The sequence below is a fragment of the Comamonas sp. GCA5 genome (assembly GCF_036541385.1).
GTDB classification, from domain to species: domain Bacteria; phylum Pseudomonadota; class Gammaproteobacteria; order Burkholderiales; family Burkholderiaceae_C; genus Comamonas; species Comamonas aquatica.
The window spans coordinates 1-42,839 of record NZ_JAZHFR010000030.1 but is presented as its reverse complement, the minus strand read 5'-3'; the positions used below and the strand labels follow the sequence as shown (position 1 = coordinate 42,839).

The 42,839-nt window shown below is 67.4% G+C and carries 37 protein-coding genes, 1 pseudogene and 1 riboswitch; of the genes and pseudogenes, 20 read left to right on the top strand and 18 right to left on the bottom strand.

The features are described from left to right. A partial coding sequence (locus SJH88_RS09475) for a branched-chain amino acid ABC transporter permease (protein WP_274754318.1) occupies nt 1-939 on the bottom strand: 939 nt, incomplete at its 3' end. A 93-nt stretch (nt 940-1,032) separates the two neighbouring features. Continuing rightward, nucleotides 1,033-2,231: pseudogene (locus SJH88_RS09470) on the bottom strand (ABC transporter substrate-binding protein). Nucleotides 2,232-2,598: 367 nt separating this feature from the next. On the opposite strand from SJH88_RS09470, the gene SJH88_RS09465 reads away from it, so the two are divergent. The 3 genes from SJH88_RS09465 (at nt 2,599) to SJH88_RS09455 (ending at nt 5,172) form a co-directional block, all read left to right on the top strand. Next, on the top strand, nt 2,599-3,369 hold the full coding sequence (locus SJH88_RS09465; protein ID WP_043385586.1) for a ferredoxin--NADP reductase: 771 nt from the start codon (nt 2,599-2,601) through the stop codon (nt 3,367-3,369). Between the two features lie 104 nt (nt 3,370-3,473). Further along, nucleotides 3,474-4,277 carry an IclR family transcriptional regulator gene (locus SJH88_RS09460; RefSeq protein ID WP_274754317.1) on the top strand — a complete coding sequence of 268 codons (804 nt, stop codon included), beginning with the start codon at nt 3,474-3,476 and terminating at the stop codon, nt 4,275-4,277. 121 nt (nt 4,278-4,398) lie between these two features. Beyond that, the gene (locus SJH88_RS09455; RefSeq protein WP_274754316.1) at nt 4,399-5,172 is read left to right on the top strand and encodes an SDR family oxidoreductase; all 774 of its coding nucleotides are present in this window, start codon (nt 4,399-4,401) and stop codon (nt 5,170-5,172) included. 176 nt (nt 5,173-5,348) lie between these two features. Here SJH88_RS09455 and SJH88_RS09450 read toward each other — a convergent pair whose 3' ends face one another. The 5 genes from SJH88_RS09450 to SJH88_RS09430 all read right to left on the bottom strand — a co-directional run bounded on the left by SJH88_RS09450 (nt 5,349) and on the right by SJH88_RS09430 (nt 9,984). Continuing rightward, nucleotides 5,349-6,518, bottom strand: a complete 1,170-nt coding sequence (locus tag SJH88_RS09450) for an ABC transporter substrate-binding protein (RefSeq protein ID WP_274754315.1) — start codon at nt 6,516-6,518, stop codon at nt 5,349-5,351. A 181-nt stretch (nt 6,519-6,699) separates the two neighbouring features. After that, entirely contained in the window at nt 6,700-7,407 is a 708-nt protein-coding gene (locus SJH88_RS09445; protein WP_183303411.1) for an ABC transporter ATP-binding protein, read from the bottom strand. Next, a complete protein-coding gene (locus tag SJH88_RS09440; RefSeq protein ID WP_043385576.1) occupies nt 7,394-8,158 on the bottom strand; it encodes an ABC transporter ATP-binding protein in 765 nt (254 codons plus the stop codon). The genes SJH88_RS09445 and SJH88_RS09440 overlap by 14 nt, the downstream gene beginning before the upstream one ends. Continuing rightward, nucleotides 8,145-9,119: a branched-chain amino acid ABC transporter permease gene (locus SJH88_RS09435; protein ID WP_042411938.1), complete on the bottom strand. Its 975-nt coding sequence runs from the start codon at nt 9,117-9,119 to the stop codon at nt 8,145-8,147. The genes SJH88_RS09440 and SJH88_RS09435 overlap by 14 nt, the downstream gene beginning before the upstream one ends. Nucleotide 9,120: 1 nt before the next feature. After that, nucleotides 9,121-9,984: a branched-chain amino acid ABC transporter permease gene (locus SJH88_RS09430; RefSeq protein WP_042411940.1), complete on the bottom strand. Its 864-nt coding sequence runs from the start codon at nt 9,982-9,984 to the stop codon at nt 9,121-9,123. A 297-nt stretch (nt 9,985-10,281) separates the two neighbouring features. Here SJH88_RS09430 and SJH88_RS09425 point away from each other — a divergent pair, with 297 nt between their 5' ends. Further along, nucleotides 10,282-10,623, top strand: coding sequence for a YqcC family protein (locus SJH88_RS09425; protein WP_154164030.1), 342 nt, complete (start codon nt 10,282-10,284; stop codon nt 10,621-10,623). Nucleotides 10,624-10,698: 75 nt separating this feature from the next. Here the strand turns inward: SJH88_RS09425 and garD are convergent, their stop codons facing one another. The 3 genes from garD to SJH88_RS09410 all read right to left on the bottom strand — a co-directional run bounded on the left by garD (nt 10,699) and on the right by SJH88_RS09410 (nt 14,701). After that, complete coding sequence (gene garD, locus SJH88_RS09420; RefSeq protein WP_274754314.1) at nt 10,699-12,252, bottom strand: galactarate dehydratase; 1,554 nt, start codon at nt 12,250-12,252, stop codon at nt 10,699-10,701. Nucleotides 12,253-12,349: 97 nt separating this feature from the next. Next, nucleotides 12,350-13,351, bottom strand: a complete 1,002-nt coding sequence (locus SJH88_RS09415) for a Bug family tripartite tricarboxylate transporter substrate binding protein (RefSeq protein ID WP_045265707.1) — start codon at nt 13,349-13,351, stop codon at nt 12,350-12,352. A 54-nt stretch (nt 13,352-13,405) separates the two neighbouring features. Next, nucleotides 13,406-14,701: a glucarate dehydratase family protein gene (locus SJH88_RS09410; protein ID WP_274754313.1), complete on the bottom strand. Its 1,296-nt coding sequence runs from the start codon at nt 14,699-14,701 to the stop codon at nt 13,406-13,408. A 186-nt stretch (nt 14,702-14,887) separates the two neighbouring features. Between SJH88_RS09410 and SJH88_RS09405 the strand changes: the two genes are divergently transcribed. The 8 genes from SJH88_RS09405 (at nt 14,888) to SJH88_RS09370 (ending at nt 24,116) form a co-directional block, all read left to right on the top strand. Continuing rightward, a complete protein-coding gene (locus SJH88_RS09405; protein WP_274754312.1) occupies nt 14,888-15,697 on the top strand; it encodes a FadR/GntR family transcriptional regulator in 810 nt (269 codons plus the stop codon). Between the two features lie 236 nt (nt 15,698-15,933). Further along, on the top strand, nt 15,934-16,911 hold the full coding sequence (locus tag SJH88_RS09400; RefSeq protein WP_274754311.1) for a Bug family tripartite tricarboxylate transporter substrate binding protein: 978 nt from the start codon (nt 15,934-15,936) through the stop codon (nt 16,909-16,911). 47 nt (nt 16,912-16,958) lie between these two features. Continuing rightward, nucleotides 16,959-17,870 (top strand): 5-dehydro-4-deoxyglucarate dehydratase, encoded by a 912-nt coding sequence (kdgD, locus tag SJH88_RS09395; protein ID WP_045267600.1) that lies wholly within the window; start codon nt 16,959-16,961, stop codon nt 17,868-17,870. Nucleotides 17,871-17,930: 60 nt separating this feature from the next. After that, nucleotides 17,931-18,878: a Bug family tripartite tricarboxylate transporter substrate binding protein gene (locus SJH88_RS09390; protein WP_274754319.1), complete on the top strand. Its 948-nt coding sequence runs from the start codon at nt 17,931-17,933 to the stop codon at nt 18,876-18,878. A gap of 251 nt (nt 18,879-19,129) precedes the next feature. Beyond that, a complete protein-coding gene (locus SJH88_RS09385; RefSeq protein ID WP_274754310.1) occupies nt 19,130-20,113 on the top strand; it encodes a 2-hydroxyacid dehydrogenase in 984 nt (327 codons plus the stop codon). 36 nt (nt 20,114-20,149) lie between these two features. Beyond that, nucleotides 20,150-21,487 (top strand): enolase C-terminal domain-like protein, encoded by a 1,338-nt coding sequence (locus SJH88_RS09380; protein WP_274754309.1) that lies wholly within the window; start codon nt 20,150-20,152, stop codon nt 21,485-21,487. Nucleotides 21,488-21,533: 46 nt separating this feature from the next. Further along, nucleotides 21,534-22,634 (top strand): SMP-30/gluconolactonase/LRE family protein, encoded by a 1,101-nt coding sequence (locus SJH88_RS09375; RefSeq protein WP_274754308.1) that lies wholly within the window; start codon nt 21,534-21,536, stop codon nt 22,632-22,634. 33 nt (nt 22,635-22,667) lie between these two features. Further along, entirely contained in the window at nt 22,668-24,116 is a 1,449-nt protein-coding gene (locus SJH88_RS09370) for an aldehyde dehydrogenase family protein (protein WP_274754307.1), read from the top strand. Nucleotides 24,117-24,293: 177 nt separating this feature from the next. Here SJH88_RS09370 and SJH88_RS09365 read toward each other — a convergent pair whose 3' ends face one another. Next, nucleotides 24,294-25,193: a YihY/virulence factor BrkB family protein gene (locus tag SJH88_RS09365; RefSeq protein WP_154164020.1), complete on the bottom strand. Its 900-nt coding sequence runs from the start codon at nt 25,191-25,193 to the stop codon at nt 24,294-24,296. Nucleotides 25,194-25,462: 269 nt separating this feature from the next. Here SJH88_RS09365 and SJH88_RS09360 point away from each other — a divergent pair, with 269 nt between their 5' ends. Then, nucleotides 25,463-27,025, top strand: coding sequence for an acetyl-CoA hydrolase/transferase family protein (locus SJH88_RS09360; RefSeq protein ID WP_274754306.1), 1,563 nt, complete (start codon nt 25,463-25,465; stop codon nt 27,023-27,025). A 71-nt stretch (nt 27,026-27,096) separates the two neighbouring features. Here the strand turns inward: SJH88_RS09360 and SJH88_RS09355 are convergent, their stop codons facing one another. After that, complete coding sequence (locus SJH88_RS09355; protein ID WP_042411949.1) at nt 27,097-27,792, bottom strand: LrgB family protein; 696 nt, start codon at nt 27,790-27,792, stop codon at nt 27,097-27,099. Between the two features lie 3 nt (nt 27,793-27,795). After that, nucleotides 27,796-28,263, bottom strand: coding sequence for a CidA/LrgA family protein (locus SJH88_RS09350; protein ID WP_274754305.1), 468 nt, complete (start codon nt 28,261-28,263; stop codon nt 27,796-27,798). Between the two features lie 77 nt (nt 28,264-28,340). Here SJH88_RS09350 and SJH88_RS09345 point away from each other — a divergent pair, with 77 nt between their 5' ends. Further along, complete coding sequence (locus SJH88_RS09345) at nt 28,341-29,252, top strand: LysR family transcriptional regulator (RefSeq protein WP_274754304.1); 912 nt, start codon at nt 28,341-28,343, stop codon at nt 29,250-29,252. Nucleotides 29,253-29,302: 50 nt separating this feature from the next. On the opposite strand, the gene argE is transcribed toward SJH88_RS09345, so the two are convergent. Next, complete coding sequence (gene argE / locus SJH88_RS09340; protein ID WP_274754303.1) at nt 29,303-30,463, bottom strand: acetylornithine deacetylase; 1,161 nt, start codon at nt 30,461-30,463, stop codon at nt 29,303-29,305. A 531-nt stretch (nt 30,464-30,994) separates the two neighbouring features. Here argE and SJH88_RS09335 point away from each other — a divergent pair. Further along, nucleotides 30,995-32,716: an acetate--CoA ligase family protein gene (locus SJH88_RS09335; RefSeq protein WP_274754302.1), complete on the top strand. Its 1,722-nt coding sequence runs from the start codon at nt 30,995-30,997 to the stop codon at nt 32,714-32,716. After that, nucleotides 32,689-33,024 carry a hypothetical protein gene (locus SJH88_RS09330; RefSeq protein WP_274754301.1) on the top strand — a complete coding sequence of 112 codons (336 nt, stop codon included), beginning with the start codon at nt 32,689-32,691 and terminating at the stop codon, nt 33,022-33,024. The genes SJH88_RS09335 and SJH88_RS09330 overlap by 28 nt, the downstream gene beginning before the upstream one ends. Before the next feature lie 104 nt (nt 33,025-33,128). On the opposite strand, the gene SJH88_RS09325 is transcribed toward SJH88_RS09330, so the two are convergent. Next, entirely contained in the window at nt 33,129-34,190 is a 1,062-nt protein-coding gene (locus SJH88_RS09325; protein ID WP_274754300.1) for an NAD(P)-dependent alcohol dehydrogenase, read from the bottom strand. Between the two features lie 124 nt (nt 34,191-34,314). Between SJH88_RS09325 and SJH88_RS09320 the strand changes: the two genes are divergently transcribed. Both SJH88_RS09320 and SJH88_RS09315 read left to right on the top strand, forming a co-directional pair. Further along, the gene (locus SJH88_RS09320; RefSeq protein ID WP_274754299.1) at nt 34,315-34,806 is read left to right on the top strand and encodes a copper resistance protein NlpE N-terminal domain-containing protein; all 492 of its coding nucleotides are present in this window, start codon (nt 34,315-34,317) and stop codon (nt 34,804-34,806) included. Between the two features lie 252 nt (nt 34,807-35,058). Next, a complete protein-coding gene (locus SJH88_RS09315) occupies nt 35,059-35,439 on the top strand; it encodes a hypothetical protein (RefSeq protein WP_043378236.1) in 381 nt (126 codons plus the stop codon). 112 nt (nt 35,440-35,551) lie between these two features. Here SJH88_RS09315 and yjjJ read toward each other — a convergent pair whose 3' ends face one another. The 3 genes from yjjJ to SJH88_RS09300 form a co-directional block, all read right to left on the bottom strand. After that, nucleotides 35,552-36,916 (bottom strand): type II toxin-antitoxin system HipA family toxin YjjJ, encoded by a 1,365-nt coding sequence (gene yjjJ, locus SJH88_RS09310; protein ID WP_270150465.1) that lies wholly within the window; start codon nt 36,914-36,916, stop codon nt 35,552-35,554. Nucleotides 36,917-37,037: 121 nt separating this feature from the next. Further along, nucleotides 37,038-39,776, bottom strand: a complete 2,739-nt coding sequence (gene metH / locus SJH88_RS09305; RefSeq protein WP_274754298.1) for a methionine synthase — start codon at nt 39,774-39,776, stop codon at nt 37,038-37,040. 38 nt (nt 39,777-39,814) lie between these two features. Beyond that, nucleotides 39,815-39,924, bottom strand: a riboswitch (S-adenosyl-L-homocysteine riboswitch). Between the two features lie 147 nt (nt 39,925-40,071). Continuing rightward, nucleotides 40,072-40,560, bottom strand: coding sequence for a PACE efflux transporter (locus SJH88_RS09300; RefSeq protein WP_420839346.1), 489 nt, complete (start codon nt 40,558-40,560; stop codon nt 40,072-40,074). Between the two features lie 70 nt (nt 40,561-40,630). On the opposite strand from SJH88_RS09300, the gene SJH88_RS09295 reads away from it, so the two are divergent. Both SJH88_RS09295 and SJH88_RS09290 read left to right on the top strand, forming a co-directional pair. Then, complete coding sequence (locus SJH88_RS09295; RefSeq protein ID WP_274754297.1) at nt 40,631-41,551, top strand: LysR family transcriptional regulator; 921 nt, start codon at nt 40,631-40,633, stop codon at nt 41,549-41,551. Nucleotides 41,552-41,680: 129 nt separating this feature from the next. Next, nucleotides 41,681-42,652: a Bug family tripartite tricarboxylate transporter substrate binding protein gene (locus SJH88_RS09290; RefSeq protein ID WP_274754296.1), complete on the top strand. Its 972-nt coding sequence runs from the start codon at nt 41,681-41,683 to the stop codon at nt 42,650-42,652. Nucleotides 42,653-42,839 lie beyond the last annotated feature (187 nt).

Below are 42,839 nucleotides of genomic sequence, written 5' to 3'. Positions count from 1 at the left end.
CTGCTCGGGCGTGCCTGCCGGGCGCGCCGGAGCCTGGGGCCGGCCCAGCAGGCCCCAGGGGCGCCAGATCAGCACGGCGGCCATGACCAGGAATTCCACCACCAGCGTCAGCTTGGAGAACGACACCGTCACCCCCAGCACCTCCTGCACGCCCAACCAGATGCACACGGCCTTGATCTGCGCAATCAGCAGCGCGGCGATGAAGGCGCCGGGGATGCTGCCCATGCCGCCTACCACCACCACCACGAAGGCGGCGCCGATGGTGGTCATGTCCATCTCCAGGCTGGCCGGCTCGCGCGGCAGCTGCAGCGCACCGGCCAGGCCCGCCAGCAGCGTGCCCAGGGCGAACACCGCCGTGAACAGCCTGGCCTGGTTCACGCCCAGCGCGCCGACCATCTCGCGGTCCTGCGTGGCTGCGCGCACCAGGATGCCGAAGCGCGTGCGCGTCAGCAGCAGGGTCAGGCCCAGCAGCACCAGCGGGCCAACGGCGATCAGCAGCAGGTCATAGGTGGGAAAGCTGCGGCCCAGGATGTCGACCGCACCCTCGAAGCCCGCAGCGCGCGGGCCGAACAGCTCCTCCGGCCCCCACAGCCACAGGGCCGCGTCCTTGATGACCAGCACCAGTGCAAAAGTGGCCAGCAGCTGGAACAGCTCGGGCGCCTGGTAGATGCGGCGCAGCAGCAGCATTTCGGTCAGCGCGCCCAGCACGCCGCAGACCAGCGGCGCCAGCAGCAGCGCCGGCCAGAAGCCCAGGCTCGGCGCCAGGGTCTCGACGCTGGTGAACGCCAGGTAGGCGCCCAGCATGAAGAACGAGCCGTGCGCGAAATTGATGGTGCGCGTGACCCCGAAGATCAACGACAGCCCCACGGACACCAGGAACAGCGACGACGCGCTGGCCAGCCCGTTGAGCAATTGGGCCAGCAGGCCAGATGCGCTCATGCGGCAATGCTCCTCAAACTCAGGATTGCAGTGTGGCAGGTGTGAAAAAGCCACCCGGGCACCCAGGCCCGGGTGGCTGTTCGCCCCGGTGGCTTATTGTGCGCTGGCGGGGCGCAGCTTTTTGACCTCGGCGTCCGAGGGCTGGTAGTCCTTGCCATCGGCATAGTAGAAGTCCACCATCACGCCGCGCTGCAGCTCCTTGCTGTAGGTGGTCTTGCCCACGTAGGCGCCCATGGTGGACTGGTGGTCCTGCGGACGGTAGGTGATGGGGCCCCAGGGCGTGTCCACATGCAGGCCCTGGAAGGCGCGGATCAGGGCCTCGGTGTCGGTGCTGCCAGCCTTGCGGATGCCCGCGGCCAGCGACTGGATGGCGTTATAGCCGACGATGGTGCCCAGGCGCGGATAGTCCTTGTACGCGGTCTGGTAGGCCTTCAGGAAGGCATCGTGCGCCGGGGTCTTGATGGCGTACCAAGGGTAGCCGGTGACGATCCAGCCCTCGGGCGCTTCCTGGCGCAGCGCGTCCAGGTACTCGGGCTCGCCCGACAGCAGGCCCACCACCTGGCGGCCCTTGAACAGGCCACGGGTGTTGCCTTCGCGCACAAACTTGCCCAGGTCCACCGAGAACAGCACGTTGAAGATGGCATCGGGCTTGGCATCGGCCAGCGCCTGCACCACCGCGCCGGCGTCGATCTTGCCCAGCGGGGGCGCCTGCTCGGCGACGAACTCGATGTCCGGCTGGGCCTGCTGCATCAGCTGCTTGAAGGTCGCCACGGCCGACTGGCCGTACTCGTAGTTGGGGTAGACGATGGCCCAGCGCTTCTTGTTCAGCTTCTTGGCCTCCTGCACCAGCATCGCCGTCTGCATGTAGGTCGAGCCGCGCAGGCGGTAGGTGTAGCGGTTGCCATTGGCCCACACCACCTTGTCGGTCAGGGTCTCGGAGGCCAGGAAAAGCGCTTCTTCTGCCCGGCGTAGTCGGTCAGCGCCATGCCCACGTGCGACAGGAAAGAGCCGGTCAGCACATCGATCTTTTCACGCGTGTACAGCTCTTCGGCGGCGCGCACGGCGTCGCCGGGGTTGCCGTTGTCATCGCGCACCACCAGCTCCACCTTCTTGCCCAGCAGCCCGCCCGCGGCGTTGATCTCCTGCACCGCCAGGTCCATGCCCTTCTTGTAGGGCTCGAGGAAGGCCGGCATGGCCTTGTAGCTGTTGACCTCCCCAATCTTGAGCACCCCCTGCGCCCAGGCAGGAACAGCGGCCAAGGCCATCAAGGGCAACGCCCAGCGCTTTTGCATATGTCGTCCTCCACGGCGCCACCCGGTGCAGCTCTGCGCGTCTGCTGACGGATGCCGCCAATTAATACTCAAATTGAGTATTTATGACTAAAAAAAAGTGCCACCACGGCGTGCACGGGCACTTATGCTAATTCCGAGCATTAATCCTTGTCAAGCCAGACAGGCAGGTGCTTATTACTAATCCATATCAAATCTAGGACGGCAACCGCACCCGTGGGACCGCATTTCTCGGACAATAGCGGTCTACCTTATAAGAAGCCGGCCCGCTATACCCGCTGTGCATATGCGCAGCACCCAAGGTTCGCCACCTGGCTGCTAACGCTCGGGCAGGCTGTGCCCATTTTTGCTTTACCCGTCTTTTGTCATCATGAGTGCTTTCCTCGAAGAACGCGTCCTGTCCGTGCACCACTGGACCGACCGCCTGTTTTCCTTCACCACCACCCGCGACACGTCGCTGCGCTTTTCCAACGGCCACTTCACCATGATCGGCCTGAAGGTCGACGGCAAGAACCTGTTGCGCGCCTACTCCATCGCCAGCCCCAACTACGAGGAGCACCTGGAGTTTCTGTCGATCAAGGTCGAGGACGGCCCCCTGACCTCGCGCCTGCAGCACATCCAGGTCGGTGACACCATCATCGTCGGCAAGAAGCCCACAGGCACGCTGCTGATCGACTACCTGCTGCCCGGCAAGAACCTGTACCTGATCGGCACCGGCACCGGCCTGGCCCCGTGGCTGGCCGTGGCGCGCGACCCTGAGACCTACGAGAAGTTCGACAACGTGGTCGTGGTGCACGGCGTGCGCGAGGTCAAGGAACTGGCCTACCAGGAGATGTTCGAACAACTGCCCGAGCATGAATTCCTGGGCGAGATCGTCAAGGGCAAGCTGCACTACTACCCCACCGTGACGCGCGAGCCTTTCCGCAACCAAGGCCGCATCACCGACCTGATCAACAACAACGTGTTCCCCCAGTGCCTGGGCCTGCCCGCGCTGAACCCCGAGACCGACCGCGTCATGCTCTGCGGCAGCCCCGCCATGCTGGCCGATCTGAAGCACATGATGGAAGTGCGCGGCTTCAAGGAAGGCAACACCACCACGCCCGGCGACTTCGTGATCGAACGCGCCTTCGTCGAGAAGTAATCCCACTCTCTCTGCCCAAGGCCCGCCCCGGTTCGCCGCGGCGGGCCTTTTTGTTGGCGAAAGCCCTGTGGCGCCGCGCGCCGGGGGTTTCCATAATCCAGGGCATGCCTGCCCTTCGCGACCCGGCCCTGCCCGCCGCCCCCGACCGCAACTACATCACCGCCCTGGCACGCGGCCTGGAGGTGCTGTCGTGCTTTCGTTCCGGCAAGAAACTGCTGGGCAACCAGGACATCGCGCGCCGCTGCGGGCTGCCCAAGTCCACGGTCTCGCGCCTGACGCACACGCTGACCGCGCTGGGCTACCTGATCCACGTGCCCGAAGAAGGCAAGTACCGCCTGGGCACGGCCACGCTGGCCCTGGGCAGCGCCATGCTGTCGGGGCTGGATGTGCGCAAGATCGCACGGCCGCTGATGCAAAAGCTGTGCGACCTGACACAGGCCGAGGTGGCCCTGGCCGCACGCGACCGGCACAGCATGGTCTACATCGAACACTGCCCCAGCCCGCTGCCCATGGACTCGGACCTGGACATCGGCACGCGCCTGCCGCTGGGCACCACGGCCGTGGGCCGCGCCTGGCTGGCGGCTTGTCCGGTCAAGGAACGCCTGCAGGCGCTGGATTACCTGCAGGCCCATGCGCCGGAGCAGTGGGCCGCCGTCCAGCCCCTGGCGGCGCAGTGGCCGCAGCACCAGGAGCGCCCCCACCCCTGGCTGACCACCTCCTTCGGCGACTGGCTGCCGCACGTCAACGCCATCGCCCTGGCCTTCTCGCCGGGCCGTGGCCTGCCGCTGATGGCCATCAGCTGCGGCGGCCCGGCGCGGCTGATTTCCGCCGACCTGCTGATGTCCCGCGCCCGGCCCGAGCTGGAGCGCATGGTGCGCCGCCTGCAGCAGGCCATCTACCAGGCCTAGCGCCGCGCCGGCGGCAGTTACCGAGACGACAGCGCCGCCGCGCCGCCTCTCCTAGGATGTTTGCTGGAGCGTTCCGCGCTGCGGGCCCTCCAGTCCACACCAACAAGCAAGGAGACACGGCATGAGCGTCCGACAACTGTTCAACCTGGCCGGCAAGACCGCGCTGATCACCGGGGGCTCGCGCGGCCTGGGCCTGCAGATGGCCGAAGCCCTGGGCGAGATGGGGGCCCGCCTGGCCATCACGGCGCGCAAGGCCGACGAGCTGGCCGCCGCCAAGGCCCACCTCGAAGGCCTGGGCATCCAGGTCGCCACCTTCACCAACGACCTGCAGCAGTTCGACGCCATTCCCGCGCTGGTCGATGCCGTGCTGGACGAGCTGGGGAGCATCGACATCCTGGTGAACAACGCCGGCGCCACCTGGGGCGCCAAGGCCGAGGACTACCCCGACGCAGCCTGGCACAAAGTCATGAACCTCAACGTCTCCGCGCCCTTCTTCCTGACGCGCGAGGTGGCCAAGCGGGTGATGATTCCCAAGGGCCAGGGCAACGTCATCATCACCGCCTCGGTCGCGGCCTTCAAGGGCACGCCACCGGGCATGCACACCGTGGCCTACAACACCTCCAAGGCCGCCGCCGTGCACCTGGCGCGCACCCTGGCGTCCGAGTGGGGGCCGTACGGCATCCGCGTGAACGCCATCTGCCCGGGCTTTTTCCCCAGCAAGCTGGCCAGCGGTTTGATCGACAAATTGGGCGACCAGCTCATCGCCCGCGCGCCGCTGCGCCGCATTGGCGGTGAAGAAGATCTGAAAGGCGCAGCCGTCTACCTGGCCTCGGACGCCTCGCGCCACATGACCGGCCAGGCCCTGGTGCTGGACGGCGGCGCCAGCCTGATCTGATTGAAAAAAGGAGCGGTTAGCGCTGACCATTCAAAGATTTCAGACACAAAACACCTTGAAATCATGATTGGGCGCGCGCAAACTGCTCTTTTTACTGATGATTCCATGGTCATGATGGCCCAACAAAAAGCGCACCTCGGTGCGCTTTTTGTGGGGGGTGTGACCGACCCGTCGGTTTATTTCTTGTCGGTACTGATCACGGTGATCTTGCCGTCCTGCACCGCGCCGCCGCGCTCGCGGGTCAGGGTGCCGCCCTTGTCGTCCACGCCCAACACGCCACCGGGGTTCACCTGGGGCGACAGCCCCTTGTAGCCCGCATCCAGCTTGGCGTGGATGGCCTTGGCATCGGTGGCCGATCCGGCCAGCTGCATGGCCTTGGCCGTGGCGTGCACGGCGGTGTAGTTCCACAGGGCCTCGGAGCCGGGCACGCGGCCCGCGAACTTCTGGCCGAAGCGCGCGATGAAGGCCTGGTTGTCGGGCGAGGGGTCGGCCGACACGGGCAGCACGCCGATGGCGCCTTCCAGCACCTCCAGGCCACCGACGACGCGCGCCATCTCATCCAGCTTGGCCTGGTCCATGACCAGGAAGCCGCCCTTGAAACCCAGCTCGCGCGCCTGCTTGACGACCAGGGCCGTGGGCTCGGAGGCCCCGCCGACGAACAGCACATCGGGCTTGGCCGCCAGCGCCTTGCTGACGCCGCTGTAGAAGTCGGTGGCGCGGTTGTAGCTCATGGGGTTCTCGGCCACCACGCTACCGCCCAGCTTTTCCCAGCCGGGCTTGAAGGCCGCGGCCCAGGCCTTGGCGTAGTCGTGGTCGGCCCCCACCATGGCCACCTTCTTGCCGTAGCGCTGCATCAGGTAGCTGGAGAAGGGCTCGATGTAGGTGGTGAACTCCGGCGGGATGCGCAGCGTCAGCTTGTTGCCGCGGTTGGTGATCTGCGGCACCGAGCTGTAGGCCAGCACGATGAAGTTGCTGCGCTCGTTGGTGGTCTGCACCGCGAAGATGCCGCCGGAATGCGGCACCAGGATGGCCGCCGTCTTGTGCTGCTGCACCAGGCGCTGGGCGTTGATGGCGGTCTCCGACGGGTTGTACTTGTCGTCCAGCGGCACGATCTCGAACTTCACCTTCTTGCCGCCCACCTCCAGGTTGGCGGCATTGAGTTCGTCGGCCGCCAGCAGCATGCCGTCCAGCGCATTCTTGCCGTACTGCGCGGCGCCGCCCGACAGCGGCCCCGAGTAACCGATCTTGACCACGTCCTGCGCCATCGCCGGCGCAGCCCAGGTGGCCGCACAGGCCAGGGCCAGCCCGGTCAGCTGGCGGCGATTGAGTCGAGAAAATGCACGCATGGTTGTCTCCTTGTGTGTGGTGTGTCTTGCGTTGCGGAACCAGAACTGCGCACCTCGGCGCAGTGAAAATCGCTCACCTTCGCGGGGGACATCGGGCCAGGGCCGCCCCGCAGCGCTGGTGTCGCCCCCCTTGGGCGGGCCCCGCCAGAGCGGGGGAAGGCGCACAGCGCCTCAGGGGGTGTCATGCCCCGATGTACGCCTTGCGGATCGAGTCATCGGCCAGCAGCGCCGCGGGCGCGCCTTCGCGCACGATGCGGCCGTTTTCCAGCACGTAGGCGCGGTGGGCGATCTTCAGCGCCGCAAACGCGTTCTGCTCGGCCAGCAGCACCGTGGTGCCGGCCGCATTGATGCGCTGGATGACCTCGAACATCTGCTTGATCACCAGGGGCGCCAGGCCCAGCGAGGGTTCGTCCAGCAGCAGCACCCGGGGGCGGCCCATCATGGCGCGGCCGATGGCCACCATCTGCTGCTGCCCGCCCGACAGCGAGCCGGCCGGGTCGTGCTGCTTGTCGCGCAGGATGGGGAACAGGGCGAACACCTCCTCCAGCGTCTGGCGACTGGGACCCGGGTCGCGGCGGTGCACGTAGGCGCCCAGCTCCAGGTTCTTGCGCACGCTCATCTGTGGGAACAGCTTGCGCCCCTCGGGGCACTGCACCACGCCGGACTGCACGATGGCCGAGGGCTTGCGGCCCACCAGCTCCTGGCCGTTCCAGGTGATGGAGCCGCCAGCAGCCTTGTGGATGCCGCTGGCCGTCAGGAACAGCGAGCTCTTGCCGGCGCCGTTGGCGCCCAGCAGCACCACCAGCTCGCCCTGGTCGGCATGCAGGCTGACCTGGTCCAGCGCCAGGAAGCTGCCGTATTTCAGCGAGACGTTCTCAAACTTCAGCATGCTCGCTCCCCAGGTAGGCGTCGATCACCGCCGGGTTGCGGCGGATCTCGTCGGGCGTGCCTTCGGCGATCTTCTCGCCATAGCTCAGCACCAGGATTTTGTCGGCCAGGCTCATGATCATGCCCATCTTGTGTTCGATCAACGCCACCGTCATGCCGTGGCGCACGAACTTGCGGATCAGCTGGGCCAGGCCCTCGGTCTCCTCCGGGTTCACGCCGCCGGCCGGCTCGTCCAGCAGCAGCAATTGCGGGTCGGTGGCCAGCGCCAGCGCAAAGGCCACGCGCTTGCGCTCCTCCTGCGTGATGTCGCCCGCCAGGCGGTGGGCGATGTGCGACAGGCCAACAAAGTCCAGCGCATCGCGCGCCTTCTCGCGGCACACGCGCTCCTCCTCGCGCAGGCGGCTGGAGCCGCGCAGCACATCCCACAGGCCGGAGCGCGTGCGCAGGCGGTGGCCAACGATCAGGTTGTCCAGCACCGAGGCCTTGTCGAACAGCGACGTGGCCTGGAAGGTGCGCGCCACCCCCAGCTGCGCCACCTGGTCCGGGCGCAGCGAGGTCACATCGCGCCCATTGAAGGTGATGGTGCCGCTGGTGGGCTTGTGCATGGAGCTGATCAGGTTGAAGAACGTGGTCTTGCCCGCACCGTTGGGGCCGATGATGGCGTTGATCTTGCCGGCCTCGATCACGGTGCTGACGTCGTTGACCGCCGCCAGCCCGCCGAAGCGCTTGGTCAGGTGTTCAATCTTGAGCATGGGGCCGGCCCTCCTTGGCCGCACGGCGCGCGCGCCACGCCAGAAAACTGCCCACGATGCCGTGGGGCAGGAAGATGACCAGCGCCACCAGGATGGGGCCGAAGACGATGAAGCGGTACTCCTGCAGGAACTGCAGCGACTGTGTCAGCCACGGCATGCCGATGGCGCCCAGCAACGGGCCCAGCACCGTGCCCAGGCCGCCGACGATCATGAAGATCATCATGTCGAAGGTGTGGTGCGTGCCGGCCAGATCCGGGCCGATGAAGCGCACGAAGCCCGCGTACAGCCCGCCTGCCATGCCGGCGTAGAACACGCTGAGCATGAAGGCCAGGGTCTTGTTGCGCATCAGGTTGATGCCCAGCGCCTCGGCCAGCTCGTCGCTGTTGCGGATGGCGATGAAGGTGCGCCCCAGCAGCGACTTGACGATGCGGCGCATGGCCCACACGGCCAGCACCAGAAAGCCCAACGTGAGGTAGTACAGCGCCAGCGGCGACTCGAAGCTGATGGCGCCGATCGGCTCGGGCGCGGGGATGCCCATGATGCCCACCGTGCCGTGCGTCAGGCCCTCCCACTTCTCGATGATGAGGAACATGATGTAGCCCACGCACAGGGTGAAGATGGCAAAGAAGTGCCCCTTCAGCCGCAGCGACAGCAGGCCCACGCCATAGCCCAGCACCACGTTCACCACCCCCGCCATGGGGAAGGCAGCCCAGAAGCTCCAGCCATGGTCCACGGTCAGGATGCCCACGGTGTAGGCCCCGACGGCCATGAAGCCGGCATGCGCCAGGTTGAGCTGGCCGGTGTAGCCCGTGATCAGGTTCAGCCCCAGCGTGGCGATGGCGAAGATGTAGGCCGTGCTCATCACCGTCAGGTGGTAGTCGTTGCCCGCCACCCAGGGGAAGGCCAGGCTGGCTGCCAGCAGCAACCCCCAGGCCAGTTTGCTATCGATAAAAGATTGCATCTCAGCGCCCCCTCTTTGCAAACAGGCCCTCGGGGCGCATCGACAGGATCACCACCAGCAGCACGAAGGCGATGATGTCCTTGTAGTCGGTCGAGATGTAGTAGGCGCCGAAGCTCTCGGCAAAGCCGATGATCAGCCCGCCCACGATGGCACCGGGAATGCTGCCCATGCCGCCCAGGATGATGATCACGAAGGCCTTGGTGATCACCAGATGGCCCATGGCCGGGTAGACCAGGTTGATGGGCGCGTACAGCGTGGCCGCCACGGCCGCCAGCACGCCGGAGATGGCAAAGGTCAGCATGGCCACGCGCTGGGCGTCGATGCCGACGATGGAGGCCCCGTCGCGGTTCTGCGCCATGGCGATGATGGTCGAACCCACCACCGTCCGCGTCAGGAACAGGTGCAGCGCCACCATCAGCGCAAAGGCTGCGGCAATGATCAGCAGGCGCTGGGCCGGCGCGGTCACGCCGCCCAGGTCGATGATGCTGGTGTAGGGCGTCTGCATGCGCTGGAAATCCGCGCCCCAGAGCGCCTGGGCCGCCGCCTCCAGGAACAGCAGCACGCCGATGGCGGCCACCATGGGGTGGATGCCCGAGGCATTGCGCAGCGGCGTGAAGACCAGCCGCTCGCTGACCACGGCCATCGCCGCTACCACGCCTGCGGCCACCAGCATCGCCAGCCAGTAGCCCAGGCCCCAGGCGTTCATCGCATGGAAGGCGACGAAGGCACCGACCATGTAGAACGCACCGTGCGCGAAATTGGGCACGTGCAAGATGCCGTAGACCAGGGTCAGCCCCAGCGCCACCAGCCCGTAGATACCGCCCAATGTCAGGCCATTGAGCACTTGCTGCAAAAGAACGTCCATCACGCCCTCCTGCCCTGGTGGCCGTCGCGCACGCCTGCGCCAACGGCCGTGGTGTTGTTCTGCATCCCTGTCTCCTTGATCGGTTGGCAGCGCTGGCCGGCACCCCGCTGTCAGTCCAGACTAGGGCCAGCTTTCGCAAATAAACAGTGGGAAATTCCGCTATGCAGAACAATTCCGGGCAAACCCCGAAGGTTTGAAGGCCCGCGCAGTAACCTAGTTGACGCGGCCTGCGGGGAAACCTTATGAGGGCAACCACGGTGACCTGTCAGGGATTGGCGAAGCGGGGACAATCGCACCATGAGCGATACATCCACCACCTTGCGCCACCACCTGCAGCAACTGGAAGCCGAACTGCGCGCGGCCGCCTTGTGGGGCGCGCAGCCGCCGTCGGAACAGGCCCTGGCATCGACCATGCCCTTCATGTACGACACCCTGCAGATCGAGGAATGGCTGCAGTGGGTGTTCGTGCCGCGCCTGCATGCGCTGCTGGACGCCAACGCCCCCCTGCCCGGCAACTGCAGCGTGCACCCGCTGGCCGAGCACGAATGGAACAACCGCTTTCCCCAGGGCCCCCACGCCACGGCCTTGCAGGTGCTGGCCCGGATCGATGCCACACTGACCGTGGCCGCCGCGGGCTAGGCCACACCCGGGCACCACCCCCAAAAGCAAAGCGCTGCCGAGGCAGCGCTTTTTGCAGGGTGCGATACGTATCGCTCAGGTCACCGGCGCCGGGTTGAACAGCACCAGCTGGTTGGCCAGCTTCCACTGTTCGGCCCAGGTCTTCTTGCGACCGCTGGCCACGTCCAGCATGAACTGGAACATCTCCCAGCCCACGTCGGCAATCGTCTTCTCGCCCGTGGCGATGGTGCCGGCATTGATGTCCATGAGGTCGTGCCAGCGGCGCGCCAGGTCGTGGCGCGTGGCCACCTTGATCACCGGCACCTCGGCCAGCCCATAGGGCGTGCCGCGGCCCGTGGTGAACACGTGCAGGTTCATGCCGGCCGCCAGCTGCAGCGTGCCGCAGATGAAGTCACTGGCCGGCGTGGCCGCATAGGTCAGGCCCTTGCGCTGCAGCTTCTCGCCGGGTGAGAGCACGCCCGTGATGGGGGCGCTGCCGCTCTTGACGATGGAGCCCATGGCCTTTTCCACGATGTTCGACAGGCCGCCCTTCTTGTTGCCGGGCGTGGTGTTGGCGCTGCGGTCCACGCGGCCTTTGTTCAGGTAATTGTCGTACCAGGCCATCTCGCGGATCATGGCCTCGGCCACCTCGGGCGAGGACGCGCGCGAGGTCAGCTGGTCGATGCCGTCGCGCACCTCGGTCACTTCCGAGAACATCACGGAAGCGCCCGCGCGCACCAGCAGGTCGGTGCAAAAGCCCACGGCAGGGTTGGCCGTGAAGCCGCTGAAGGCATCGCTGCCGCCGCACTGCACGCCGACCACCAGCTCGCTGGCCGGCACGGTCTCGCGGCGGCGCGCGTTGAGGCGGCGCAGGTGCTGCTCGGCCTGGCGCAGGATGGAGTCGACCATGGACATGAAGCCCACATGGGCCTCGTCCTGCAGGCAGACCACGTCGAGCGCCTGCTCGCGCTCGTCCACGATGGGAAAGCTGCCCGGGGGCAGCAGGCGCTCGGGCTGCAGCTTCTCGCAGCCCAGGCTGACCACCATGACCTCGCCGCCGAAGTTCGGGTTCAGGCTGAGGTTGCGCACGGTGCGGATGGGGATCACGGCATCGGGGGCGTCAATCGCCACACCGCAGCCGTAGGTGTGGGCCAGGGCCACCACGTCGTCCACGTTGGGGTACTTGGGCAGCAGCTCGGCCTTGATGCGCTGCACGGCAAAGTCGGTCACGCCGGCGACGCACTGCACGGTCTGGGTGATGGCCAGGATGTTGCGCGTGCCCACGGAGCCGTCGGCGTTGCGGTAGCCCTCGAAGGTGTAGCCCTCCAGCGGCTCCAGCACGGGCGGCTGCACGGTGGCGATCGGCAGGCCTTCCAGCGAGCGCGCCTCGGGCATCTGCAGCAGTTTTTCGTGCACCCAGCTGCCAGCGGCAATCGGCTGCAGCGCGTAGCCAATCGCCACGTTGTAGCGGCGGATCACCCCGCCAGCGGGGATGTCCACCAGGGCCACCTTGTGCGCCTGGGGCACGGCGTCACGCAGGGTCAGGCCGCTGGGCAGCACGGCACCGGCAGGCAGGCCGCCATCGTTGGCGATGATGGCCACGTTGTCGGCCGCGTGCATGGTGATGGCAAGGGGAAGGGGGGTGCTCATGACAATCTCGTCTCGGTTATCCGGGGCCCCGCACGCGGGACCCCGCGCACCGCAACCGCCGCCCGGAGGCGGCAGCACAGCGCGCACAGGGGTGGGCTCAGTCGGCCTTGATGCCAGCCGCCTTGATCACGGCCGCCCACTTGGTCACTTCGGCCTTCTGGAACTCGGCCAGCTCGGCGGGCGTCATGCGCGAAGGCTGCATGCCAAAGCTCTTGAGGCGGGCCTGCACCTCGGGCGTGGCCACGATCTTCATGATCTCATCGTGCAGGCGGTCGACGACGGCCTTGGGGGTGCCGGCCGGCGCAAACACGGCCTGCCAGGAACCCATGTCGAAGCCTTTTTCGCCGGATTCGGCGATCGTGGGCACATCGGGCAGCGACTCCAGGCGCTTGGAGCTGGTGACGGCAATCGGACGCAGCTTGCCGGCCTGAATGTGCGGGCCCACGACCAGGGCGGTGTCGAACATCATGTCCACCTGCCCGCCCATAACGTCCTGCACGGCAGGACCGCTGCCCTTGTAGGGCACGTGGGTGAACTTCACGCCAGTCTGGTAGGCCAGCAACTCCATCGCCATGTGGTTGGAGGTGCCGTTGCCCGGCGAGGCCGAGGTCAGGCCGCCAGCCGAAGCCTTGGACTTGCTGCCGGCCAGCACTTCAGCCAGGGTCTTGTAGGGGCTGGACGCCGGAACCACCAGCACCAGCGGGCCGGAACCCAGCATGGCGATGGGGGTGAAGGACTTGACGGGGTCGTAGTCCAGCTTGGAGTACAGGCTGACGTTGATGGCGTGCGAGCTGATGGTGCCACCCAGGATGGTGAAGCCATCGGCGGGCGCACGGGCCGCCAGGGCCGAGCCCACGCTGCCACCGGCGCCGCCCTTGTTCTCGATGATCACCGACGTGCCCAGCGCCTTGTTCAGCGGCTGGGAAATCACGCGCGCCAGGGTGTCGGTATTGCCCCCGGGTGGAAAGGGCACCAGGTAGGTGATGGGCTTGCTGGTGGGCCAGTTGCCCTGGGCCAGGGCGGGCGCGGCGAGCATGGATGCGCCCAGCAGCAGGGAGCTGGCGGCGAGGGTGTGCTGGATCAGGGTGCGACGTTGCATGGTGGTTGTCTCCTGTGGAACAAAAAGCGTCTTCTTGCGCTGTGGATGGGTGAATCAAAAACGGGGTTGGTGGCCGGTGAAGGATGGGTCGTACTTGCGCATCTGGCCCAAGTCGTCGCGGTTGCGGATGCCGCAGTGCAGGTAGTTGTCGTGCAGGCGCGCCAGGGCCGTGCGGTCCAGCGTCACGCCCAGGCCGGGGGTGGTGGGCACGCGCAGGCTGCCCTGCTCGAACTGCAGGCGGCCGCCTTCGACGACTTCCTCGTCCTGCCAGGGATAGTGGGTGTCGCAGGCATAGGTCAGTTGCGGCACGCTGGCACACAGGTGCGTCATGGCCACCAGACTCACGCCCAGGTGGGAATTGCTGTGCATGGACAGGCCCAGATCGAAGGTCTGGCACAGCGTGGACAGGCGCTGCGTGGCGCGCAGGCCGCCCCAGTAGTGGTGGTCGCTGAGGACGATCTTCACCGGGCAGCCCATGCCGGCATTGCGGCGGAATTCGGCAAAGTCGGTCACCACCATGTTGGTGGCCAGGGGCACATCGCATTCGCGCGCCACGGCGGCCATGCCGTCCAGGCCCGGGGCCGGGTCTTCGTAGTACTCCAGCACGCCGCGCAGCTGCTGCACGATCTGCAGGCTGGTTTCCACGGTCCAGTTGCCATTCGGGTCGATGCGCAGCGGCGTGCCGGGGAAGGCCTCGGCCAGGGCCAGGATGCCGGCGGCCTCCTGCTCGGGTGGCAGGGTGCCGGCCTTGAGCTTGATGCTCTGGAAGCCGTACTGGTCGATCATGCGCCGGGCCTGGGCCACGAGCTGCGCTGGCGTCATCGCCTCGCCCCAGGCGTCAGGGGCGTAGGGCTGGCCCACGTGCTCGGCGTATTTGTAGAACAGATAGGCTGAGTAGGGCACGCGGTCGCGCGCAGGGCCACCCAGCAGGTCGACGATGGGCGCCTGGGCCATCTGGCCCTGCAGGTCCAGCATCGCGACTTCGAAGGCGCTGACCACCTTGGCCACGGTCTTGGACACATGGGTGCCCGGGGCCAGCGAGACCTGCTGGCCGAGGAATTCCGAGGCCGTGAGCTTGGGCGGCGTGACCAGGGCCGCCACGCGGGCCTCCATGTCGTTCAGCGCCCAGGGCGACAGGCCGACCAGGGCCGGCGCGGCCTTGGCCAGCGCCTCCAGCATGGGCTGGTCGCCATAGCTTTCGTTGATGCCGACCAGGCCCGAGGCGGTTTCGATCTCGATGATGGAGCGCAGGGCCCAGGGCTCGTGGATACCGGCCGCGTTGAGCAGCGGGGGATCGCGGAAGGCAATGGGCGTGATGCGGATGTGGCGGATCGCGTGGGAAGTACTCATCGTGCAAGATCAGGGATGGATATCGGGCGCAGGCCTGTGTATCCAGCGTTCCGGGAACGCGGGCGCCGCCTGCCGCCCGGCACCCGCAAGCGAGCGGCCAGGGCAGCGACAGGGGGTGACCCGGGCTGGGTCACACAGGTTTCGAGGTACGTTGTCATACAACATAAAGCGATTATCATCATGCCCATGCGCAGCCTGACATCGGAATTACCCCAAGCCCCCGCCACTTCCGTGCCCCAGGGGGGTGCTGCCCTGCGCAGCAAAGCCGGGCGCGGCAGCCGCAACCTGGCCAGCCTGTTGTCGGAGGAGTTCGGCCACAAGATCCGCCAGGGCCTGCTGCGCGAGGGGGACAAGCTGCCCACCGAGTCCGAGCTGGTGCGCAATTACGACGTCAGCCGCACCGTGGTGCGCGAGGCGTTGTCCAAGCTGCAGGCCGCCGGCCTGGTCGAAACCCGCCACGGCATCGGCACCTTCGTGCTGCCGACGCGGCACAACCCGGGACCGGTGCTCAGCGCCCATGAACTCAGCGAATCGGTGGATGTGCTGGCCGTGCTGGAGCTGCGCATCAGCCTGGAGACCGAGGCCGCCGGCCTGGCGGCCCAGCGCCGCCAGCCCCAGGACCTGGAGGCCATGCGCGCCGCGCTGGAGGCCTTTGAATACCACTTCGCCCAGGGCAACGACACGGTGGCCTACGACCTGGCTTTCCACCTGAGCATCACGCAGGCCACGGGCAACCGCTATTTCCAGGACATCCTGGAGCACTTTGGCAACCTGCTGATCCCGCGCAACCGCATCACCTCCATCCACACCTCGCCCCGCGACCCCGACTACCTGCGCCGCGTGAACCGGGAGCACGAGGAAATCTATTCCGCCATCGAGCGCCAGGATCCGGAATCGGCCCGCGCGGCCATGCGCATCCACCTGACCAACTCGCGCGAACGCCTGCGCCTGGCCCAGCGCCTGAGCCAGTCCGCCCAGCCCAGCGCCGACGCCTGAACCCCGGTCGGGCCGCGCCCGCCGCGCACCACGGCGTGGGCAGCCAACGCGGCAAAACAAAAACCATAGCTATTGGCGCTTGATGCACCTGCGCCAACGGGCATTTTGACCCTCAAAGCGCCCACCACCCGCCAGCGCCAGGACCGCCCATCCCCGCGTTTCCCCTAGTACTCGACGGCTTGGAATTGCAAACCCCTAGTTGTATGATGACTGATCACAACAAGGAGACAAGCACCATGGTCCGTCGCTCTCGCGTCCTGCGCTCACTACTGGCCCTGGCGGCCACCAGCCTGCTGACCGGCCCGCTGCTGGCGGCCGATGCCTGGCCCAGCAAACCCATCCGCCTGGTCGTGCCCTACCCCCCAGGCGGCAGCTCCGACATCATTGCGCGCACCATCGGTCCCTTGCTGACGCAGCAGCTCAAGCAGCCCGTGATCATCGAGAACAAGCCCGGCGCCAACGGCAACCTGGGTGCCGATTTCGTGGCCAAGGCCCAGCCCGACGGCCACACCATTCTGCTGTGCGACCTGGGCGCGCTGGCCATCTCGCCCTCGCTGTACACCAAGCTGCCCTTCGACCTGGGCAAGGACCTGCGCGGCACGGCCATGCTGGCCTACTCGCCCCACCTGCTGGTGGTCCACCCCTCGGTGCCGGCCAACAACCTGCAGGAACTGGTGGCCCTGTCCAAGAAGCAGGACCTGAACTTCGCCGTGACCGCCACCGGCAGCGCCCCCCACCTGGCCGGCGTGGAGCTGGCCCGCGCCACCGGCGCCAAGTGGGAATACGTGCCCTACAAGGGTGGTGTGCAGTCCATCCAGGACACCGTCGCCGGCCAGACCCAGGTGCTGATGAACGGCATGCTGGCCACCTTCCCCCATGTGCAAAGCGGCAAGCTGAAGCTGCTGGGCCTGTCCAAGGGCGCCCGCATGCCCCTGGCCGCCGACGTGCCCACCATCGCCGAACAGGGCGTGCCCGGTTTCGAGACCGGCACCTGGCAGGGCGTGGTCGTACCGGCCAAGACCCCCGAAGCCGTGGTGCAACGCCTGCACGAAGCCCTGGTGACCGCCATCCGCAACCCGGAAGTGCGCGCACGCCTGACCGGCCAGGGCGCCGAGGTCGTGACCATGAACCCCGCCGAGACCGCCCGCTTCATCAGCACCGAACGCCAGCGCTGGCAGAAGGTGGTGCAAGAAGTCGGCCTCAAGCTCGACTGACCCCCGTTTTTCCTCTCTCCCGTCCACCCTTTTCTTCCGTGAACACCATGACCCCCCAAGACCTGAAACAAGTGATGAGCTCCGGCCTGCTGTCTTTCCCCGTGACGGACTTTGATGCCCAGGGCAACTTCAATGCCAAGGGCTATGCCGCACGCCTGGAATGGCTGGCCCCCTATGGCGCCAGCGCGCTGTTCGCCGCCGGCGGCACGGGCGAGTACTTCTCGCTGTACGGTGAGGAATACGGCCAGATCATCAAGACCGCGGTGGACACCTGCCGCGGCAAGGTGCCCATCATCGCCGGCGCCGGCGGCCCCACCCGCACCGCCATCGCCCACGCCCAGGAGGCCGAGCGCCTGGGCGCCCACGGCATCCTGCTGCTGCCCCACTACCTGACCGAAGCCGGCCAGGAAGGCCTGATCGCCCACGTGGAGCAGGTCTGCAAGAGCGTGAAGTTCGGCGTCATCGTCTACAACCGCGACCGCAGCCGCTTCACCCCCGAGTCGCTGGCCATCCTGGCCGACCGCTGCCCCAACCTGGTGGGCTTCAAGGACGGCATGGGCAACATCGAGACCATGTCCTCGATCTTCATGAAGATGGGCGACCGCTTCTCCTACCTGGGTGGCCTGCCCACGGCCGAGGTCTATGCCGCCGCCTACAAGGCCCTGGGCACGCCCGTGTACTCGTCCGCCGTCTTCAACTTCATCCCCAAGACGGCGATGCAGTTCTACGAAGCCGTGCGCACCGACGACCAGGCCACGCAGCACAAGCTGCTCAAGGAATTCTTCATGCCCTACCTGCAGATCCGCAACCGCGTGGAAGGCTATGGCGTCAGCATCATCAAGGCCGGCGCCAAGATCGTCGGCCACGATGCCGGCCCGGTGCGCGCCCCGCTGTCGGACCTCAAGCCCCACGAGGTGGAAGAGCTGAAGGCCCTGATCGACAAACTCGGCCCCCAATAAACCGATCCCCGGCAGGTGCCCGCACCTGCCGGCCCCAGGAGACACGCGCATGAAAAAATACTGATCGCAGTGGGCGCCCTGCTCGCACTCTCGGCCCAGGCCTCCGGCAGCTTTCCGGACAAGGCTGTCAACGTCATCGTGCCCTTCCCGGCCGGCGGCTCCACCGACATGGTGGCCCGTGCCGTGGCCCTGAGCATGGGAGAGCAGCTGGGCAAGCCTTTCGTGGTGGAAAACCGTCCTGGGGCCACCGGCACCATCGGCGCCGGCGCCGTCAAGCGCGCCCCGGCCGATGGCTACACCCTGCTCGTCGCCTCACTGGGCCCCTTCGTGGTGACGCCCCACCTGATCAAGAACGTCCCCTACGACGCCAGCAAGGATTTCGACTACATCACCATCCCCGTGCAGGCGCCCAACGTGCTTGTCGCCAGCACCTCGCAAAAGGCCCGCACCGTGGCCGAGGTGATCGCCACCCTCAAGGCCAACCCGGGCAAGATCAGCTTCGCCAGCTCGGGCAATGGCTCCTCCGACCACCTCTCGGCCGAGCTGTTCTGGCAACAGACCGGCACCGAGGCCATGCATGTGCCCTACAAGGGCGGCGCACCGGCCATCACCGACCTGCTGGGCGGCCAGGTGGACTTCTCGTTTCAGAACGTCAATGCCGTCCTGCCCCACCTGCGCAGCGGCAAGCTGCACGCGATTGCCGTGACCGGCACCCAGCGCTCGCCCGTGCTGCCCGATGTGCCCACGCTGGCCGAGGCCGGAGTCAAGGGCGCCGAGGTCTACTCCTGGCAAGGCATGGCCGCCCCCAAGGGCCTGCCCGCCGATGTGAAGGCCAAGCTGGCCAAGGCCGCGATTGCCGCCGTGCAGCAGCCCGACATCCGCAAACGTTTTCTGGAGCAGGGGCTGGAGATCGTGGGCAACACGCCCGAGGAATTCACGCGCTTCCAGGCCCAGGAAAACGAACGCTGGAAGCAGTTGATCCAGACCCGAAAAATCACGGCGGATTGACATGCCGCACCGCCTGCGTCGCTTTGCCCCTTCGCCCATTCTGGCTGCGCCGGATCCGGGCGGGGCGACCCGTGCGCGGTGCCCACTGCCTCTGGCCGCGTCCGTTTCCAACGGCCTGGGGGACCCCGCGCACGACGGGCCACTGAGATAGAAACGTGGGTTGGACCACAAGCCATCTCCGCAGGCCTGCCTCCCGGCAGGCCCTTTCCACCGGGGCTTCAGGCCCCAGCAAATTCCAAGGATTTCCCAGCATGGCGACCACCCGACCACGCGTTCTGCAATACGGCAAGATGCCACTGCCCCAGCTCGATGCCGAGCTGGCCCAGGCCTATGCGGTGACGCTGCTGTCCGAGCAGCCCGACCCCGACCGCTTCCTGGCCGAGCACGGTGCGCAGTTCGAATACCTGGTCACCACGGCCGCCCTGGGCCTGCCTGCGCGCGTGGTCGACGCCCTGCCCCAGCTCAAGTTCGTCAGCAGCTTCGGCGTGGGCTTTGACGCCCTGGACCAGGACGCCCTGCTGCGCCGCGGTGCCCGCGTGGGCTACACGCCCGGCGTGCTCGACGACTGCGTGGCCGACATGGCCTTTGCCCTGCTGCTGGACGCCACGCGCGGCCTGAGCGCGTCCGACCGCTTCGTGCGCCGCGGCGGCTGGAGCCAGGGCCGTTTCGGCATCCACACCCGCGCCAGCGGCAAGCGCCTGGGCATCTTCGGCATGGGCCGCATCGGCAGCACCGTGGCGCGCCGCGCCTCGGGCTTCGACATGGACGTGGCCTACCACAACCGCCGCCCCGTCGAAGGCTCGCCCCACCAGTACCTGCCCTCGCTGCTGGAGCTGGCACGCTGGGCCGACATCTTGGTCATCACCGCCGCCGGCGGTGACGGCACACGCCACCTGGTGAATGCCGAGGTGCTGGCCGCCCTGGGTCCGCAAGGCTTCCTGGTCAACGTGGCCCGCGGCAGCGTGGTCGACGAGGCCGCCCTGGCCGAGGCCCTGCAGCACCAGCGCATCGCCGGTGCCGGCCTGGACGTGTTCGAGGACGAGCCCCGCCCCCTGGCCGCCCTGCTGGCCCTGGACAACGTGGTGCTGGCCCCGCACATCGCCAGCGGCACGCATGAGACCCGCCGCGCCATGGCCGACCTGGTGCTGCGCAACCTGGCGCAATTCATCGCCACGGGCGAGCCCGAGGCCGAAGTGCCCTGGTCGGCCGCGCAGCAGACGGCCGCCGCCGCATAGCCCTTTCCTTTTCCGACACCGCCCCCAAAGACCGCCATGTCCAGCACCCCGACCATCACCGAAATCGAAGTCATCCCCGTCGCCGGCCGCGACGGCATGCTCATGAACCTCAGCGGCGCGCATGCGCCCTACTTCACCCGCAACATCGTGCTGGTGCACGACAGCGCGGGCCATACGGGGGTGGGCGAGGTACCCGGCGGCGAAGGCATTCGCCAGGCGCTGGAGGACAGCAAGCCGGTGCTGATCGGCCGTTCCATCGGCCAGCACCTGCAGCTGCTGCAAGAGGTGCAGAAATCCCTGGAAGGCCGCGACACCGGCGGCCGCGGCCTGCAGACCTTTGACCTGCGCATCGGCGTGCACGCCGTGACCGCCATCGAATCCGCCCTGCTGGACCTGGTGGGCCAGCACCTGGGCGTGCCCGTGGCCGCCCTGCTGGGCGAAGGCCAGCAGCGCGACCACGTGGAAATGCTGGGCTACCTGTTCTTCGTGGGCCCCAGCGACCAGACCGGCATGGACTACGTCAAGCCCGGCGAAGACACACTGGGCACGGACGACTGGCACCAGGTGCGCCACATGACGGCCATGACGCCCGAGGCCATCGTGCGCCAGGCCGAAGCCGCCTACGCGCGCTACGGTTTCAACGACTTCAAGCTCAAGGGCGGCGTGCTGGCCGGCGAGCAGGAGGTCGAGGCCGTCACCGCGCTGGCCCAGCGTTTCCCCGACGCCCGCGTCACCCTGGACCCCAACGGCGGCTGGCTGCTCAAGGACGCCATCCGCCTGATGCGCGACATGCGCGGCGTACTGGCCTATGCCGAAGACCCCTGCGGCGCCGAAGGTGGCTTCTCGGGCCGCGAAGTCATGGCCGAATTCCGCCGTGCCACCGGCCTGCCCACGGCCACCAACATGGTCGCCACCGACTGGCGCCAGATGGTGCACGCCCTATCGCTGCAGTCCGTGGACATCCCCCTGGCCGACCCGCATTTCTGGACCATGGCCGGCTCCGTGCGCGTGGGCCAGACCTGCCGCGACTGGGGCCTGACCTGGGGCTCGCACTCCAACAACCACTTCGACATCTCGCTGGCCATGTTCACCCACGTGGCCGCCGCCGTGCCCGGCAAGGTCACGGCCATCGACACGCACTGGATCTGGCAGGACGGCCAGTACCTCACGCAGCAACCCTTGCAGATCAAGGGCGGCTTCGTGGAAGTGCCCCAGACCCCCGGCCTGGGCGTGACCGTGGACCGCGCCGCGCTGCAGCGCGCCAATGCCCTGTACCTGGAACACGGCCTGGGCGCGCGCGACGACGCCATTGCCATGCAGCACCTGATCCCCGGCTGGAAGTTCGACAACAAGCGCCCCTGCATGGTGCGCTGAACCCCGCCGCGCCTGGTTCCCCCTCGACACACACAGGAGACACGCCATGCCATCCACCCTCAACCGCCGACGCCTGCTGCAGGGCGTGGGAGCCTCGGCACTGGGTGCCATCGGCGCCAGCGTCGGTGCGCAGTCCTTCGGCTTTGTGCCGAACCAGCGCTACCCGGACCCGGCCGTCTACATCCTGGACCCCAGCTTTGCCAAGTACCGCATCTACAGCAGCACCGTGGAGCAGCTGGGCAGCGGCATGCGCTGGGCCGAAGGGCCGGCCTACTTCCCGGACACGGGCACGCTGATCCTGTCGGACATCCCCAACAACCGCCTGATGAAGTACGAGGAAAAGACCGGCCGCTTCTCGGTGCACAAGGAGGGCGTGAACTATGCCAATGGCAACGCCTGCGACCGCCAGGGCCGACTGATCAGCTGCGAGCACTCGGTCACGCGCCGCGTGGTGCGCACCGAGAAGAACGGCCAGATCACGGTGCTGGCCGACCGCTTCGAGGACAAGCGCCTGAATGCACCCAACGACGTGGTCGTGAAGTCGGACGACAGCATCTGGTTCACCGACCCGCTGTTCGGCATCAATGGCGAGTGGGAAGGATCGCGCGCCACACCCGAGCAAGCCACCACGAATGTCTACCGCATCGGCCGGGACGGCCAGATCACCGCCGTCATCACCGACATCGTCAACCCCAACGGCCTGGCGTTCTCGCCCGATGAGAAGAAGCTCTACGTCGTCGAATGGAAGGGCACGCCCCACCGCAGTGTCTGGAGCTTCGATGTCGCGGCCGATGGCCACACCCTGTCCAACAAGACCAAGCTGATCGACGCGGCCGGCCCCGGTGCCCTGGATGGCTTTCGCGTGGACCGCGACGGCAACCTGTGGTGCGGCTGGGGCTTCTCGGGCGCCTTCGCCCCCGAGGCCACCGACATCGGCGGCGGCATGCAGGCCCACCTGCCCCTGGGCAAATCCGAAGAGATGGACGGTGTCAAGGTGTTCAACGCGCAGGGCAAGCCCATCGGCTTCATCCGCCTGCCCGAACGCTGCGCCAACCTAGCCTTCGGCGGCCCCAAGCGCAACCGGCTTTACATGGCCAGCAGCCACTCCCTCTACGCGCTCTATGTGGAAACACATGGCCCCGTGTGACACACAGTCCCTCTTTCATCCCCCAGTACCCCCATGACCCAGTACCACAACCTCATCAACGGCCAATGGACCCCCGGCCTGTCCTACGCCCCCAACACCAACCCCAGCGACCTGTCCGATGTGATCGGTGAGTACGCCCAGGGCGGTGCCTCGGACGTGAACACCGCCGTGGCCGCCGCCGCTGCCGCCTTCCCGGCCTGGTCCACCTCGGGCATCCAGGCGCGTTCCGATGCCCTGGACAAGATCGGCACCGAGATCCTGGCCCGCAAGGCCGAACTCGGTGAGCTGCTGGCCCGCGAGGAAGGCAAGACCCTGCCCGAAGCGATTGGCGAAGTCGGCCGCGCTGGCCAGATCTTCAAGTTCTTTGCCGGCGAATGCCTGCGCCTGTCGGGCGAGACCGTGCCGTCGGTGCGCCCCGGCATTGGCGTGGAGATCACGCGCGAGCCCATCGGCGTGGTCGGCCTGATCACGCCCTGGAACTTCCCCATCGCCATCCCGGCCTGGAAGATCGCCCCGGCCCTGGCCTTCGGCAACTGTGTGGTGCTCAAACCCGCCGATCTGGTGCCAGGCAGCGCCTGGGCCCTGGCCGACATCATCCACCGCTCGGGCATCCCGGCCGGGGTGTTCAACTTGGTCATGGGCCCAGGCCGTGTGATCGGGGAAGCCCTGGTCAACCACCCCGATGTGGCGGCCATCAGCTTCACGGGTTCGGTGGGCGTGGGCCGCGGCATTGCCGAGGCCTGTGTCAAGCATGGCAAGAAGGTGCAGCTGGAGATGGGCGGCAAGAACCCGCAGATCGTGCTGGACGATGCCGACCTGAACCAGGCGGTGGAGCTGTCGGCGCAAAGCGGCTTCTACTCCACCGGTCAGCGCTGCACGGCCTCGAGCCGCCTCATCGTGACCGACCAGATCTACCCGGCCTTCATCGAGGCCCTGCAGGCGCGCATGGCCCAGATCAAGGTGGGCGATGCGCGTGCCGCCGGCACCGACATGGGCCCGGTGGTCAGCCAGGCCCAGCTGGAGCAGGACCTGAGCTATGTGGAGATCGCCAAGGCCGAAGGTGCGGTACTCGCCGCCGGTGGCGCCCGCGTGGCCTGCCACACGGGCAGCGGCAAGGACGGCTTCTACATGGCGCCCACGCTGTTCGTGGACACCGAAGCCGGCATGCGCATCAACCGCGAAGAGGTGTTTGGCCCCGTGGTCAGCGTGATCCGCGTGAAGGACTACGAGCAGGCGCTGGCCATGGCCAACGACACGCCGTTTGGTCTGTCGGCTGGCATTGCCACCACCAGCCTGAAGTACGCTACGCACTTCAAGCGCCACAGCCAGGCCGGTATGGTGATGGTCAACCTGCCCACGGCGGGCGTGGACTACCACGTGCCGTTCGGCGGTCGCAAGGGCAGCAGCTACGGGCCCCGTGAGCAGGGCCGCTATGCCCAGGAGTTCTACACCACGGTGAAGACGGCCTATACGCTGGCGTAATCCGGGTTCCACTTTCTTCTCTGGATACCGGGCCTTCGGCCCGGTTTTTTACGCCCGGGCTGCGGGCACAACCCCAAAAACCGGCTGCAGCCCAGGCGCCACAAGCGCCAGGCGCTCTGTTTTTAGAAAAACAGCTGCCGCAGCACGAGGCCCCTGCACCGCCAAGTGCACCCGGCCTCAGGGCGGCGCTGCAGCCCGGAGGTCCAGCGCCTTGGCCACGCTGGCGGCCAGCAGCAGGATGGCGGACGTCACGTAAATCCACATCAGCACCACCACCAGCGACCCCGCCGCGCCATAGGCCGAGACCACGGCCGCCGTGGACAGGTACCAGGCCAGGGCCTGCTTGCTCAGCGTGAACAGCGCGGCCCCGACCACGGCGCCGCAGACCAGGTGGCGCAAGGCCGGCCGGATTCCGGTGCCCAGGCGCATCAGCCCCACAAACAGCACCGTGACCACGGCAAAGGACACGGCTTCGTTGAGCACGCTGATGAGCAGCCCCGGCGGTGCCATGTCCAGCCAGGCGCCGGCCAGTTGGGTGAACAGCTTCAGCGCGGTGGACAGCAGCATGGTCACCAGCAGCAAGAAGCCCAGCACCAGCACATAGGCCAGCCCGCGCAGGCGCAGCGTGGCCAGCTTCCACCAGACTTTGCGCGGTGGCGGGGCATCGCTGCGCCCATGGCGCCACAGCTTGTCCAGGGCGTTCTGCAGTTCCACAAACACCCCGGTGGCGCCCGACAGCAGCAGCACAAAGGCCACCAGCGATGCCAGCCGCCCCTCGGCGGGCCGCTGCGCGCTGGCCATGGCCGCCTGCACCACGCTGGCGCCGCGTTCGCCCATCACCCCGTGCACCTGCTCCAGCAAGGTGCTTTCGACCACGCTGCGGTCCATCCACCAGCCCAGCAGGCCAACCACCAGCAAGACCAGCGGCGACAGGCTGAGCAGGCCATAGAAGGTCATGGCCGCGCTCATGCGCAGGCCGTCGGCCTCCAGCCACAGCCGCACGGCGTCGATCAACGGGGTGAAGGGGCGCGCCAGTCGTGCCGCGCCAGCTGTCCAGCGAGAAAGTGCAAGGGCCATGCCGACGATTGTGACCGCCACCGTGGTCGGCCCCGTGTCAGCCCATGCCGTCGCCGCGCCCACCAGGCTGGCCTGCGCCGGTTTTTTGGGGCGCCCGGCGTGGGCCAAAGCACGGCTGGCACCCTCTGCGCCACCCGCGTTTTCCCTGATCAACTACGCTGGCATTGGGCTGGGGCTTGTGTTTCACTGCGGGTTGCCACCTAAGGTGCAACCCGAAAAAGACAACAAGGCGCACATGCAACGACAGTGCCGCCGTGGAGACCGCCCCTATGCACACGACTTTCACCCATGCTTCCCCCGCGGACCGCGTGCTGTGCCCCGCCCTGCGCGAACGCATCATGACGGCCGATCAGGCCGCCAGCCTGATCCAGTCCGGCATGACGCTGGGCATGAGCGGCTTCACGCCGGCTGGCGCCCCCAAGGCCGTGCCCCAGGCGCTGGCGCGCCGCATTGAAGAACAGAACGCACAGGGCGGCAACTTCCGCATCAGCCTGTGGACGGGGGCCTCCACCTCGGCCGAGCTGGATGGTGCCCTGGCCAAGGTCCACGGCATCGAACGCCGCCTGCCCTACCAGTCCGACCCGACGGTGCGCAAAGAGATCAACGACGGCCGCATGCAGTACGTGGACATCCACCTCTCGCACGTGGCGCAGTACGTGTGGTTCGGTTTTCTGGGCCACCTGGACGTGGCGGTGATCGAGGTGGCGGGCATCCTGCCCGACGGGCGCCTGATCCCCTCGACCTCGGTGGGCAACAACAAGACCTGGCTGGAGCAGGCCGACAAGATCATCCTGGAAGTCAACAGCGCCCAGCCGGCCGAGCTGGAAGGCATGCACGACATCTACTACGGCGCCGCCGTGCTGCCCAAGCGCAAGCCGATTCCCATGGAGCACCCGTTCGACCGGATTGGCGACCCCTACCTGCACTGCGATCTGAGCAAGGTGATGGCCGTGGTGCCCACGCAGCAGCGCGACAAGCTGGCCGGCTTCACGCCGCCCGATGCCGACTCGCAGCGCATTGCCCAGCACATCATCGACTTCCTGCAGCACGAAGTGAAGGTGGGCCGCCTGCCGCCCGAGCTGCTGCCGCTGCAGTCGGGCGTAGGCAACATCGCCAACGCCGTGCTGGCGGGCCTGAACCACGGCCCCTTCGACCACCTGAACGCCTACACCGAGGTGCTGCAGGACGGCATGCTGGACATGCTGGAGTCGGGCAAGCTGGACACCGCCTCGACCACCTCGCTGGCGCTCAGCCCCGCGGCCATGGAACGCTTTCTGGCCGACATCGACCGCTACCGCTCGCGGGTGATCCTGCGCCCGCAGGAGATCTCGAACCACCCCGAGCTGATCCGCCGCATGGGTTTGATTTCGATGAACGCGCTGATCGAGGCCGACATGTACGGCAACGTCAACAGCACGCACGTCATGGGCTCGTCCATCATGAACGGCATCGGCGGCAGCGGCGACTTTGCGCGCAACGCCTACCTGTCCATCTTCATGACGCCGTCCATGGCCAAGGGCGGCAAGATCAGCTGCATCGTGCCCATGGTGTCCCACGTGGACCACACCGAGCACGATGTGCAGGTCATCGTCACCGAGCAAGGCCTGGCCGATCTGCGCGGTCTGGCGCCGGTGCAGCGCGCGCGCTTGATCATCGAGAAATGCGTGCACCCGGACTACCAGGCCGCGATGACCGACTACCTGGAGCGCGCACTGCGCGATGCGCCGGGCAAGCACACGCCGCACCTGCTGGACGAAGCCTACGCCTGGCACCAGCGCTACCTGAAGACCGGCAGCATGCACGCGCCCGCCCCGATCCTGCGCGCCGCCTGAGTGGCAACGCCACGCAATTCAGCACCTCATTGGCTTCTAGCGCTTGCCCCATCAGCGCTAGAAGCTATATTTTAGAAGAATATATTCCGCACCCAGGGCGCCGCCAGCACATTCACGGCGCCGGCAATCATCATCACCAGCGAGGCCACCACGGCCTGCACCTCGCCGAACTGGCGCGCCTTGGCCACGCCGCTGCCGTGGGCCGCACCGCCGAAGATGGCCCCGGCCGCCAGCTTGCTGCGCACGCGCGGCAGCAGGCGCAGCACGGTCTCGCCCATCAGCATGCCGCTGACGCCGGTGAGCAGCACGAACAGCGCCGCCAGATCGGTGGGGCCGCCCAGCACCTTCTCGGCCTCGATGGCGAAGGGCGTGGTGACGGAGCGCACGGCCAGCCCCTTTTGCAGCGCTTCAGACAGGCCGAACAGATCGGCAAACGCGATGGTGGTGGCGATGGACACCGTGCTGGCCACCAGCACGCCGGTGGCGATCGACATCCAGTGCTTGCGCAGCAGCTGGCGGTGTTCGTGCAGCGGCAGCGCAAACGCCACCGTGGTCGGCCCCAGCAGCCACACCAGCCAGTGCGTCTGGGCGATGTACTGCGGGTAGCTGACCCGGGTCAGCAGGGCCAGGCCGATCAGCACCATGGGCGTGGCGACGATGGGCATCAGCAGCGGGTGCGGGTGCTGGCGGTACAGGCGCTTGTTGAACGCATAGCAGGCCACGGTGGCCAGCAAGGACAGCACGCCGATGACTTCGTTCGACAGCATGGCTCAGCCCCTCCCTGGCGCGCTGGTCTCGCGCGAGGACCGGCGCCGCGCCAGCCACAGCTCGAAACGGTAGACCCGGTCCACGGCCAGGGCGGTCGCGGCCATCACGCAGGCGGTGCTGGTGACGATGACCGCCAGGATGCGCAGGCCCTGGTGGCGGATCAGGTCGGGGTATTCGGTGACCACCAGCATGGCGGGCACAAAGAACAGCAGCATCTCGGCCAGCAGCCAGTTGGTGCCGCTTTGCAGCCAGCGGGCCTGGACCAGGCCGGTGAACAGGCCCACGGCCAACAGGCCGAAGCCGATCAGGCCGGCCGGCATGCCCCAGCCAAAGTGCTGGCGCAGCACGTCCATGCTCACCCAGATGGCGCTGAGCAGGCCCACCTGCAGCACCCCCTTGGCCAGCGGCCAGGCACGCTGCGCGGCACGGGCGGTGAAGGGCTGGGCGGTGAGGAACGAAAACTTTGACATAACGCAAAGTCTAGGGTTTACCCACATATTCGTAAAATGAATAATTCCCATCAAAGCGATGCCATAAAGGAATCCCTATGGACCTGCGTGCCCTGCGCTACTTCATCGAGGTCGTGCGCCAGAACGGCTTCACCCGCGCGGCCGAGACGCTGCATGTGACCCAGCCGACCATCAGCAAGATGGTCAAGGCGCTGGAGGACGAGCTGGGCGGCCCGCTGCTGCTGCGCGAGGGCCGCGGGGTGCAGCTGACCGACGCCGGCCAGGTGGTCCATGACCGCGGGCTGGAGATGCTGGAGCAGGCCCGGCTGCTGCGCCAGCAGGTGGCCGAGGTGGACGACATCACGCGCGGCGAGCTGTCGGTGGGCATCATGCCCACCGCCGGCCACTACATGGCGCCGGTAATCGCCCGGTTCCAGCAGCGCTTTCCGGGCGTGAACCTGCAGGTCAACGAACAGGGCGCGCGCGCCCACTACCAGATGATCCAGGAGGGCCAGCTGGACCTGGCGCTGGGCCTGTTCGATGCGCCCGACCCGGCAGTGGAACGCTACACCGTGGCGCGCCAGACCACGCGCGTGGTGCTGCCCGCGCACCGTGTGACCGACCCCAACCTGCCGATGCGCTGGCAGGACCTGCGCGAGCTGCCGCTGGTGCTCTACACCTCGGACTTTGCGCTGCACGAGCATGTGCTGCAGCAGTGCGCGGCGGCGGGCTTCACGCCCCGGGTCACGCTGCAGACCCGCTACTGGGACTTCATCGGCCACCTGGTGGCCGCCGACGTGGGCGTGGCCGTGATGTTCGAGCACGTCATCGCCCAGTACGACCCGCAGCGCGTGGCCAGCCGCCCGCTGGTCGGCCCGGCGATCACCTGGGACGTGGCCCTGATGTGGCGGCCGGGTTATCTGTCACGCGCCGCCCGGGCCTGGCTGGACTGCGTGCGCGAGGTCTATCCGCCCGCGGATGGCCACGCCCCAGTCACAGCAAAAACATAGCTGCCCGCGCAGGCAGGGCAAGCGATACAGCCTGTTTTGACTTCAACTCGTTAGAGCGACTGCGCCAGCTTGCGCAGGAACTGCTCGCAGCGCGCCAGCTGCGCCAGCTCCACGTATTCGTTGGCCTTGTGCGCCTCGGTGATGGCGCCGGGGCCGCAGACCACGCTGGGAATGCCGGCCTGCTGGAACAGGCCGGCCTCGGTGGCGTAGGCCACCTTGCGCTTCTCGCGGTCGCCGGTCAGCGCCTGCACCAGGACGTTGATGGCCTCGGTGTCGGCACTGTCGAAGGACGGTGCGCCGGCCAGCGATTCGAACTCGATGCGCGCCTCGGCGAACTCGCGGCGCATGCGCGGCAGCAGCTCCTGCTGCACATAGGCTTCCACCTGGGCCTGGATGTCGTCGGGCACCATGCCGGGCAGGTTGCGGAATTCGTAGGCGAACTCGCAGTGCTCAGGGATGGTGTTGACCGCAATCCCGCCGCTGATGCGGTTGGTGGTCATGGTGGTGTAGGGCACGTCGAAGAACGGGTCGTACGGCCCCTGGGCCTTGAAGGACTCGGCCAGGTCGCGGATGCGGCAGATCAGGCGCGCCGCGTATTCGATGGCGTTGCTGCCGCTGGGCGTCAGCGAGGAATGCGCCGCCTTGCCATGCACCTTGCAGCGCCACACGTTGATGCCCTTGTGCGCCACCACGGGCTGCATGCTGGTGGGCTCGCCCACGATGCAGCCATCAAAGCGCTGGCCCTGCAGCTTCAGTTGCTCCAGCATCACGGGCGCGCCGATGCAGCCCACTTCCTCGTCGTACGACAGGGCAAAGTGCAGCGGCTTGCGCCGCGGCATGGCCAGGAACTCGGGCACCAGGGCCAGGCCTGCGGCGATGAAGCCCTTCATGTCGCAGGTGCCGCGCCCATACAGGCGGCCGTCGCGCTCGGTCAGCGCGAACGGGTCGGTGTCCCACTGCTGGCCGTCAACCGGCACCACGTCGGTGTGGCCCGACAGCACGATGCCGCCCTGCGTGCCGCCATCCTGGGCCGGCAGCGTGGCGAACAGGTTGGACTTGGCGCCGTCGGGCGACTTGAACAGCTGCACCGGCACGCCGTGCGCGGCCAGCGCATCGCGCACATGTTCGATCAGGTGCAGGTTGGAGTTGCGGCTGGTGGTGTCGAAGGCCACCAGGGTCTGCAGCCAGTTGCGGGTGTGGGGTGTGGTCATGGAAAGGTCGCTCGGCAATCCGCCCGGGCGCACCGCGCCGGGCCTCACGGCGAGTGTACGGTGCAGCCCGGCTGTGCCGGCCGCCCGGGCGGCCATCGCCCCTGCACCCGGCGTGGCAAACCCCGCCCCTTGGCGGACTGTTGCCCAGATGGCCCGCCATCCTGTTAAGCTGGCGCCCGTTGTTTTCTGCCGATGGAGCGATGGCAGACAATGGTTGCCCGGCGGCATCGCTCCGCTCTTTTGAACAGGCCCCACACCGCAAGCCAGCAGTCCGCGCACGTGGGCTGGGCTTGGAAAGTCCCGTATGACTGACATTCACATGCCGCTGCGCGTGGATGGGCCTGCCCTGGTGCAGCGCCGCTGGCCCCCTGGCCCCGCCACTGCCTGCGTCCATGCCTGCGTCCAACGCACCCCTTTTCCCCGTGTGCTGGCACACCACCGCCGGTGGTACCCTGCACCGCGCCTGCTGGTCCTGGCAGCGCGGTCCACGGCCAGCAGACACCCCCCGTTTCAGACCCTGAAGGCTTGCTTATGCGCGTCCTCAACCCCTCTGTCCCGCACATCGAGAAAGTGCACAACTGCCAGCAGGCCTATGTCCTGCGCACCCGCCACTGGACGGGCAACAACCTGTGGAGCCCGCACCCGGTGCTGGAGGCCCAGCTGCTCGACATGGAGCCGCCCCTGTGGCCCCAGCTCGAAGAGCTGCTGCACGCCCTGCTGCAGGCCGTGGCCCTGCCGGACCGCGTGTGCGAAGGCCATCCCCAGTCCAACGGGCGCGGCACCATCGTGCTGGAAGCCAGCGAGGCCGCCCTGGGCCGCTGCGTGCTGCAGCAAGCCCTGGAACTGCTGGCCCTGTCCGCCACGCAGCGTGCGGTCGAATGGGCTGCCGCCCTGGCCCGCATCCGCTTCGTGATCGATGAGGAATGCCTGGGCCCCAGCACCGCCTGCATCGCCAACGCCGCCGTGCAGCGCTACCTGCCCGCCTACCGCCTGTTCCCCAAGGGCAACCTGGTGCAGCTGGGCATGGGGGCGGCGCAGCAGCGCATCTGGACGGCCGAGAGCGACCAGACCGGGGCCATCGCCCAGGACATCGCCTCGGACAAGGCCCTGACCAAGCGCCTGCTGGCGAATGCCGGCATTCCCACGCCCCAGGGCGACCTGGCCGCATCGCCGGCCCAGGCCTGGCAGATCGCCCAGCGCCTGGGCGTGCCGGTGGTGGTCAAGCCGCTGGATGGCAACCGCGCGCGCGGCGTCAGCCTGGACCTGGTGGACCAGGCCTCGATCGAAGCCGCCTGGCAGCTGGCCAAGCGCGAAGGCACCCAGGTGCTGGTGGAGCGCTGCATCCGTGGCCACGAGCACCGCGTGCTGGTGGTCGGCCACCAGGTGGTGGCGGCCACGCGCGGCGAGACCCTGGGCGTGGTCGGCGACGGCCAGTCCACCGTGGCCGAGCTGGTGGAAGCCCAGATCAACCAGCACCCACGCTGCCTGGTGGACATGACGCTGGAGCGCATCGAGCTGTCGCAGAACGCCAAGATCCTGGTCGAGCTGCAGCGCCAGCAGCTGCAGCCGGAATCCGTGCCCGCCGCCGGCCAGGAAGTGCTGCTGCTGCGCACCGGCAACCTGACCGTGGACTGCACCGACGAAGTCCACCCCGACGTGGCCCACCACGCCATCATGGCGGCGCGCACCATCGGCCTGGACATTGCCGGCATCGACATGGTGCTGCAGGACATCCGCCAGCCCATGCTGGAGCAAGGCGGCGCCATCGTCGAAGTCAACGCCGGCCCCAGCCTGCTGATGCACCTGTACCCCGTGCACGGCCAGCCGCGCGCCGTGGGCGAGGCCATCTGCACCCACCTGTTCCCGCACCCGGCCGACGGCCGCATTCCCGTGACCGGCATCCTGGCCGAGGCTGACACCGGCCTGCGCATCGCGCAGACCCTGGCCGTCTGGCAGCAGGCCCAGGGCCACACCACGGGCGTGGCCAGCGGCAATGCCATGTACCTGCAGGCCCAGCGCATGCTGCCGCCCGCCAGCCAGGCCCCCTCGGCCGGCCAGCGCGTGCTGATGCACTGCGCCGTCACGGCCGCGGTGATTGCCCAGGACCTGGACACCGCCGTGCAGGACGGCTGGGCCTACGCGCAGTGCGACCTGGCCATCATCCAGCCCGAATCCGGCACCGACGCCGCCGTGCAGCGCCGCGTGCTGCGGCCCAGCTGCGCAGCGTGCGACCCGGCGGCACGGCCGTGCTGACCCCGGGCGACGCCGCGCTGGAAGAGCTGGCGCTGACCTGCCCCGGCCGTGTGGTCTGGGTGCACCCGGATGAACAGCACCCGGTGCTGCAGTCGCACCGCCGCCAGCAGGGCAGCGTGGCCTTCCTCCGCGACGGCCAGGTGGTCTGTGCCGACGGCGCCACCGAAACCCGGCTGCCCCTGCCCCCGCAGCAGGCCCATTGGGATCTGTACGCCTGGCTGGGCGTGGCCGCCGCCGGCTGGGCGCAGCAATGGCCGCTGCCGGTGCTGGACGTGATCGCCCAGCAAAGCGGCGTGGATAAGCGCTGAGCACCTGCACAAGGCTTTTCAGCTTTTGTAGCTGACTGCGTAGGCGGGACGTGCCTGAGAAGCGGTTCTCACCCCTCAGGCACGCGCGGACTGAAAAAGCCTTTTCAACCCTGGCCCGCGAAGCGCGCCATGTCGATCACGAACCGGTACTTCACGTCGCTGCGCAGCATGCGCTCGTAGGCAGCGTTGATGTCCTCCAGCGCGATCACCTCGGTATCGGCGGTGATGCCGTGCTGGCCACAGAAATCCAGCATCTCCTGCGTCTCCGCGATCCCGCCGATCAGCGAGCCCGCCAGCGCCTTGCGCCCGACCACCAGGGCGCTGGTGTTCAGCGGCGGCTCCTGGCTGCCCAGAAAGCCCACCAGCACCAGCGTGCCGCCCGTGGCCAGGGTGGGCGTGTAGGGATTGAGGTCGTGGGCATACGGCACGGTGTCGAGGATCAGCTCGAACTGGCCGCGCACCGCCTTCATCTGCGCCTTGTCGGTGCTGATGACCACCCGGTCCGCGCCCAGGCGCCGGGCGTCGGCCTCCTTGCCGGGAGAACGGCTGAACAGCGTGACCTCGGCCCCCAGGGCCTTGGCCAGCTTCAGGGCCATGTGCCCCAACCCGCCCAGGCCGACCACAGCCACCTGGCTGCCCGGACCCACTTTCCAGTGGCGCAGGGGCGACCAGGTGGTGATGCCGGCACACAGCAGCGGCGCCGCACCGGCCAGGTCCAGCCCGCCGGGCACCTTTAGCACGAATTCCTGGCGCACCACGATCTGTTCCGCATAGCCGCCCTGGGTGGGGCTGCCATCCACGCGGTCGACGCTGTTGTAGGTGTAGGTGGCACCGCGCTCGCAGTACTGCTCCCAGCCCTTGGCGCAGGCGCGGCACGCCTGGCAGCTGTCCACCATGCAGCCCACGCCGACCACATCACCGGGTTGGACACGCTGCACGGCGCTGCCCACGGTGCGCACGCGGCCGATGATCTCGTGCCCCGGCACCGTGGGATAGACCGTGCCCCCCCAGTCGTTGCGCGCCGTGTGCAGGTCCGAGTGGCAGACGCCGCTGTAGAGGATGTCGATCACCACATCTTCGGGACGCGGGTCGCGCCGCACAAAATGGAACAGCCCGAGCGGGCTGGTGGGCGACTGTGCGGCATAGCCGCGGGTGGCTTGGCTCATGGAATGCTCCTGTGCAGGGGTAAGAAATGGCCTACATGCTTTCACTGGCCGGGGCGATAGGCAGCACGGCCATTGTCCCTAGCATGGCCACAAGCACCATTAAAAAACGCTATCGTTCCTGCCCATGACGCACCACCCCACCGCCCGCCGGGCCCTTCTGCTGTCGCTGGCCACGGCTGCCCTGCTGGCCGGCTGCCAGAGTCCGCCCCCCACCGAGAACGTGCCGCCGCCGCGCATCGACCTGCTGGGCCGCGGCCCGCTGGGGGACGTGCCGCAGACCATGCTGAACTGGGCCGGCACCTACCAGGCCATCCTGCCCTGCAACGGCTGCCCCGGCATTGCCATGAGCGTGCAGCTGCGCGCCGACCAGACCGCCGTGGTGCGCGAACGCCGCCTGGGCGGCGATGCCGAGCCCACACCGGCCCAGACCTACCAGGGCCCCTTCCGCTTCGACCCGCCCGCCGGCAGCATGGTCACGCTGGGCCAGGAGGCCGAGCCCCCGGCCTACCGCTTCTTTGTGGCCGAAGGCTGGATCGAACTGCGCGACCGCCACACCGGCGCCGCCCTGACCAGCACCCCCGCCTACCGCCTGCGCAAGACCAGCCTGGCCCCCTGAGGCCCCGCGCACGCCCCTCCTGACGGGGCGGCCCAGCGCGGCGCCATGGCCTCGCACCCAGCGCCCGCCCGCCGGCACACCACCGTTCAGGGCGCTGCCAGACACGCGGGGGACACGACGGCCGGCGCGCCGGCACCACACATTCGCTTGCATGCAGTAACAATTGTTAAACTTTGGCACTTCGAGGCCTGCCCCGCGCAGCTGCCATCGGGCTGAAAACGGTTTCAGTCGTGCTGCCAAGAGAAATTGTTCATGCGTTTGCCACATTGGGCGGCACTGGCCGCTGCGTTCGTTCTGTCCGGGTGCTTTGACGAGCACGCCCTGCCTGAGACCCTGATGTTTCCACCCGGGATCGATATCGAATACCTCGGCAAGCCCGCCAAGCTCTACGGCACCTCACAGTGCGCCCAGGGCCAGCTGACCGGCAACTCCTGCCTGATCTTCCCCCCGCACGAACCCCGCGCCACCGGCGTCATCCTGTCGGGCCAGCAGGTGCGCGAAGTGGCCCTGACCGCCATCCGCGACCCGCAGGACCCTGTGCGCTTCATCGTCCAGGACGCCCAGGGCCGCCGCCTGCTCAGCACCACCGGCCGGCACGACGAACACGCCAACATCCAGTTGGCACCGTACTGAGCCGGCCTGCGGGTGGGGGCCTGCAAGTTGCAAGCCTTTTTGGACTACAACGCTTGCACAGCAAGCGCAAGCAGCTACGTTTTTCGTATCCAGCCTCGCAAGGACAGAAAGCTCACCCCTGCTCCACCCGGCCCCAGAAGGTCTGAGCCAAAGCCTGGGCCTCATCCCACACCTCCAGCATGGCGGCCGTGGGCTGGACCGTGTCCATGGACCAACTCCATGCAGGGACTTCCCCCTGCACCGGCATGAAACGCATGGGCAGCATGTCGTAGCAAGGGGCCAATGCCCAACGCCTGCCAGTCCACAGCAGCGAGATATTTCCGTAGTGGCGGTCGGTGTTGGCAATCAGCTGACCAAAGGCATCCCACAGCTTCAAACGCCGCATCTCCTCCTGGCTCAGCAAACCCAGGTCGTGCAAGCGCTGCGCAGTTCTCGACCACTGATCGACCGTGCCCGCGAACTCGGCGTTGAAGGACTCCAGCGACACCATGCCGATGCGTCCCGGCGTCTGTCCCAACAAGTCAGGCTCTGAACGGTCAAAACGCTCTGCAGCCAGAAAGACGCGGCCCTCCAGCGCATGCAATTCGGTGTGTGCGACAGGCTGTCCTGCCGCGTGTAGGGTTTGCAACGCCAGGTGCTCGCAACGCAGCAGCCTGCGGACACGTTCCGCTACCGGGTTGCTTTCCGCGGAGGAAAATTTCACGATCCAACTGCGCCCCTCACCGTCTACACAGCAGAACTTGGGCTGCTCCCCGCCTGCGCTGGAGCCTGGCACAGCACCGTCCATGGCAGCCTGTGCCAACGCAGGGTAGTCCTCGGGCTCCGCCACGGGCCACCCTTGGCCGACCTGCTGCAAGTGGCGCTGCAAGGCAGGTTCTCCCACGATGAGATTGCCCGGCAAATCGTCACCAAACATTGATATCGCGAGCAACATATCGTCGTCGCTCCACTGGCGGGGATCGCTGCCCAGCGCCTCTCCCCAGTGCTGCTTGGCAAAACGGCGCCCTAAAAACCCCTGGGGGCGCATGTCCTGGATCAACCATGGCAATCCATCGAAGTAGGCACCGCCACTCAACATGGCGCGCAGCCCCTCACCGTCGACCCAATAGCCACCGCCATGCAACGCATGCAGTGTGCCCAGGGCCTGCAAGCGACCGGTCACATCCACCGCCGTCACCGGTATCTGCGACCCAACACCGAACACATGACGCGGTACCCCGTAGTGTTGATTGCGCCCCTGCCCCAGCTTGACCACATCCCCGCTCTGCACCAGCGCCGCTAACGCACGCGAGGCAGTAGGCTGGCTCACCTGCAGTCGTTCCTGCAACTGCACGCTGCGCAGCGGCTGCCCATGCTGGCGCAAGACCGACAGCATGCTCTGCATCAATTCAGACCGGGCATTGGACATGATTGTGGAAGATGAATAAATATTTGAATAGATTATTGAATAGATAAAAAATGATTGCCAGCAATACATTTCATAAACTTAAAGGCAATTTTGGCGAAGGTTTACAAAAAATTGCCACCGGATTGAATAGGAAACACAAAGAAAAAGGCCACGCACCGCGTGGCCTTCGTACGCATCAACAACTAGCCCATCACCCCAGATTCGGCGCCAAGAAGCGGCGCAATGCGTCGATGTCCATGCCACGGCGCTCGGCCATGTCGGCCAGCTGGTCTTCACCGATCTGGCCCACGTTGAAATAGCTGGCCTCGGGGTTGCCGATGTAGAAGCCGCTGACGCTGGAGGCGGGGTTCATCGCCAGGCTTTCGGTCAGCGTCATGCCGATCTCTTCGGCCTGCAGCACCTTGAACAGATCGATCTTGGCCGTGTGGTCCGGGCAGGCGGGGTAGCCGGGCGCGGGGCGGATGCCCTGGTACTGCTCCTTGATCAGCTGCTCGTTGCTCAGCTGCTCGTCGGCGGCATAGCCCCACAGGTCCTTGCGCACGCGCTCGTGCAGGCATTCGGCAAAGGCCTCGGCCAGGCGATCGGCCAGGGCCTTGAACATGATGCCGCTGTAGTCGTCCAGCGCGGCCTCGAATTCCTTGTCCTTCTTCTCGGCGCCAATGCCCGCGGTCACGGCAAACAGGCCGGCGTAATCGGCAATACCCGAATCCTTGGCGGCCACGAAGTCGCTCAGGCAGCGGCTGGGGCGCAGCACGCCGTCCACGGCCTGTTTTTCGGTCTGCTGGCGCAGGCCATACCAGGTGGTCAGCACCTGGCTGCGTGACTCGTCGGTGTAGAACACGATGTCGTCGCCCACGCGGTTGGCGGGGAACAGGCCCATCACGCCGTTGGCCTGCAGCCAGCGGCCTTCGATGATCTTCTTGAGCATGGCCTGGGCATCGGCCAGCACCTTGCGCGCCTGCTCACCGACGATCTCGTCCTGCAGGATGGCGGGGTAGGGGCCGGCCAGGTCCCAGGTCTGGAAGAACGGGCCCCAGTCGATGTACCTGGCGATCTCGGCCAGGTCGAAGTTCTTGAACACGCGGCGACCCAGCACGCGTGGCACCACGGGGGTGTGGGCCACCACGGCGGCATTCGCGCGCGCCTGGGCCAGGGGCCACAGCGGCGTCTTCTTCTTGTTGGCGTGCTGGCTGCGCACCTTGTCGTAGTCGGCGCCCAGCTCGTCCAGATAGGCCTGCTTGCCTTCGCCCAGCAGGCTCTGCGCCACGCTGACCGAGCGCGAGGCGTCGGGCACATAGACCACCGGGCCTTCGTAGTTGGGCGCAATCTTCACGGCGGTGTGCACGCGCGAGCAGGTGGCGCCACCGATCAGCAGCGGGATCTTCTTGATGCGGAAGTAGTCGTCCTTGTGCATCTCGCCGGCCACGTACTGCATCTCTTCCAGGCTGGGGGTGATCAGGCCGGACAGGCCGATGATGTCCGCCCCCTCGGCCTTGGCGCGCGCCAGGATCTCGTGGCAGGGCACCATCACGCCCATGTTGATGACCTCGAAGTTGTTGCACTGCAGGACCACGGTGACGATGTTCTTGCCGATGTCGTGCACGTCGCCCTTGACGGTGGCGATGACGATCTTGCCCTTGCTGGTCACGTCCAGGCCGGCGGCTTCCTGCTGGCGCTTTTCTTCCTCGATGTAGGGCACCAGGTGGGCCACGGCCTGCTTCATCACGCGCGCGGACTTGACCACCTGGGGCAGGAACATCTTGCCGGCGCCGAACAGGTCACCCACGATGTTCATGCCGTCCATCAGCGGGCCTTCGATCACGTGCAGCGGACGGCCACCCTTGGCCAGCACCTGCTGGTAGGCCTCTTCCGTGTCCTCGGTGATGAAGTCGGTGATGCCGTGCACCAGCGCGTGCGCCAGGCGCTCGCCCACGGTCTTGGGGGCCTCGGGCGTGCCGCGCCATTCCAGCTTCTTGCTGTCGTCCTTGGCGGCGCCCTTGGCGCTGTCGGCGATCTCCAGCAGGCGCTCGGCGGCATCGGGGCGGCGGTTCAGCACCACGTCCTCGACGCGCTCGCGCAGCGTGGGCTCCAGGTCGTCGTAGACGCCGATCATGCCGGCGTTGACGATGCCCATGTCCATGCCGGCGGCAATCGCGTGGTACAGGAACACGGTGTGGATGGCCTCGCGCACGGGGTCGTTGCCGCGGAAGGAGAACGACACGTTGGACACGCCGCCGGACACCTTGGCGCCGGGCAGGTGCTGCTTGATCCAGCGCACGGCCTCGATGAAATCGACGCCGTAGTTGTTGTGCTCTTCAATGCCGGTGGCCACGGCAAAGATGTTGGGGTCGAAGATGATGTCCTCGGGCGCAAAACCGACTTCATCGACCAGGATGCGGTAGGCGCGCTCGCAGATCTCGATCTTGCGCGCAAAGGTGTCGGCCTGGCCTTTTTCGTCAAACGCCATCACCACGGCGGCCGCGCCGTAGCGCTTGACCAGCTTGGCGTGCTTCTTGAACTCGTCGACGCCTTCCTTCATGGAGATGGAGTTGACGATGCCCTTGCCCTGCAGGCAGCGCAGGCCGGCCTCGATCACCTCCCACTTGGAGCTGTCCACCATCACCGGCACCTTGGCGATGTCGGGCTCGGAGGCGATCAGGTTCAGGAAGCGCACCATGGCGGCCTTGCTGTCCAGCATGGCCTCGTCCATGTTCACGTCGATGATCTGCGCGCCGTTTTCCACCTGCTGGCGCGCCACGGCCAGGGCTTCCTCGTACTGCTCGTTCAGGATCAGGCGCGCAAAGGCCTTGGAGCCAGTGACGTTGGTGCGCTCGCCCACGTTGACGAACAGCGTGTCCTCGCCGATGAACACGGGCTCCAGGCCCGACAGGCGCATGGGAGGAATAGAAACGGGGGCAGCAACGGTCATCGCACTCACCTGTGTGAAAAAACTCAGTCAATCGTGGGAACAGGTGAACGCCGTTGCAGTGGCGGCTGCTGCACAACAGCCGCAGGCCCCAAGCCTGACAGCGCAGCCAATCACTGGCTCGCGCGCTGCTGCAGCGCTCCTTGGGGCGAAGCCCATGATTTTAGAGGGCTGCGGCGGATTGCGGCAGCCTGCATGCGCTATGCCCGGCGACGGCGGGGGCGCTGGCGGGCGATGGAAGGTATTTTCGGCTGCCAGCACTGATGCAGTCAGCGCCAGCAGCTATCAAAAACGGAGATCAGACCTGGGGCGCCAGCACCTGGGCCGAGGCCGGCAGGCCGAAGACACGGTCGAAACACCAGTTGAAGACGTAGGTGTAGATCAGGAAGAACACCAGCAGGCCGGCCTCCAGCACCGTGGCCTCCCACAGCGAGATGCCGAACCACCAGGCCATCAGCGGGATCAGGATCAGCGCTAGGCCGCCCTCGAATCCCACGGCATGCACCACGCGGCGCAGCACCGAGCGGCCCTTGGTGGCCTGGCGGGCCTCCCAGCGCTCGAACAGCCAGTTGAAGCTGAGGTTCCACAGGATGGCCAGGGTCGAGGCCACCACGGCCATCACGCCGGAGCTGCCCGCGCCCTGGCCGATGGCCATGAACAGCAGGCTGGAGGCCACGATGGCGATGAGCTCGTACAGACCGACAAACACAATGCGGCGCTTGGCGCCTTGCAGGCCCACGGCCTGGGAAACAACTGACACGGTAGAAGACACGGAAGAAACAGACATGCGGCGCAGTGTATGTTCATAAAATTGACAGCAAAAGTTAGGTTATTTCAGTTGTATTGATAGGTCAGCCATGCCCTTCCCCCCCGAACAAGTGCCGCTGTTCCTGGCCGTGCTCGACACCGGCTCGTTCTCGGCCGCCGCGCGCCAACTGGGGCGCGTGCCCTCCGCCGTCAGCATGGCCGTGGGCCAGCTGGAGGCCGAACTGGGCCTGCAGCTGTTCGACCGCCGGGGCCGCGAGCCCACGCCCACGGCCGCCGCGCGCGCCCTGGAACCCCAGGCCCGGTTGCTGGCCCAGCAGCTGCAGCAGTTGAACCAGCAGGCCCTGGCCCTGCACCAGGGGCTGGAAGAGCGGCTGACGCTGGCGATTGCCCCGGAGCTGCTGACCACCACCTGGGCCGACGCGCTGCGCCCGGTGACCGAGCGCTACCCGGCCCTGGCGCTGGAGGTGCTGGTCGCCCCGCAGGCGGATGCGCTGGAGCTGCTGCACGCCGGCCGGGCCCAGCTGGCCCTGGTGTTCGAGCGCAGCAGCCTGGACGGCCGCGAGGACTTTCAGGAGATGGGCCACGAGGTGCTGGTGGCCGTGATGGCCCCGCACTTCGCCCCGTGGCAGGCGCAGCAGGCCCTGCACGGCGCCGGCGCGCGCCTGAGCGTGGACCACCTGCTGGGCCAGCGCCAGGTGCTCGTCGCCAGCCGCGACCCGCAGCAGACCGACCCGCGCTTTGTCTTCTCGCGCCAGCTGTGCCGCACCGACAGCCACCAGGCAGCGCTGCAGCTCATCAGCGCCGGCCTGGGCTGGGGCTGGCTGCCCAAGGGGCTGGTGGAATCGCACATCGCGGCCCAGACGCTGCTGGAGATCCCCATGCAGAACCTGAGCAACGGCACGCGCCTGTTCGTTGACTGGGTGTGGTCCCAGCAGCGGCCGCTGGGCCTGGCGGCGCAGCACTTCGTGCAGGGGCTGCGCCAGCACGCGCCCTGGGGGCGCACGCCCTGACCGCGCGGTGCGGCACTGTCCTTGCTTGGGGGAGCACCGGCTGACGGCCTCGGGTCCACCCTCTTGAGGGGGTGACCGCGGTGCGCCAGCATGCCTGTCTGCCCCACCCCGCAACAAGGAGTCCCCCGCATGATCGATCGCCGCCAGTTCCTCTCCGTCAGTGCCGCCGCACTGGGTCTGCCCAGCAGCGTGCTGGCGCAAACCGCCTGGCCCACCCGCCCGGTGCGCGTGGTGATTCCCTACGCCGCCGGCGGCGTCACCGACAGCGTGGGCCGCAAGCTGGCCGAACACCTGGGCCAGCAACTGGGCCAGGCCCTGGTGGTGGAGAACAAGGGCGGCGCCGGCGGCACCCTGGGCATGGCCGACGTGGCCCGCGCCCCGGCCGACGGCTACACCCTGGCCTTGAGCGCCATCAGCCCGCTGACCCTGTCGCCCCACCTGGGCAAGCTGCCCTACGACCCGTTCAAGGACATCGTGGCCGTGGCCCCGATGATGTATTCGCCGGTCTATGTGCTGGGCACCAGCGCACTGTCGGCCACCAACTGGCCGGAGCTGCTGGCGCGCGCCAAGGCCCAGCCTGGCAGCATCCGCATGGCCACCTCGGGCATGGGCTCGGTCGGGCACATCATGCTGGAGCAGATCCAGGCCCAGACCGGCGCCCGCTTCACCCACATCCCCTACAAGGGCGTGGGCCAGACCGTGAACGATGCGGCCGGCGGCCACTTCGAGGTCATGCTGGGCAACCCCTTTGGCACGATCAACAGCCTGATCGAACAAGGCCGCCTGCGCGTGCTGGCCACCACCGGCCCGCAGCGCGCGCCCAACCAGCCCCAGGTGCCGACGCTGGCCGAACTGGGCGTGCCCGCGGCCAACCTGACCTCGCTGTTTGGCTTCATGGCCCCCGCCGGCACGCCCCCCGAGATCGTGGCCCGGCTGAACCAGGAGGTGCAGCGCGCCCTGGCCGCCGCCGACGTGCAGCACACGCTGCGCAGCACCGACAACGTGGCCCTGCACCACAGCCCGCAGGAATTTGCCGCCCTGCTGCAGCAGGAAAGCCGCAACAACGCCGCCATCATCCGGCAGGCCAACATCCAGCTCTGAGCCACCGGCGCACGCGCCCCCCGGCCGTGCACGGGCATGCCGGGTTTTGCACTACAGTCGGCGCGTGACCCAAGCCCTTCCTCCCTCCAGCAGCACCCCGCCCCTGGCGGCTCCCCCCGTCACGCCCCCCGGCGCCAGCACGGGCGGTGCGGGCTTTGGTGCGGCAGCGGCCGCCCAGGGCTTGCCG

Excerpts from the sequence above, each read along its gene's own strand:
- yjjJ (WP_270150465.1), bottom strand. The coding sequence starts at position 36,916 with ATGTATTGCTGGCAATCATTTTTTATCTATTCAATAATCTATTCAAAT.
- metH (WP_274754298.1), bottom strand. The coding sequence starts at position 39,776 with ATGACCGTTGCTGCCCCCGTTTCTATTCCTCCCATGCGCCTGTCGGGC.
- SJH88_RS09345 (WP_274754304.1), top strand. The coding sequence starts at position 28,341 with ATGGACCTGCGTGCCCTGCGCTACTTCATCGAGGTCGTGCGCCAGAAC.
- SJH88_RS09385 (WP_274754310.1), top strand. The coding sequence starts at position 19,130 with ATGGCGACCACCCGACCACGCGTTCTGCAATACGGCAAGATGCCACTG.
- SJH88_RS09440 (WP_043385576.1), bottom strand. The coding sequence starts at position 8,158 with ATGCTCAAGATTGAACACCTGACCAAGCGCTTCGGCGGGCTGGCGGCG.
- SJH88_RS09300 (WP_420839346.1), bottom strand. The coding sequence starts at position 40,560 with ATGTCTGTTTCTTCCGTGTCTTCTACCGTGTCAGTTGTTTCCCAGGCC.
- SJH88_RS09415 (WP_045265707.1), bottom strand. The coding sequence starts at position 13,351 with ATGCAACGTCGCACCCTGATCCAGCACACCCTCGCCGCCAGCTCCCTG.
- SJH88_RS09450 (WP_274754315.1), bottom strand. The coding sequence starts at position 6,518 with ATGCGTGCATTTTCTCGACTCAATCGCCGCCAGCTGACCGGGCTGGCC.
- kdgD (WP_045267600.1), top strand. The coding sequence starts at position 16,959 with ATGACCCCCCAAGACCTGAAACAAGTGATGAGCTCCGGCCTGCTGTCT.
- SJH88_RS09400 (WP_274754311.1), top strand. The coding sequence starts at position 15,934 with ATGGTCCGTCGCTCTCGCGTCCTGCGCTCACTACTGGCCCTGGCGGCC.
- SJH88_RS09380 (WP_274754309.1), top strand. The coding sequence starts at position 20,150 with ATGTCCAGCACCCCGACCATCACCGAAATCGAAGTCATCCCCGTCGCC.
- SJH88_RS09465 (WP_043385586.1), top strand. The coding sequence starts at position 2,599 with ATGAGTGCTTTCCTCGAAGAACGCGTCCTGTCCGTGCACCACTGGACC.
- SJH88_RS09350 (WP_274754305.1), bottom strand. The coding sequence starts at position 28,263 with ATGTCAAAGTTTTCGTTCCTCACCGCCCAGCCCTTCACCGCCCGTGCC.
- SJH88_RS09405 (WP_274754312.1), top strand. The coding sequence starts at position 14,888 with ATGCGCAGCCTGACATCGGAATTACCCCAAGCCCCCGCCACTTCCGTG.
- SJH88_RS09355 (WP_042411949.1), bottom strand. The coding sequence starts at position 27,792 with ATGCTGTCGAACGAAGTCATCGGCGTGCTGTCCTTGCTGGCCACCGTG.
- SJH88_RS09410 (WP_274754313.1), bottom strand. The coding sequence starts at position 14,701 with ATGAGTACTTCCCACGCGATCCGCCACATCCGCATCACGCCCATTGCC.
- SJH88_RS09430 (WP_042411940.1), bottom strand. The coding sequence starts at position 9,984 with ATGGACGTTCTTTTGCAGCAAGTGCTCAATGGCCTGACATTGGGCGGT.
- SJH88_RS09360 (WP_274754306.1), top strand. The coding sequence starts at position 25,463 with ATGCACACGACTTTCACCCATGCTTCCCCCGCGGACCGCGTGCTGTGC.
- garD (WP_274754314.1), bottom strand. The coding sequence starts at position 12,252 with ATGAGCACCCCCCTTCCCCTTGCCATCACCATGCACGCGGCCGACAAC.
- SJH88_RS09290 (WP_274754296.1), top strand. The coding sequence starts at position 41,681 with ATGATCGATCGCCGCCAGTTCCTCTCCGTCAGTGCCGCCGCACTGGGT.
- SJH88_RS09445 (WP_183303411.1), bottom strand. The coding sequence starts at position 7,407 with ATGCTGAAGTTTGAGAACGTCTCGCTGAAATACGGCAGCTTCCTGGCG.
- SJH88_RS09365 (WP_154164020.1), bottom strand. The coding sequence starts at position 25,193 with ATGGCCCTTGCACTTTCTCGCTGGACAGCTGGCGCGGCACGACTGGCG.
- SJH88_RS09455 (WP_274754316.1), top strand. The coding sequence starts at position 4,399 with ATGAGCGTCCGACAACTGTTCAACCTGGCCGGCAAGACCGCGCTGATC.
- SJH88_RS09370 (WP_274754307.1), top strand. The coding sequence starts at position 22,668 with ATGACCCAGTACCACAACCTCATCAACGGCCAATGGACCCCCGGCCTG.
- SJH88_RS09320 (WP_274754299.1), top strand. The coding sequence starts at position 34,315 with ATGACGCACCACCCCACCGCCCGCCGGGCCCTTCTGCTGTCGCTGGCC.
- SJH88_RS09315 (WP_043378236.1), top strand. The coding sequence starts at position 35,059 with ATGCGTTTGCCACATTGGGCGGCACTGGCCGCTGCGTTCGTTCTGTCC.
- argE (WP_274754303.1), bottom strand. The coding sequence starts at position 30,463 with ATGACCACACCCCACACCCGCAACTGGCTGCAGACCCTGGTGGCCTTC.
- SJH88_RS09335 (WP_274754302.1), top strand. The coding sequence starts at position 30,995 with ATGCGCGTCCTCAACCCCTCTGTCCCGCACATCGAGAAAGTGCACAAC.
- SJH88_RS09325 (WP_274754300.1), bottom strand. The coding sequence starts at position 34,190 with ATGAGCCAAGCCACCCGCGGCTATGCCGCACAGTCGCCCACCAGCCCG.
- SJH88_RS09425 (WP_154164030.1), top strand. The coding sequence starts at position 10,282 with ATGAGCGATACATCCACCACCTTGCGCCACCACCTGCAGCAACTGGAA.
- SJH88_RS09460 (WP_274754317.1), top strand. The coding sequence starts at position 3,474 with ATGCCTGCCCTTCGCGACCCGGCCCTGCCCGCCGCCCCCGACCGCAAC.
- SJH88_RS09375 (WP_274754308.1), top strand. The coding sequence starts at position 21,534 with ATGCCATCCACCCTCAACCGCCGACGCCTGCTGCAGGGCGTGGGAGCC.
- SJH88_RS09435 (WP_042411938.1), bottom strand. The coding sequence starts at position 9,119 with ATGCAATCTTTTATCGATAGCAAACTGGCCTGGGGGTTGCTGCTGGCA.
- SJH88_RS09295 (WP_274754297.1), top strand. The coding sequence starts at position 40,631 with ATGCCCTTCCCCCCCGAACAAGTGCCGCTGTTCCTGGCCGTGCTCGAC.